This is a genomic window from Photobacterium minamisatsumaniensis, from assembly GCF_050336695.1.
Lineage (GTDB): Bacteria > Pseudomonadota > Gammaproteobacteria > Enterobacterales > Vibrionaceae > Photobacterium > Photobacterium minamisatsumaniensis.
On record NZ_JAKJSI010000028.1, the window covers coordinates 57,672 to 115,342 of the forward strand.

53 protein-coding genes (2 of these 53 cut by a window edge) are annotated in these 57,671 nt (G+C 45.0%); 36 read left to right on the forward strand and 17 right to left on the reverse strand.

Features of this window, described 5'->3' with window-relative positions; translation table 11 throughout:
- The 5 genes in view from fliF to fliJ are tightly spaced (at most 2 nt apart) and all read left to right on the forward strand, a layout consistent with a single transcriptional unit that may run on beyond the window.
- A protein-coding gene (gene fliF, locus L4D78_RS15715; protein WP_428467800.1) for a flagellar basal-body MS-ring/collar protein FliF crosses the window boundary here: on the forward strand, positions 1–1,168 show its 3' portion. Its footprint begins 587 nt before the window's first position; 1,168 of the gene's 1,755 nt are visible here — the last part of the coding sequence; its start codon lies off the left edge, out of view; it ends in the stop codon at positions 1,166–1,168.
- Positions 1,158–2,189 carry a FliG C-terminal domain-containing protein gene (locus L4D78_RS15720; RefSeq protein WP_428467801.1) on the forward strand — a complete coding sequence of 344 codons (1,032 nt, stop codon included), beginning with the start codon at positions 1,158–1,160 and terminating at the stop codon, positions 2,187–2,189. Before fliF ends, L4D78_RS15720 begins: the two co-directional genes overlap by 11 nt.
- Before the next feature lie 2 nt (positions 2,190–2,191).
- Positions 2,192–3,151 (forward strand): flagellar assembly protein FliH, encoded by a 960-nt coding sequence (fliH, locus tag L4D78_RS15725; RefSeq protein WP_428467802.1) that lies wholly within the window; start codon positions 2,192–2,194, stop codon positions 3,149–3,151.
- Positions 3,148–4,488, forward strand: a complete 1,341-nt coding sequence (gene fliI, locus L4D78_RS15730; RefSeq protein WP_428467803.1) for a flagellar protein export ATPase FliI — start codon at positions 3,148–3,150, stop codon at positions 4,486–4,488. The genes fliH and fliI overlap by 4 nt, the downstream gene beginning before the upstream one ends.
- Complete coding sequence (gene fliJ, locus L4D78_RS15735) at positions 4,481–4,918, forward strand: flagellar export protein FliJ (RefSeq protein ID WP_428467804.1); 438 nt, start codon at positions 4,481–4,483, stop codon at positions 4,916–4,918. The genes fliI and fliJ overlap by 8 nt, the downstream gene beginning before the upstream one ends.
- Before the next feature lie 80 nt (positions 4,919–4,998).
- Here fliJ and flgN read toward each other — a convergent pair whose 3' ends face one another.
- The 3 genes from flgN to flgA form a co-directional block, all read right to left on the reverse strand.
- Positions 4,999–5,439: a flagellar export chaperone FlgN gene (gene flgN, locus L4D78_RS15740; RefSeq protein ID WP_428467805.1), complete on the reverse strand. Its 441-nt coding sequence runs from the start codon at positions 5,437–5,439 to the stop codon at positions 4,999–5,001.
- Positions 5,440–5,469: 30 nt separating this feature from the next.
- On the reverse strand, positions 5,470–5,796 hold the full coding sequence (gene flgM / locus L4D78_RS15745) for a flagellar biosynthesis anti-sigma factor FlgM (RefSeq protein ID WP_428467806.1): 327 nt from the start codon (positions 5,794–5,796) through the stop codon (positions 5,470–5,472).
- Between the two features lie 69 nt (positions 5,797–5,865).
- Positions 5,866–6,750 carry a flagellar basal body P-ring formation chaperone FlgA gene (gene flgA / locus L4D78_RS15750; protein ID WP_428467807.1) on the reverse strand — a complete coding sequence of 295 codons (885 nt, stop codon included), beginning with the start codon at positions 6,748–6,750 and terminating at the stop codon, positions 5,866–5,868.
- Positions 6,751–6,874: 124 nt separating this feature from the next.
- On the opposite strand from flgA, the gene flgB reads away from it, so the two are divergent.
- From flgB to L4D78_RS15860, 22 genes are all read left to right on the forward strand, one after another.
- Positions 6,875–7,249: a flagellar basal body rod protein FlgB gene (flgB, locus tag L4D78_RS15755; protein WP_428467808.1), complete on the forward strand. Its 375-nt coding sequence runs from the start codon at positions 6,875–6,877 to the stop codon at positions 7,247–7,249.
- 7 nt (positions 7,250–7,256) lie between these two features.
- Entirely contained in the window at positions 7,257–7,679 is a 423-nt protein-coding gene (gene flgC / locus L4D78_RS15760) for a flagellar basal body rod protein FlgC (RefSeq protein WP_428467809.1), read from the forward strand.
- A 10-nt stretch (positions 7,680–7,689) separates the two neighbouring features.
- Complete coding sequence (locus tag L4D78_RS15765; RefSeq protein WP_428467810.1) at positions 7,690–8,409, forward strand: flagellar hook capping FlgD N-terminal domain-containing protein; 720 nt, start codon at positions 7,690–7,692, stop codon at positions 8,407–8,409.
- A 37-nt stretch (positions 8,410–8,446) separates the two neighbouring features.
- Complete coding sequence (gene flgE, locus L4D78_RS15770) at positions 8,447–9,649, forward strand: flagellar hook protein FlgE (RefSeq protein ID WP_428459475.1); 1,203 nt, start codon at positions 8,447–8,449, stop codon at positions 9,647–9,649.
- Between the two features lie 10 nt (positions 9,650–9,659).
- Positions 9,660–10,391 (forward strand): flagellar basal body rod protein FlgF, encoded by a 732-nt coding sequence (locus tag L4D78_RS15775; RefSeq protein ID WP_428467811.1) that lies wholly within the window; start codon positions 9,660–9,662, stop codon positions 10,389–10,391.
- Between the two features lie 10 nt (positions 10,392–10,401).
- Positions 10,402–11,187: a flagellar basal-body rod protein FlgG gene (gene flgG / locus L4D78_RS15780; RefSeq protein ID WP_428467812.1), complete on the forward strand. Its 786-nt coding sequence runs from the start codon at positions 10,402–10,404 to the stop codon at positions 11,185–11,187.
- Between the two features lie 19 nt (positions 11,188–11,206).
- Positions 11,207–11,890 carry a flagellar basal body L-ring protein FlgH gene (gene flgH, locus L4D78_RS15785; protein ID WP_428467813.1) on the forward strand — a complete coding sequence of 228 codons (684 nt, stop codon included), beginning with the start codon at positions 11,207–11,209 and terminating at the stop codon, positions 11,888–11,890.
- Positions 11,891–11,935: 45 nt separating this feature from the next.
- Positions 11,936–13,024, forward strand: a complete 1,089-nt coding sequence (locus L4D78_RS15790; protein WP_428467850.1) for a flagellar basal body P-ring protein FlgI — start codon at positions 11,936–11,938, stop codon at positions 13,022–13,024.
- 9 nt (positions 13,025–13,033) lie between these two features.
- Positions 13,034–13,591, forward strand: a complete 558-nt coding sequence (locus L4D78_RS15795; RefSeq protein ID WP_428467814.1) for a rod-binding protein — start codon at positions 13,034–13,036, stop codon at positions 13,589–13,591.
- Positions 13,588–14,964 carry a flagellar hook-associated protein FlgK gene (gene flgK / locus L4D78_RS15800; protein WP_428467815.1) on the forward strand — a complete coding sequence of 459 codons (1,377 nt, stop codon included), beginning with the start codon at positions 13,588–13,590 and terminating at the stop codon, positions 14,962–14,964. The genes L4D78_RS15795 and flgK overlap by 4 nt, the downstream gene beginning before the upstream one ends.
- A gap of 11 nt (positions 14,965–14,975) precedes the next feature.
- Positions 14,976–15,881, forward strand: a complete 906-nt coding sequence (gene flgL / locus L4D78_RS15805) for a flagellar hook-associated protein FlgL (protein ID WP_428467816.1) — start codon at positions 14,976–14,978, stop codon at positions 15,879–15,881.
- 50 nt (positions 15,882–15,931) lie between these two features.
- Entirely contained in the window at positions 15,932–16,987 is a 1,056-nt protein-coding gene (locus tag L4D78_RS15810; RefSeq protein ID WP_428467817.1) for a hypothetical protein, read from the forward strand.
- A gap of 66 nt (positions 16,988–17,053) precedes the next feature.
- Positions 17,054–17,650, forward strand: coding sequence for a hypothetical protein (locus tag L4D78_RS15815; protein WP_428467818.1), 597 nt, complete (start codon positions 17,054–17,056; stop codon positions 17,648–17,650).
- 209 nt (positions 17,651–17,859) lie between these two features.
- Positions 17,860–18,723, forward strand: a complete 864-nt coding sequence (gene lafA / locus L4D78_RS15820; protein WP_428467819.1) for a lateral flagellin LafA — start codon at positions 17,860–17,862, stop codon at positions 18,721–18,723.
- A 486-nt stretch (positions 18,724–19,209) separates the two neighbouring features.
- Positions 19,210–20,589, forward strand: a complete 1,380-nt coding sequence (gene fliD, locus L4D78_RS15825) for a flagellar filament capping protein FliD (protein WP_428467851.1) — start codon at positions 19,210–19,212, stop codon at positions 20,587–20,589.
- A gap of 12 nt (positions 20,590–20,601) precedes the next feature.
- Positions 20,602–20,997, forward strand: coding sequence for a flagellar export chaperone FliS (gene fliS / locus L4D78_RS15830; RefSeq protein ID WP_428467820.1), 396 nt, complete (start codon positions 20,602–20,604; stop codon positions 20,995–20,997).
- On the forward strand, positions 20,987–21,301 hold the full coding sequence (locus tag L4D78_RS15835) for a hypothetical protein (RefSeq protein WP_428467821.1): 315 nt from the start codon (positions 20,987–20,989) through the stop codon (positions 21,299–21,301). Before fliS ends, L4D78_RS15835 begins: the two co-directional genes overlap by 11 nt.
- A complete protein-coding gene (locus tag L4D78_RS15840) occupies positions 21,298–22,383 on the forward strand; it encodes a flagellar hook-length control protein FliK (protein WP_428467822.1) in 1,086 nt (361 codons plus the stop codon). The genes L4D78_RS15835 and L4D78_RS15840 overlap by 4 nt, the downstream gene beginning before the upstream one ends.
- Before the next feature lie 10 nt (positions 22,384–22,393).
- Positions 22,394–22,861: a flagellar basal body-associated FliL family protein gene (locus L4D78_RS15845; RefSeq protein ID WP_428467823.1), complete on the forward strand. Its 468-nt coding sequence runs from the start codon at positions 22,394–22,396 to the stop codon at positions 22,859–22,861.
- A gap of 10 nt (positions 22,862–22,871) precedes the next feature.
- On the forward strand, positions 22,872–23,609 hold the full coding sequence (locus tag L4D78_RS15850) for a FliA/WhiG family RNA polymerase sigma factor (RefSeq protein WP_428467824.1): 738 nt from the start codon (positions 22,872–22,874) through the stop codon (positions 23,607–23,609).
- Between the two features lie 11 nt (positions 23,610–23,620).
- Entirely contained in the window at positions 23,621–24,478 is an 858-nt protein-coding gene (gene motA, locus L4D78_RS15855) for a flagellar motor stator protein MotA (protein ID WP_428459772.1), read from the forward strand.
- Positions 24,475–25,443 carry a flagellar motor protein MotB gene (locus L4D78_RS15860; protein ID WP_428467825.1) on the forward strand — a complete coding sequence of 323 codons (969 nt, stop codon included), beginning with the start codon at positions 24,475–24,477 and terminating at the stop codon, positions 25,441–25,443. Before motA ends, L4D78_RS15860 begins: the two co-directional genes overlap by 4 nt.
- A gap of 81 nt (positions 25,444–25,524) precedes the next feature.
- Here the strand turns inward: L4D78_RS15860 and L4D78_RS15865 are convergent, their stop codons facing one another.
- Both L4D78_RS15865 and L4D78_RS15870 read right to left on the reverse strand, forming a co-directional pair.
- Positions 25,525–27,057, reverse strand: coding sequence for a hypothetical protein (locus L4D78_RS15865; RefSeq protein ID WP_428467826.1), 1,533 nt, complete (start codon positions 27,055–27,057; stop codon positions 25,525–25,527).
- A 115-nt stretch (positions 27,058–27,172) separates the two neighbouring features.
- Positions 27,173–27,718, reverse strand: coding sequence for a CBS domain-containing protein (locus L4D78_RS15870; protein ID WP_428467827.1), 546 nt, complete (start codon positions 27,716–27,718; stop codon positions 27,173–27,175).
- Positions 27,719–28,290: 572 nt separating this feature from the next.
- Between L4D78_RS15870 and L4D78_RS15875 the strand changes: the two genes are divergently transcribed.
- Entirely contained in the window at positions 28,291–29,193 is a 903-nt protein-coding gene (locus tag L4D78_RS15875; protein WP_428467828.1) for a LysR substrate-binding domain-containing protein, read from the forward strand.
- A gap of 359 nt (positions 29,194–29,552) precedes the next feature.
- Here the strand turns inward: L4D78_RS15875 and pflA are convergent, their stop codons facing one another.
- From pflA to ycaO, 7 genes are all read right to left on the reverse strand, one after another.
- Positions 29,553–30,296: a pyruvate formate lyase 1-activating protein gene (gene pflA / locus L4D78_RS15880; RefSeq protein ID WP_428467829.1), complete on the reverse strand. Its 744-nt coding sequence runs from the start codon at positions 30,294–30,296 to the stop codon at positions 29,553–29,555.
- Positions 30,297–30,407: 111 nt separating this feature from the next.
- Positions 30,408–31,634, reverse strand: coding sequence for an EAL domain-containing response regulator (locus L4D78_RS15885; RefSeq protein ID WP_428467830.1), 1,227 nt, complete (start codon positions 31,632–31,634; stop codon positions 30,408–30,410).
- Positions 31,631–35,626 (reverse strand): transporter substrate-binding domain-containing protein, encoded by a 3,996-nt coding sequence (locus tag L4D78_RS15890; RefSeq protein WP_428467831.1) that lies wholly within the window; start codon positions 35,624–35,626, stop codon positions 31,631–31,633. Before L4D78_RS15890 ends, L4D78_RS15885 begins: the two co-directional genes overlap by 4 nt.
- Positions 35,623–37,236, reverse strand: a complete 1,614-nt coding sequence (locus L4D78_RS15895; protein ID WP_428467832.1) for a response regulator — start codon at positions 37,234–37,236, stop codon at positions 35,623–35,625. The genes L4D78_RS15890 and L4D78_RS15895 overlap by 4 nt, the downstream gene beginning before the upstream one ends.
- A gap of 418 nt (positions 37,237–37,654) precedes the next feature.
- The gene (gene pflB / locus L4D78_RS15900; RefSeq protein WP_428467833.1) at positions 37,655–39,931 is read right to left on the reverse strand and encodes a formate C-acetyltransferase; all 2,277 of its coding nucleotides are present in this window, start codon (positions 39,929–39,931) and stop codon (positions 37,655–37,657) included.
- Positions 39,932–40,124: 193 nt separating this feature from the next.
- Positions 40,125–41,639, reverse strand: a complete 1,515-nt coding sequence (locus tag L4D78_RS15905; RefSeq protein ID WP_428459762.1) for a DUF3360 family protein — start codon at positions 41,637–41,639, stop codon at positions 40,125–40,127.
- A gap of 507 nt (positions 41,640–42,146) precedes the next feature.
- Positions 42,147–43,871 (reverse strand): 30S ribosomal protein S12 methylthiotransferase accessory factor YcaO, encoded by a 1,725-nt coding sequence (gene ycaO, locus L4D78_RS15910; protein ID WP_428467834.1) that lies wholly within the window; start codon positions 43,869–43,871, stop codon positions 42,147–42,149.
- A gap of 312 nt (positions 43,872–44,183) precedes the next feature.
- Between ycaO and L4D78_RS15915 the strand changes: the two genes are divergently transcribed.
- The 3 genes from L4D78_RS15915 (at position 44,184) to L4D78_RS15925 (ending at position 47,434) form a co-directional block, all read left to right on the forward strand.
- Positions 44,184–45,539, forward strand: a complete 1,356-nt coding sequence (locus L4D78_RS15915) for a M20 family metallopeptidase (protein WP_428467835.1) — start codon at positions 44,184–44,186, stop codon at positions 45,537–45,539.
- Positions 45,536–47,017: a YfcC family protein gene (locus L4D78_RS15920; protein WP_428467836.1), complete on the forward strand. Its 1,482-nt coding sequence runs from the start codon at positions 45,536–45,538 to the stop codon at positions 47,015–47,017. The genes L4D78_RS15915 and L4D78_RS15920 overlap by 4 nt, the downstream gene beginning before the upstream one ends.
- Before the next feature lie 117 nt (positions 47,018–47,134).
- A complete protein-coding gene (locus L4D78_RS15925; RefSeq protein WP_428467837.1) occupies positions 47,135–47,434 on the forward strand; it encodes an ArsR/SmtB family transcription factor in 300 nt (99 codons plus the stop codon).
- Between the two features lie 66 nt (positions 47,435–47,500).
- Here L4D78_RS15925 and L4D78_RS15930 read toward each other — a convergent pair whose 3' ends face one another.
- Positions 47,501–49,201 (reverse strand): ABC transporter substrate-binding protein, encoded by a 1,701-nt coding sequence (locus tag L4D78_RS15930; protein WP_428467838.1) that lies wholly within the window; start codon positions 49,199–49,201, stop codon positions 47,501–47,503.
- 304 nt (positions 49,202–49,505) lie between these two features.
- Between L4D78_RS15930 and L4D78_RS15935 the strand changes: the two genes are divergently transcribed.
- From L4D78_RS15935 to L4D78_RS15950, 4 genes are all read left to right on the forward strand, one after another.
- Positions 49,506–50,276, forward strand: a complete 771-nt coding sequence (locus L4D78_RS15935; protein ID WP_428459755.1) for an ABC transporter ATP-binding protein — start codon at positions 49,506–49,508, stop codon at positions 50,274–50,276.
- A 99-nt stretch (positions 50,277–50,375) separates the two neighbouring features.
- Entirely contained in the window at positions 50,376–51,152 is a 777-nt protein-coding gene (locus L4D78_RS15940; protein WP_428467839.1) for an ABC transporter substrate-binding protein, read from the forward strand.
- A gap of 105 nt (positions 51,153–51,257) precedes the next feature.
- Positions 51,258–51,995 carry an ABC transporter permease gene (locus tag L4D78_RS15945; RefSeq protein WP_428467840.1) on the forward strand — a complete coding sequence of 246 codons (738 nt, stop codon included), beginning with the start codon at positions 51,258–51,260 and terminating at the stop codon, positions 51,993–51,995.
- A gap of 3 nt (positions 51,996–51,998) precedes the next feature.
- Positions 51,999–52,676: an ABC transporter permease gene (locus L4D78_RS15950; protein WP_428467841.1), complete on the forward strand. Its 678-nt coding sequence runs from the start codon at positions 51,999–52,001 to the stop codon at positions 52,674–52,676.
- 79 nt (positions 52,677–52,755) lie between these two features.
- On the opposite strand, the gene grxB is transcribed toward L4D78_RS15950, so the two are convergent.
- From grxB to tpx, 3 genes are all read right to left on the reverse strand, one after another.
- Entirely contained in the window at positions 52,756–53,406 is a 651-nt protein-coding gene (gene grxB / locus L4D78_RS15955) for a glutaredoxin 2 (protein ID WP_428467842.1), read from the reverse strand.
- Between the two features lie 73 nt (positions 53,407–53,479).
- On the reverse strand, positions 53,480–54,286 hold the full coding sequence (gene xthA, locus L4D78_RS15960) for an exodeoxyribonuclease III (protein WP_428467843.1): 807 nt from the start codon (positions 54,284–54,286) through the stop codon (positions 53,480–53,482).
- 167 nt (positions 54,287–54,453) lie between these two features.
- Positions 54,454–54,951, reverse strand: a complete 498-nt coding sequence (gene tpx / locus L4D78_RS15965; protein ID WP_428467844.1) for a thiol peroxidase — start codon at positions 54,949–54,951, stop codon at positions 54,454–54,456.
- Between the two features lie 265 nt (positions 54,952–55,216).
- On the opposite strand from tpx, the gene L4D78_RS15970 reads away from it, so the two are divergent.
- A complete protein-coding gene (locus L4D78_RS15970) occupies positions 55,217–56,173 on the forward strand; it encodes a glutathione S-transferase family protein (RefSeq protein WP_428467845.1) in 957 nt (318 codons plus the stop codon).
- Here the strand turns inward: L4D78_RS15970 and L4D78_RS15975 are convergent.
- Positions 56,170–57,671 carry the 3' portion of a response regulator gene (locus L4D78_RS15975; RefSeq protein ID WP_428467846.1) on the reverse strand. It continues 208 nt past the right edge of the window, so 1,502 of the gene's 1,710 nt are visible here — the last part of the coding sequence; its start codon lies off the right edge, out of view; it ends in the stop codon at positions 56,170–56,172. The two genes, L4D78_RS15970 and L4D78_RS15975, sit on opposite strands and share 4 nt — an antisense overlap.

Below are 57,671 nucleotides of genomic sequence, written 5' to 3' on the forward strand. Positions count from 1 at the left end.
GCTAGACCAATCGCAAGTTGAAGCCATTGTGAACTTAGTCAGTGGCAGCATCACGGGGATGGCGGTCGATGCGATTTCAGTTGTCGACCAGTATGGCAATTTGCTCAGTGCTGATCTGGCGATGGGCAGCCAATCCAAGATGAACGTACGCTACCATGAGCAGCAGCAACGTGTTGAAAGAGATATGGTTCGCCGTGCCGCGGACATGCTTACGCCGTTAGTGGGGATGGGCAATTTCCGGGTGCAGGTTGCAGCAACCCTTAATTTTGACCAAATCGAAGAAACACATGAGTCGGTTGATAGCGATCCGGTGTTACGTACCGAATTTACGAAGCAAGACAATTCACAAGGTCAATTGGCGCTAGGTATTCCGGGCGCATTAAGTAACCAGCCTGCAGGTGATGAGAATGCACCGAATAATGAGTCGCGCAATGAACGGGCTGAATTGAGTCGACAGTACGATGTTGGTCGCAAAGTACGCCACACCCTTCATGCACAGGGTGGGATTGAATTGTTATCGGTATCCGTGTTGCTTAATGACGATTTAATTGAGCAGGGTTGGCAACAAGAACAGTTGGAGCAGGTAGCTCAAATGGTTAAAGATTCAGTGGGATATGTCGCAGAGCGTGGCGATCAATTTAGTCTTCATGCGTTTAATTTTGCGCGTGCAGTTGAAACAACCGCGGTAGAAACACCATGGTGGCATGATCAGCAATTATTGAATTTGATTAAATATGGTGCTTATACCTTGCTAGGTTTAGCGTTCATTATTTTTGTATTACGCCCGTTAGTGAAAGCACTTCAGCGACCAAATGCGGCGGCTCCGGCATTGGCGACGGCCACGGCTGGCGTTTCACCCAATATGTCGATGGCAAACGAGCAGGCAGCGATTGAGCCCGTGAAGCCGGCGGCGGCAATGACGAGTTTTGATAATGAGCAGGACTTAGCTGACGCTTTACTGGATTCAATTGCCCAAGGGCAACCGGTGACATCTGAGGCGAGCATTTCTACAGAAACAACGAATACGGCAGCGTTTGATTTATCAACGTTACCACCACCAGGCTCAGAGCTTGAAGTGCAGGTTCAGCACTTACAAAATTTGACTGCAGTCGAGCCAGAGCGTGTTGCCGAAGTAATTAAGAAATGGGTGAATAGCAATGAGTCTTAATAATTTTAGTCACTTGGCCGACGGTGAGGTGTTACTTGATCCTCTAGAGCAGACGGCAATATTACTGCTGAGTATGGGGGAAGAATCGGCTTCTCAAGTCATGCGGCATATGTCGCGAGATGAATTGCTTAAAGTGAGCCATGCGATGGCCAAGCAACCGGCTATTCGCAGTATCGAAGCTCGCTTTGTCTTGCAGGGGTTCTTCGATGAATTTCGCGCGCAATCGGGTATTAGTGGCGCTTCTCGCCCATTCTTGCAGCGAACATTGGACAAAGCTCTAGGCGGCCGCCTTGCTCGTAACCTGCTAGATACAATCTACGGTGATGAAATCCGCACCACCATGCAGCGATTACAGTGGATTGAACCAAAGCAGCTCGCGCATTTTTTGATTAATGAACACGTGCAAATGCAAGCGGTATTTATTGCATTTCTACCACCTGAAATTGCCTCTCAAGTATTGGCTGAATTATCGCCCGACTTACAAAAAGACGTATTACGTCGTATTGCCGTATTGACTGAAGTGAGCCGTGATGTGGCATTAGAGCTTCAAGAATTGGTTGAGCGCTGTATTGAATTCTTAGCCGAAAATTCAGGGGCTGTTGTTGAAGGTGAAAAGCAAGTGGCTGACATCATCAATCGTTTCTCTGGTGATCAACTGAGTTTGATGACGGCACTTGAAGAGCATGATACAGGGCTGGCAGAACGTCTTAAAAATAAGATGTACGAATTCTCGATCCTTACTCGTCAATCGGAAGCTGTGCGTCTTCGTATTTTGGAAGAAGTACCGACAGATCTCTTGGCTATGGCACTGAAAGGTGCTGATCCGATGATGCGTAAATCATTACTGTCTATTTTGCCTCGTCGAATGCAGCAATCTCTGGAAAGTGATATCGCCCAATTAGGTAAAGTGTCATTGCGACAGGTGCAGGAAGCGCGGTTAGAAATTATGGATTACGTGCGTGAATTGAATGATACCAAAGTGATTAGTTTACAGCTTTATCAAGAAACGACGGTGGAGTAGACATGTTTAGACGTAATAAAATCATGCGCTTGCAGTCGCATCAGTTTCGTAGTCACCGCTTCCCGCCATTAGTTGGCTCTACCATGATGTCTGAATCTTCAGCAGCATCACGCTCGGTAGAAGCGAATGATCTTAATGATGAATTTGGGATGGATAGCTTTGGTTTTGATGATCATAACCTTGATGAACATGGTCTTGATGATCTCGGTATGGATGAGTTTGATCTGGGCTTTGATGATACTGCTGTCGCGGAACAAGGTTCGAGCAAGCTAGAAAAAGAACCTCAACACGCAGTGAGCAGTGAAGAGTTTCAGGTTCAATTTAATCAAGGCTTTCAGCAAGGGATGTCTCGAGGCCATGATGAAGGGGTACAGCAGGGGATTTTGCAAGGCCAACAACAAGGATTTGAGCAAGGTATTAAAGAAGGCCATGAACAAGGCTTGATGCAAGGCTTTCAAGAAGGTAAAGAACATTTTGTCAAAGCCGCATCCCCGTTTGATCACATGCATAAAAAAATGGCCATGCTATTTGCTGAACATGAACGCCGTCAGCGAGAGCAAGTCTGTGAGCTGGTGCAGAAGGTCGCTCAACAAGTTATCCGTGGTGAGCTTGCTTTGCAGCCACAACAAATTTTAACGTTGATAGATGAAACACTAGAAAGCCTGCCGGGAGAGCCGGATGGGCTTAAAGTACGAATGGCTAGAGAAGAGTTTGCCCATATCGAGAAAGTGGCTAGCGATAAAATTAAAGAGTGGAACATTGTTTGCGACGACACCTTACGTCAAGGCGAATGTCAGGTTGTGACAAAAACCGCTGAAGCCGATGCTGGGTGTGAACAACGACTTGATACATGCATGACGGCAGTTAAAAGCCATTTGTTAGATGAGCAAATAGTAATTGAAACTGACGACCAAGCTGAGCCAGAAGTATCAAGTGATGAGGTTGTTAGGCAGGCGTCATGAGTAAGATTATTGACTATCGCTTAGAGCAGGCATTGGCTTCTTTAGAAGCCGTGCCTGTTGCCAAAGTCACAGGCCGTTTGGTGAAAGTGACGGGGCTAATGCTGGAAGCTGTTGGCTGTCGATTACTGACAGGGCAGCGGTGTTTAGTGGAAACCGGGAATGGCACCAAAGTTGAGGCACAGACGGTTGGTTTTAACCGTGATGTTGCTTACCTAATGCCCGTTAACAATGTCTCTGGTTTATTTTCTGGGGCCAAAGTATGGCCGCTTGAAGGTGAAAGTCGAATTCGAATTGGTCCACAATGGCTAGGGCGGGTGCTTAATGGTTTGGGTGAGCCCCTTGACCGTTTAGGCCCGGTTCTTGGCCAAGATGATATTTGTCTTCATGGTGAAAATATTAACCCGATGCTACGACGACCTATTGCAGGTGCGCTTGATGTCGGTATACGAGCTATCAATAGCTTATTGACGCTTGGTAAAGGGCAGCGTATTGGCCTATTTGCGGGTAGCGGTGTCGGTAAAAGTGTCTTACTAGGGATGATCACCCGCCAAACCAGTGCGGATGTTGTCGTGGTCGGGTTGATTGGCGAGCGGGGCCGTGAAGTGAAGGAGTTTATTGAGCACTCCTTAGGTGCTGAAGGCTTAGCAAGAGCGGTTGTTATTGCCGCGCCAGCAGATGAGTCACCGCTAATGCGTTTACGCGCCTCTCAACTTTGTCACCGCGTTGCTGAATATTATCGCGATCAAGGTAAAGACGTATTGTTATTGATGGACTCTTTAACACGTTTTGCGATGGCGCAGCGGGAAATCGCTTTAGCCCTTGGTGAACCACCAGCAACCAAAGGCTACCCACCGTCAGTCTTTAGTATGATGCCTCAATTGGTCGAGCGAGCCGGTAACAGTGCGTCAGAGCAAGGTAGCATGAGCGCTATCTATACAGTACTGACGGAAGGTGATGATCAACAAGACCCTATCGCCGATAGCGCCAGAGCCATTCTTGATGGCCACGTTGTGCTAGATCGTCAACTAGCAGAGGCAGGGCATTACCCTGCGATTGATATCTCTCAATCCATCTCTCGCACCATGCCGCAAGTTGTCAGTAAAGATCAGTTAAAACAGGCAATGTCGTTCAAGCGGTTATATAGCCGCTATCAAGATGTTCGCGAACTTATTCCGTTGGGGGGATATCAGCCTGGTAATGATCCTGAGATGGATCTTGCCGTACAGGCGAACCCGAAATTAGTGGCTTTTCTCCAGCAAGAAATGTATGAACAAGCCGACTGGGATACGGTGAAAGGGCAAATGTCACAACTCATGAAGGAGCTGAACATTGACTAAGCGACCACATGCTCTTGATAGGTTTTGCCGAATAAAGCAAAACGAATTAGACGATCTTGGGCAACGTTATCAGCAAAAACAACAAGACTGTGTCGATCATCAGCGGCGGCTTGAGCAGTTAGATGAGCTTTATGATACTTGCCAAGTTGTGGCGGGAGAAACGGGGTTGGCATGGACAAACCGTTTTACGTTGAGGGATCACCTTAAACATTTATCGACACTCCAATCTCAAACATTGGCTTTGTCTCAAGCTGAGCAAGCTGCATTGCAACGGCATGTAACGCAACAGCATGTGAAAGTGAAAAGCTTAGAAAGTGTCATCGATAAACGTTATCAACAAGAGGCGCAAGCGATGGCGAAAAGTGAGCAAAAGTTGATGGATGAAATGGCAACTCAACGTTTCATTCGCGCTTCGATGTTAATGAACTAACAAAAAGCCACAGGCGGCATACCTGTGGCTTTTTTATTGATTGAATGTGGTGACCGATGAATCGAATAACAGGGGAATACTTAATAGCCCACGGGTTGATAAGTTGAGTCATTATCTTGATGAAGTACCTGAGTGAGGATTTGCTGTTGCATCATAAGCAAGCGACTATTACGTTCATTCTGCATCATGCACTCATTAACCAATTGCTTGAGTAATGTCCACTTGGCCTGCGTGTTTTGGCTGTGTTGCTTTGGCAATGCCTTAATAAGGCGATTAACACTATCAGCACTTCCATCCATACCAAGTTGCTCTAACAAGTTAGAGCGTTGATCCGCACGTTGTTGTAGTAGCTGCAAGGTATTTTGATGCTTGTCTGTAATCTTAGTGAGCTTATCACTGTTGCGCTGGATCATATTATGATGTTGCAGCTTTAAAAGTTGGTGTAGCTTTTTATAATCGTCGAGATCACTATTTAGATCATGAATGAATGTTTTAATGATTGAAGTGGCTTTCTGGCTCATGGCTATCTCGTCTAGTGCTATTTGCTGATATTAATCGCGGCTATGCGTGCCGCGGATGCTGGCAGCAAGGCCATCAAGATCAATCTCATAGTTACCGCTAGCAAGTAACGAACGAATTTCGTTCACTTTTGCCATATCCACATCAGGCATACGTTGAAGTTCTTGTTGTAAGCTTTCCAAATTTTGTGCCTGTGCACTGACTACAGATGTGCTGTTGCTCTGTTTTGTTTGTGCTGGTGAACTTGATGGGGTATCGGTTGTATCCGTCGCCGTCACTGTTTTAGTGTCCCCAGCTTTATTTAGATTTTGCTTAATGGGCGTTGCCAACTGTAAACCTGCTTTGGTCGATTCAATCATAACGAGATTCCTTACTTCTTATCTGATATTAAATCTAAACGACCAAGTTACGGTATTGATTAAGTGAATTTAAAAAAGTGTCATGACTTGGCCGGACTCTGCCACGATTGCGCGAATAACTTTTCCAGAACTGCTGTTCCTTACACGGATTTGTTGCTTATGGTAGCCGCCTTCAAGTGCGATGCCAGACATGCTGGCGCTAAACTCTTCTCTGTTTGCCTGAATGATCACCTTATCACCACGAGAAATAAGATAAGCAGGGCTCAACTGAGATAACGGTATTAGCTGGTTATCCCGTATTTGTCGTAATACACGTAACCCTAAATGATGGGATGGGGACGCGATGAATTCTCGATTGAGTGATGCGATATCGATGGATTTCATCGTGATATCTTGCTGCGTTAGGATGTGATCTCTTGTTAGGGTTTGGCTGGCAAAGGCAACAGGAAGAACAACACTGACATCGGCTTGCACCGTAACTTTCCATGTCTGTGGCTGCTCACAACTCACCGAGAAACGCAGCCTTCCTGCCGGGTAACGTCGCCTGTCTAAGCGTTCAATCGTCAGTGGGCTCGTACAGTGATTTAATCGGTGGCTACCACTTGGCAGGCGAATGGAAATCGTGGTGTTTTCTGCCGCAGGCCAGTGCTGTTGCTGTGCAGTAGCTGATATCTGATGCTCAATATTAGCTTTCACTTGCTGAGTGATCTGACGCTGAGTTGCTGTCTGCTCATCCTCGCTAGACGTACTATTCGCAAATGCTGGCGTCGTCATTGTCAGTACAGTACACAATACTATGAGACGGCGAGTTATATCGGTTAATTGGGAATATTGGACCATGCTTCTTTTGCTCAGCTCTACCATGATTGTTCTACGTAATTCTTCTCTGTAATGGTGTGCGGAATCGCTTCCGCCTTTCACTTCCGCTTTACTTCCCTTAGCAGGAAGCAACACTTCCGCTTTCCGTTCCTCTTTATCCTTGTGTGCTTTTATTGTACTGAAATCAATAATTTAAAAGTTGGCACGTTATTTGATTGTAACTCAGCAATAATCGATTTATCGCAATCAAGGACACCATATGGGAATCAGCTTTGACAAGGCTTTAGGCATTCACCCGCACACTTTAAACCTTCGTGCAGAGCGTGCCAAGGTGCTTGCGGGAAATCTCGCGAATGTGGATACACCGGGCTTTAAATCGAGAGATTTTGATTTTAAAGCGGCAATAGCAGCCGTTGAGGGACAAATACAAACCCAGCACGGACGTGTAAGTGGCCAGTCAGACGGATCACAGTTGATGTACCGCAACCCTTATAACAGTTCAATGGATGGCAATACGGTTGAACTTGGGGTTGAGCAGGCACAGTACGCACAAAATGCGATGGATTTTGAATCAAGTCTGACATTTTTGAATATGAAATTTCAAGGGCTGTCGACAGCCATTCAAGGACAGTAATTAAGTTATGTCGTTTAGTGAAATTTACCAAATTGCCGGTTCGGCAATGACCGCTCAAACACTGCGTTTAAATACCATTGCCAGTAACTTGGCGAACGCGGATGCAGGCGCAACCACTGAAGCTGGGACTTACCGCAGCCGTAAACCGGTGTTTTCCACTGTGTATGAAAATAGCCAAATGCAGGCAAGTAATTATGCCGGCGCTCGGGTTCAAATAATGGACGTTGTGCCTGTTGAAGGCGAATTGGATCGCCGTTATGAACCGGGTAATCCAATCGCAGATGCTGATGGTTATGTGTTTTACCCCAATGTTGATGTGGTGTCGGAAATGGCAGACATGATGTCAGCCTCTCGCAGTTTTGAAACTAGTGTCGATGTGCTTGGGCGTGCTCGCAGCATGCAACAAGGCTTGTTGAAGTTAGGTCAGTAAGGAAAGCAATATGAGTACGCCGTTTGCAACCAGTAACAATGGTGGTGTTACGACTACATCTGGATCAGACCCAATAGCCACCAATGGTCAGCAAGACAATACGTTCCTGACATTGATGATTGCGCAAATCCAAAACCAGACACCGTTAGATCCACTTGATACCACGCAGTTCATGACCCAGCTAGCGCAGATGACTCAGGTCGAAACCATGCAGAACATGAACGGAACCGTGACCAATCAAATGGTACTACTCGATAACATTCAGGTACTGACAACCGCTGGCATGGTTGGTCAAGACGTACGGGTGAGCACTGACACGTTAGAGCTGGAAGGCGAGCCTTTGGATGCCTTGGTTGATTTAGGCAGCGCGGTTGATGACTTGAAAGTGGAAATCCGTAATGACGCGGGTGAGCTGGTTGAAACCATTGAGCTAGGTGCGAATGGTGAAGGCGAGGTGGCATTTGTTATTGACCCTAAAGCGTTAGGCCTAAAAGACGGACAGTATGATTTAACGGTTGTGACCAGTGACAGCGATTATAAACCAGAACTAATGGTTGCTGGCACGATTGAAAAAATGCGCATACCACCGGGTGGTGGTTCACCAGAGTTTTTGATTGCGGGTGTTGGCTACGTCCCATTCTTTAACGTTACCGAATACGGTGACAAGCAGGATTCCGGCAACAATAAGCCAGAACCTACTCCACTATTTAAGTTGGCGGGCCGCCGATAGCGGCTTGCAATTCAACGTCAGAATAAGAGAAATAATAATGAGCTTTAACATTGCTATGAGTGGTTTAAATACCACCTCTCAGGAATTGAACACAATCAGTAACAACATTGCTAACGTATCGACGGTCGGTTTTAAATCCTCACGTGCTGAGTTCTCGGCACTGATGAACGGTGGTATGGGCGGTGGTGTTGAGTTAGCAAGCCTTTCACAAACCTTCAATGAGGGGGGCTTTAGCATGACAGGTCGAGGGACTGACCTGGCCATTGGTGGTAACGGCTTTTTCGTTCTTCAAGGTGATGATGGGGCTTACACCTATTCTCGTGCCGGTATGTTTAACCAAGATAAAGATAACTTTTTGGTTAACAACGGCGGTTTGCGTTTACAAGGTTATGGCACCGATGCTAATGGCAACCTGCTAACGGGTTCTATGGGTGATATTCAAGTCAAAACCGGATCTGTGGCAGCCAAAGCCAGTGATTCGATTGATTTCTCAGCCAATTTAGATGCAGGTGCCAGCATCATTGAAGATGAAAATGGCGATCGTATCCCATTCGACCCAGAAGATAGCGACAGCTTCAACTCATCATATACCACCAGTGTTTATGACTCATTGGGCAACGAGCACACCTTAACGCAGTATTTCGTTAAAACGGGTGAAAACGAGTGGGAAGTTCACTATGCGATGAATGGTGAAGTACTTGAAGATGAAAGCGGCCAAGCTCTGGAGTTTGATGAAAGCGGTAAATTGGTTGACCCAACAGGCAGTGTAAACATTTCATTTGCACCAGAAGGTGCTGCGGAGATGAATATTGCGCTATCGATGACAGGTTCAACCCAGTTTGGTAGTGAGTTTGCAGTATCAACCAACCGTAGCAACGGTCATACCTCGGGTGAATTAACAGGTATCACCATTGATGATGACGGCATGGTTTTCGCCAACTACAGCAATGGCGAGCAGATGCGTCAAGGCCAAGTTGTGTTAGCCGATTTCCCTAATAATGGCGGTTTAATGCAAGTGGGTAATACCGGCTGGGCCGCTACTCAGGCATCGGGCCAGCCCTTAATTGGTGTTCCGGGTTCAGGCACATTGGGTGGTTTGTATGCGGGTTACATTGAAGAATCGAACGTTGACTTAACTGGTGAACTGGTTGGGCTGATGACAGCGCAACGTAATTACCAAGCCAACGCACAATCACTTTCAACTCAGCAGCAGCTTACCCAAGTGCTGTTCAACATGTAAGGGCTGAGTTGTGGACCGATTAATTTATACCGCAGCAAGTGGGGCTGGGCGCGTATTTACCGCCCAGCAAGTTCGCGCTAACAACCTTGCCAATATCAACACCCATGGTTTCCGTGCTGATATGGAGCGCGCCGAAGCCTACGCCGTTCAGGGAAGTGGGTTTGATAGCCGAACTCTTACGCAAGCGCAATCAGCAGGTACACGCTTTGATCATGGTGAATTGCAAACAACAGGCCGAGAGCTTGATTTAGCCATTCGTGGCGACGGTTTCTTCACTGTTGAATTACCAGAAGGTGAGGAAGCCTATACCCGTTCTGGCGCGATTGAACGGGCAGAAAATGGCGATCTAATGATAGGTGGACTACCGGTACTTGCCGATGGTGGTGAACCCGTTAATGTTCCGTTATACAGCGCGATTGAATTTGGTGATAACGGGATCATTAACATTGTTCCTGAAGGTGAAGTACTGACGGTTGAAGTCGGTCGTTTAAAGCTGGTTAACCCGCCGGTACAGGACTTAAGCAAGCTGGAAAATGGTTTGTTTGTGACCAACGATCGACTGCCGATTAATGATGATGACAGCGTCATGATGGTCTCGGGGTTTCTTGAACAAAGTAATGTGGTTGCCGTTGAAGAAATGGTGGCGTCAATGCAGTTGAGCCGCAACTTCGAAATGCAATTAAAGATGATGCAGACCGCAGAAAAATTAGCAGAAGCAGGCAATCGCCTGATCAGAGCGTAAAGGATAGAACATGAACGCAGCACTATGGATCAGTAAAACTGGCCTTGCCGCCCAAGATACCAAAATGGCGACCATCTCTAACAACCTAGCCAACGTGAATACGGTTGGCTACAAGCGAGATCGTGTCGCGTTTGAAGATCTGTTTTATCAGATCCAACGTCAGCCTGGTGCAATGGCTGATGAAGTGAATGAACTACCGAGTGGCATCCAATTGGGTTCTGGTGTTCGCGTGGTCGGTACACAGAAGGTGTTTACCGAAGGCATGTACCAGACAACAAACCAGAGCCTTGATATTGCCATTGATGGCCAAGGTTTCTTTGAGCTAGAAACACCAGATGGCGAACAGGCATTTACACGTAATGGCCAGTTTCACCTTAACTCTGAAGGTTTGATTGTTACCGCTCAAGGTTTGCCGCTAGCCCAGCAAATTCAAGTGCCAGAAGATGCAGAGACAATTACCATCGGTAGTGATGGCATCGTGAGTGCAAAAATTGCTAACGACGATATGCCACAAGAAATTGGGCAGATCACACTGGCTAATTTCATTAATCCAGCCGGTTTAGAAGCGTTAGGTGGCAACATGTTCCGCCAAACGGCATCAAGTGGTGATGTGATTGATGGCATTGCGGGTGAAGGCGCGTTTGGTCAAATCAAGCAAGGGGTTCTGGAAGGCTCGAATGTTCAAGTCGTTGAAGAAATGGTGGATATGATCACCACTCAACGTGGCTACGAAATGAACGCGAAGGCACTGTCTTCATCTGATGAGATGTTGCAGTACATTTCTCAGGTTCTGTAACAACATGGCAGGGCTGACTATGACTAAAACCATTCGCCATTGGGGAGCATGCCTCGCAATACTATTGCTGGTAGGGTGTTCCTCTAGACCTTCTCATGTCGACGATCGTCCAACACCGGATGACATGGGTTATGCACCACCAATGCTCGATTATTCGTTGCCAGATGCTCGTAGTGGCTCGGTATACCGTGATGGCTATATGTGGACGCTATTTCAAGACCGCAGAGCTTATCGTGTTGGTGATATGTTGACGGTATCGCTAGACGAAGATACTCGATCAAGTAAACAAGCCAATACTAACTTTGGTAAGAATGCCAGTGGTGGTTTATCGGGTGGCTTTGCAACTGGCAGCAGCAGTGGTAGTGCCAGTGGTGATTTGTCGGGAAACCGAGACTTTCGTGGTAGCTCTGCCAGCTCTCAGCGTAACTCATTAAGCGGTTCCATTACGGTCATGGTTCACGGCGTTTTACCTAATGGGGTGTTACGCATTAAGGGTGAAAAGTGGATTCGGTTAAATCAAGGGGATGAGTTTATTCGCTTAAACGGTTTAGTACGTGTTGATGATATTGATAACGCTAATCAAATTTCATCGCAGCGTGTTGGTGATGCACGTATTACTTATTCACAAAGTGGGGTATTAGCTGACGCAAACGAAGCTGGCTGGCTAACCCAACTTTTCGTGAATCCACTGTTCCCAATCTAAAGAGGCATTATGTTTAAACAACTTATTATTTTGTTGACCGTCTTAATGGTGCCTTTCTTTTTTATTGAAGTCTCCCATGCTGACACCGTTAATGAACGCCATTTAATCGACTTGGTCGATATTCAAGGGTTACGTGAAAATCAGCTAGTGGGTTATGGCTTGGTCGTGGGCCTTGATGGGACGGGTGACCGTAATCAGGTGAAGTTTACCAGCCAATCCGTGACCAATATGCTACGTCAGTTTGGTTTGCAGCTGCCTGAAAAAATTGACCCTAAATTGCGAAATGTCGCGGCTGTGAGTGTCCATGCCTCTATTCCACCGCTAGCAGGCCCCGGCCAAACCATTGATGTGACAGTATCATCGATTGGTGATGCCAGAAGTTTACGTGGTGGTAGCTTGGTGATGACACCGCTTCGCGCCATTGATGGCCAGATTTATGCTGTTGCTCAAGGTAGCTTGGTAGTTGCAGGTATTAAAGCTGAAGGGCGTTCAGGGTCAAGTATTACCGTGAATGTACCGACTACCGGCCGTATTCCAGGTGGTGCGATTGTTGAAGAAGAAATCCCATCAGATTTTAGCTCTAAGCCGAAAGTCACCTTGAACCTACTACGACCTAACTTCACCACCGCAAGAAATATCTCTCGTGAAATTGACGAGGTGTTTGGGCCAGATACCGCGGCTGCGGTGAGCAATGCGCGGGTTGAGGTTTATGCCCCTCAAGATTTTGAACAACGCGTGGTATTCATGTCGATGTTGGAAGGCATGACGGTCGACATTGGTCGCCAACGTGCCAGAGTGGTATTTAACAGCCGCACAGGTACGGTCGTTATTGGTAATGGTGTACGAATAGGCCGTGCAGCTGTCAGCCATGGCAACTTAACCGTGACGATTTCTGAGTCATTTAATGTCAGCCAGCCAAATGCGTTTGGCCGAGGTGACACGGTTGTTACGCCAGACAGTGAAATTGATATCGATTATGAACGTAACCCAATGTTCATTTGGCCCGAAGGGGTTGAGTTAGAAACGATTGTTTCAGCAGTAAACAGCTTAGGCGCCTCTCCCGATGATTTAATAGCCATTCTTCAGGCTTTGCATTCTTCAGGTGCGCTGGATGCTGAATTAGTCGTGATTTAAGGACGATAAATGACAGTAACAGTTTTACCGGTTAATCCAATGGCGCTTCAGCCGATGGCAACCAGCCGCATTGCGACCAATACGACTGGTTCGACTATGGGTACAGTGACCACGTTTGATAGTCGCCAATTGACCGACTTGAAAAGCAGTGATGATCAGCAGCAAGCCATCCAAACCGTGGCTGAACAATTTGAATCACTGTTTTTACAAATGGTGCTGAAGCAAATGCGTAAAGCGAGTGAAGCACTGAACACCGATGATGAAAGCGCCTTGTTTGGTAGTCGCGAGCACAAGACCTACCAAGAGTTTTTTGATGGTCAGGTGGCAATCGAAATGTCAAAAAGCAGCCTTGGTTTGGCTGAAGTTATTGTGCGTCAGCTTGGCGGGGAAGAAACATCTGATGCAGGTCTAAGTCATGCAGATTCATTGAAACAGTTGGAAACGGCATTTAAGGAAAGTAGTGAGAATGTCGCTTCATTATCAAGTAAGGCAGAGCAAGGTCTGATAGCGGGCAGCGCATTTAGCCAGTCTTTGCTGCATTTTAACCGCAAGGGATCTAACGCATGAGTTTGATGAATATAGGCTTGTCAGGTATTCAGGCAAGTCAAATTGGAATGAGTGTTACCGCTCAGAATGTCGCGAACATTAATACCCCTGGCTATAGTCGCCAGCAAGTGCACCTTGCCGCTGTCGGTTCAACCAGTATGAGTATGAAAGATGCTGGCAACGGTGTATCGGTGAGTGCCATTCGTCGAGTAACCGATCAGTATCAAACCAATCAAATTTTCCGTGCGGGATCGATGCTCGGTGAAGCATCGACATCTGCTCAGCAACTCAAGCGTTTAGAGACACTGCTATCTGGCGACTCGATGGATTTAAGCCAAGGTTTTGATAGTTTCTTCTCGGCGTTGAATGGCTCAAGTATATCGCCTTATAGCTCGGCACATCGACAGCAAATTGTCAGCGAAGCTGAAGCGTTAAGTAATCGCTTCAATCAGCTAAGCAACTCGCTTGATGGGCAGTATAGTGATTTATCGCAGCAACGCAGCAGTGCGGCTGATAGTGCCAATAGCTTACTATCAAATATCGGTAAGCTGAATGAAGAGATCCGCAAGGGTTCGGTGTCGGGTTCAAATACTGCAGCACTGGAAGATGAGCGGGATGTGTTACTTGCCCAGCTATCAGAAATTGTTGATGTAAGGATCACTGATGCCGGTGACGGCACACTGAACGTGGCACTGCCAAATGGCCAGCCTTTGATTATGGGCTCGCAGGTTGCGCAGTTTAGCGTTGAGTCCGATCCGGATAATCCACGCAGTGATGTTTTATCGTTATCGTTTAACGGTCAAAACTTTCCATTGGATAACGATATCGGCGGTAAATTAGGCGCTCTGGCTGATTATGAACGCGATGTATTAGTGCCAACCCAAGAGGTCATTAATGATATTGCGTTGGAGTTTGCGCAAGCATTTAATGACCAATTGGCCGAAGGTTTTGATTTAAACGGTGAGCCGGGTAAGCCGCTGTTTGTGTTCGACCCTGAAAACCCTGCGTCGACACTGTCGATAAACCCTGATTTTAAACCGGAAGATTTAGCGTTATCGGCTGATGGTACACCGGGTGACACTGGTAACTTGTTGAAGCTTATCGATATTAAAGATCAAGAGTTTGAAATTGGCCATTTGGGTTCACAATCCTTAGGTGGTGCATTCAACTCAATGCTGGGTGATATTGCAGTTAAAAGCCGCCAGGCCCAGTCAGACCATGATGCGGCGAGTAATATTTACCTGCAGGCCACTATCGAAAAGTCATCAACCAGTGGTGTGAATTTGGATGAAGAAGCGGTGAGCTTAATGATGTACCAGCAAGCTTACCAAGCCAATATGCAAATTATTAACACCGCAAACCAAGTGTTTGCATCGGTTATGCAATTATTCTAAGGAGTGACATCATGCGTGTGAGTACCAACCAATACAGCCAAATGATGTCAGGCAGCTTAAGCCAGAACTCGCTAGGCATTAATAAAATCATGCAGCAAATGGCGACGGGCAAACGCGTGCTTATACCCTCTGATGATCCGATGGCATCAACAAGGGCGATGAGTCTAAAACGCGAGCAAGCCGCGCTTAGCCAATACATGGGTAATATCGAGCAAGCGGATGTTGCCTTAAAAAAACAAGAAACGTATTTAACCAGTGCGACCGATGTGTTGCACCAGATCCGCGATTTAATGCTGTGGGCGGGTAATGACACCAATGGACCTGAAGAACGAGCAGCATTAGCCGATGAACTTGATCATTTACAAGACACCCTAGTGAGCTTGGTTAATGCCAAAGATGAAAATGGCAAATACATTTTTGCCGGTAACGAGATTAATTCAGAACCTTTGGTGAAAAACGAAGACGGTGACTGGGTTTACCAAGGTGACACAGGTGTGCGTGAAGTCGTAGTGGGTGATGGCGTAACCATTAAGTTGAATGTGAATGCGCAAGACATGTTTTTTTCGGGTGATACCGATATTTTTAATCAACTTGATGAGCTAGTGGCCGAGCTTCGTGATCCTGATTTCACTGCGGGTGGTAGTGATATTATTGACCGTAGTGTTGATGTGCTGGATTCAACGTTACAATCGGTTTCAGGCACTGTGACCAGTTTAGGTAGTCGGCAAAATGCTTTAGCTACTATGCAAGATGGCCACAGTGAGATTGAGCTATTTAATAATGATTTGATTGGTCAATTGGAAGACTTGGATTACGCCGATGCAATGGTGCAATACAATAATTATTTGCTGGCACTACAAGCCACTCAGTCGACCTATATGAAAACAGCGAGTCTATCCCTGTTTAGTATTATGTAATGTTTACCTTGCCGTGGAAGCGGCAAGGTTTTTTGATAAATGGAAATACGATGGTTTCTCAGGTAAATGATCTTCGCTCAGCTGCAACTGGTGCCAGTCGCCAACAGCAGGTGATTGCAAGGCCAGCGAATAAAGTTGCAGCTGTTCCCGATAATAAGCAGCCTGATCCGCTACGCTTGTCACAAACCCTGACGCCAGAGCATACCAGGCAGCACAGTTTAATTCAGCGAGCCCAACATAAAGTGGCGGCATCGCGTGTGGCTGAATCAAGCTTAAATGATATCGGCAAGCACTTAGTACAATTAAATAAACGCGTCGATTTCGCCCTTAAAGCGGACAATACATCCCCAAAAATCACCGCCGAGATTGAACAACTAACCAGTCGTATGGAACAACGCTTGCAACAGGCGACTTATCAAGACCAGCCGGTATTAAACCGTCAGTTGAAGCCTGTTTATCACGGCGAACCCAGAACGGCTTTTCAAATTCGAGGCCTTGATACGAAACGGGTATCTAGCCGTGATGAAACGCTGATTTTTAACTTGGGTAAAGGTGGCGCGAACGCTGTACCCGTTAAATTGGCTGCAAACGCCACACCAGAGCAACAGGCGATGCAGTTTCGTCAGGCATTGAATGAGCATGGCATTGGTGTGTCACTTAATAAACAGCGCCAGCTGGCTTTTTCAGCCAATGAAGCTGATTGGCAGCACTTATCGCAAAAAATGCGTGTGGTTGGCCAAGGCGACCGCTTTCCTGCCGGGCAAGCAAACCGTGCCAAACTTGATACCATTGAAACACGGTTTGAACCGCTAAAATGGCAAACTGATAAAGACCAATTACGCCAAACTCAAGCTGAAGCGCAACGCATGATGAAACAAATCAAAGCCAGCATTCAAGAGCTTCGTCAACATAACCAAGATGTTATGCAGCGTATAGACACCATAAATCAACGTAATGGTTATTTGAACGAACAAGTATTATCCAGTGTTGAAGCCGACTTAGATCGAATGCTGCCAAGCAATGATAACTTTGCCACTGCGTTTCAAAACCTGAAGACTCAAGCCAATGTGCATCGCCATACTGTGGTGTCACTGCTGAGTCGTTAGCCGACTTTATATGTGCGTTTATGTACCAGTAGTCGCCAATAATAAGCCTGAAGCTAAGGAACAAGGATGTTGTCACCCATTTCGGCGGCGATTCATAAGCTATTGCGAATAGAACCACAGCAACTTAAAACGGAACAATTTAAGTTGCCTCAAAATCAAACTGGGTTAAATCAGCAGCCCAAAAACCAACAAAATATCGCCTCATCAATGACTTTGCCACAAGCTCAATGGCAAGTGGTGAGGTTACTCGCGTCAGCATCCAATAATACAGGGCTAAGCCAAGACTTAGTCTACCTTTCTCAGTTGCAACAATCTCAATCTTTTAAAGTTGCTGGTGGGCAGGGGGAACTTCAGCTTCGCTTTCAACTTGATGGTCAAGTGCATCAAGTGCGTTGGCAAATTAGCCAAGGGGAGGTCTTGTTATTGGCCTCAACGCTGCCATCCACATTTTCACTGAAGTTATTACCAACATTCGATCAGGGCTGGCGAATTGTTGCAGACGGTTTTCTGCACTCAGATCCGTTACAGCTATTATGGTCGCCGGTATCACTCCCAGATAAAACGCACGGCATGGGGCCTAAGGCAACATCAACATACCAATGGCTAAAAGCGCTCTTGGGGATAGGGTTAATTATGTGGGCTGTACTATATTGGTTGTTTTAAATAAATAAAAAATAGCATTAAATAAGAAAAGGCACTATTAGAGTGCCTTTTTTATTGGATTTAATTTAAATTATTTTAATTTTTATTTAATAAATATTTTTTCCTGTCGTAGGCGAAAAAAGGTCATTTTTTTATTTAAGAGCCATTTTAATTTGTCGTTTTATTGTTGTGTACATTCAAATACAGAATTTCCAATAGAGGGCAATAACATGCTATCGATGCACACGAACTACACGTCTTTATTAACACAAAACAACCTAAACAAAACGTCTGGTGCAATGGACCAAGCGATGCAACGCATCTCTACTGGTTTCCGCATCAACTCTGCAGCTGACGATGCTGCTGGTCTACAAATTGCGACAGGTCTTCAGTCTCAAGTTAATGGCCTATCTACAGCTGCACGTAATGCACAAGATGCGACATCTATGCTGCAAACAGCTGAAGGTGCATTTGATGAGATGACTAACATTTCTCACCGCATGAAAGATCTTGCTACTCAAGCAGCTAATGGCACTAACTCAGATAGTGAGCATGATGCAATGCAAGCTGAGTGGGATCAATTAGCAGAAGAGCTACAAAGCGTAATTGATAACACGCAGTTTGGTTCTGGTAACAACCTATTTGCTGAAGATACAGGTATCTTCGATGAGGCGATTACTTTCCAAATCGGTGCAACAACGAACGAAACTCTAGAAGTTGATATCTCTGGTGCTCTAGGTGATGTACGTGATGGAATTACGGCTATTGCTGGCTTCACGCTTGGTGATGATGCAGATGAGGGCGGCGAAGGTTTCTCTGCTGCTGCTGCAATGGATGGTGTTGACGCGCTACTAGCTGATGTTGGTTCTGTTCGTTCAGAGCTTGGTGCTAACATTAACCGTCTAGACCACACGATTACTAACCTTGGCAACATGCGTGAAAACACTGAGATGGCGAAAGGCCGTATCATGGATACTGATTACGCGGTTGAATCTTCAGAAATGATGAAGAACCAAATGCTAACGCAAATGAGCATGTCTATGCTGTCTCAAGCAAACGGCATGTCTGGTATGGTAATGAGCCTAGTAGGCTAATTAGCCCCAGCCTCTATACCTGATATAGAAAGCGCAATCAAACCACTCCAAGTGATTATGTTTAAACCGCAGCCTAGGCTGCGGTTTTTTTGTTTATTGAAACTAAACTTTTTCTATTTACCTTTTTTGTACCTTATTTATTTACTCTTTCCCGTTGAAAACTAACAGGTCAATATTCGTGGGTGATACTTTATTCTTATATTAAGTATTAAGGGCTTTATATTAAGAAAATCGTACTCAAGGTCGCTTAAATAAAGTATGAAAGTTATTTAAGAATAAGCGGAATAGCGAATAAATATTACTTCCGTTAGGCGGAAGTAATGCTTCCGCTCTAAATTCCTTAATAACAATAAACCACCGCTAATTTGCTGTAATAACCAGCAAATTAATAGTTTTATCGACAAATTTTAGCAAAATAAGGCTTATTTAAAAGTTGGAATACTTTTTGCTATCTATATCGTTGAATTGAGGAGAAATACCGTGTCGATGATGGATCCAGCTTCAATGGCAATGCAAATGGTGATGATTCAACGTCAGCCGTTTGATATTCAATATGCCAACCAGCAAAAAACCTATGAGGCACAGCTTGATGCCTGGAAAGACATTGATTCGGCCTTTAGCAGTTTTTCTTCTGCGTTAGAGCGTATGAATAAGGCTGATAGCAGCTTTGTGAAAAACAGTGCTACAGCCAGTGAAGAAGGCTTTATTAATGCGTCGGCCAATAACTTTGCGCGAGAAGGCAGTTATGACCTGTTTGTTAAGCAGTTAGCAAAAGCACAGCAAGAGGCTTTTACGCTAAAAGGTGACGATTTACCTACTGAGGGGTCAATCACCATCGACGTTGCAGGTAGTGATCCGATTGAAATTGATTTCGCTACTTTCAATGCGGATGGCGATAAAAGCCTTCATGACTTGGCTGACTATATTAATGAATTTGATGAAGGTGTATCGGCGTCAGTCGTACGCTCTGGTGATGATGTTAGCTTGGTATTGAGCAGCACTGAAACCGGTGAAGAACACGCGTTTAGTGTGTCCGTTCAAGGTGACTTTAGCGAGCACTTTGAACCGGCACAGGTATTAAATAAAGCACAGGATGCGATTGTCATGCTGGGCGGTGAAGACGGTCTCGAAATCCGTAATAGCACTAACACTATAGATAATGCGATTTATGGCGTGACGCTTGAGCTAACCAAAGCACATAGCACGGGTGATGAACCGTTAACGTTAGTAGTCGGTAGCGATGAATCGGCTTCGAAAGAAGCGGTAACCGAGTTTGTTGATGCTTATAACGATCTAGTTAATACGATTCTTAAACACACCATGTCGGACTACAAGCTCGATCAAGATGAAGACGAAGATGACAGTGGTGGTGACGATGATGACGACGATAAAGATGACAATAGCGTCAAAATCACCGAAGCAGGTGCACTAGCCAGCGACTCAACGGCCCGTGGACTGAAGAACATGTTGAACAACGTGACTCGCGGTCAGTTTGATGAAGGTACGTTGTACAGCATCGGTATTGAAGCCAATCGAGACGGCACGTTAAAGATCGACAACGATCGTTTTGAAAAAGCCCTCAGTGAAAACCCTGAAAAAATCGATGCTATTTTCCTTGGCGAAAACGGTGCGCTTACCGCATTAGAGAAGGCGATTGAACCTTATACCGGTTCATCGAACTCTGGTAGCAATTTATTGAAAGGCCGCCAAGATACCCTGCAAGGCAATATTGATCGAGTTGATGATAAAAAAGAGCTACTCGATACCCGTATGGAAAAAAATTATAACCGCTACTTGCGCCAATATACCGCAATGCAGCAAACCATGGTGCAAATGGAATCAACCGGTTCCATGTTCATGTTTTAAAGGAGCAGATCAATGTTAATGGATGAGTCAGGCTTTGAAGCGTACCTGCAAGTTGATGTCGAAGCACAGGCCGCAGCGGCTAGTCCTTATCAATTGGTGCTTATGCTAGTTGATGGTTTTATGGATTCGCTTGCCCGTGCTGAAGGGCATATGGAAGCGAATCGTATAAAAGAAAAAGGTGAAGCAATTGGTAAGTGCATTGACATTATTGGCGGCCTCAATAATGCGCTTGATATGCGCCAAGGTGGCGAATTAGCCCAGCAAATGAATCAGTTGTATGACTTTTGTAGCATGCGTTTATTTGAAGCCAGTGTTCGTAACGATGCGAGTAAATTGGCTGAGGTGCGCAATGTCATGGGCAATATTCAAGAGGGTTGGCAGAATTTTGGAGAAACACATGGACGCTAGTGCAAATAACATCAGGATGATGTCTGTTCAGCTCAATCAAGCCTATAAACGCAAAGAATGGCAGCAGGTTCGTCAGCTCGATAAGAAAATTTACCAAATACTGGCGAATTTGCAGCAGCAACCAAAGCTGGCTGAATCTGTACGCCGCGAGGTGTTGCAGCTGAAACAAGTGCACTTGGCTGCCATGTCAGCGTGTGAAATTGAAAAAGAACGCCTTGGGCAAATGCTGGCACAATTTCAGAACCAGAAAGAAGGGGTGTCTGAATATCAACAAGTTGAGCTCGCCGGAGGTTTCCTTCGATGACTTCAATGGCGATATCGGCATCGGCTGGAGCATCACCGAGTTCAAGCGTGAGCCCAGCATCCAACTCAGAGCATAACGGTGATAATTTTGCAGCGCTTCTTGGCTTAGCGCCGGCTAATCATCTTGATGGTAGCCACCCTGAGGAAAGTAACGCTTATTGGTTCGATCTTTACGATCAGCTAAAGGGGCTAGCCGAAGGTGAAGATTGGGTTTTCAGTACGGGTCAGCCTTTTATTGAACAGTTACCACCGGAGGGCCAATTTCGCCTTATAAACATTACCAATCAACTGGGAGACGATGTACGTGATCAGCTGTTAGGCATGATGCGCCATGCTGATGGCTTAAGAAGTACATCGGTGCAACTGGGTCAAGTTCAGCCTGCAATGCCCCATCATGCTATGGCTAATTCTGCGGTAAACGCCAATGCTGAAACCGTCACGTTTCCGGAGGCGATAGAGCGTGTTATCTCAAATGCGATGACCCCTGTTCGTCAAGAAATGACCAACCCAGTGTTAATTCAGCAGCTAAATCAGGCAAATGCATTTACCACGCTTTCTTTGCAGGACGCCTCGCCATTACAAGCATCTGAAGCGTCATTGTCATCACAAGCGACCAATAATACAGCCCGAGCTGAATGGGCGCCCGTGAAGATGGCAGAAAACCAGCAGCAATGGGGACAACAGTTGGTCTCGGTATTAAAAGACCGAGTGCAAATGCATTTAAATCAAGATGTTCAGCATGCGCGTATACGACTTGATCCACCGCATTTAGGGGCTTTAGAGCTATCGGTAAAAGTCGAGAATAACAAAGTTCAAATCCACATTGCCGCGATTGATCCTGCGCTACGTGAAGCCGTCCAGCAAGGCGCTGAACGGTTACGTGCCGAATTAGAAGGCAAACAACTGGCCGGTGCCACTGTTGATGTGGATGTTAGTGAGCAGTCACAACAAGATCACACCCAACCAGACTCAGCCTCTCAGTTAGTGATGCAACAAGACAATACCGTGAGTGAACCTGATGGGTATATATCGCAAGACCTTTTTTCAAAGACGGATGAATACCGTCTGACTCGTATGGTGTAAGGAAAATAACATGGCAAGAATTAATGTACTAAGCACCAAGCTTATCTTGGCGGCATTGGCAGCGTCTGTGCTTATTGCGACTTCATCAATCGCAACTTACTCATTTATTGCGAATGATAAGTCATCTGAGTTCAGCATATTTACAAGTAAAGAAGTTGAAAACCGAGCGCACTTTATGAACCTTGATAAGTTCGTTATTACCATTGACGGTGAAGAGCGTACGCATTATTTGATGCTTGAACTGGCGCTGAAAACTAACTCGACGAAAGCGCATGATCAGCTGATTGAATTTAAACCATTAGCACGCAACGTTCTTCTTAAAATGTTTAGCCAAAGTACGTTTGAGGAACTGCGTCAGATGAATGAAATTGAACGCTTGCAATCAGATGTGCTTGCGCAGCTTCGCAAAGTTCTGATGCTAAACGGCTACGCCTATCAGATAGAAGAAGTGTTGTTTACAAAGTTGGTTCTTCAATAAGGTGATGGCAATGACATTAGAGGCAATGCAAACACCGTTGGATGATGAATATTCCCAATGGCAGCTTCAACCTTCTCAGAAGAATGAAGATCAAATTTTGAGACAACATCTTGGTATGGTGAAGCGAATTGTTAGGCAGTTACACCATCATGCTTCAGGCTGTATTGGCCTTGATGATATGGAGCAAATTGGCTTAGTAGGGCTACTTGAAGCGGTCCGTCGTTATGGTGCGATGGACGATAACTTCCGTTTTTTTGCATCCCGTCGTATCCGTGGTGCGATTCTTGATGAACTCCGTCGCCGTGATTGGCGGCCTCGCCAGTTGCGTCAACAAGTGCATGAACTGAATAAAGTTGCGAAGCAGCTAACGAAGCAATTAAAAAGGCAGCCGACCGAGCAAGAGTTGGCCGCAACATTAAAAATCAGCCAAGAAGCCTGTAATCGCTTACTGTATGCCGCTCAAGCGGAAGAGCTTTATAGTTTAGAGCAGTTATTTGAAAACGAGAATTCGAGCTTTGATATCGAGTCGAAAGATTCTGCTATTCAAAAGCTAATTGATGATGATTTGCTTAAGAATGTGTTGTCACAGCTACCAAAACGAGAGCAGTTAATTTTGGATTTTTATTATCAAAAAGAACTGAGCTTAAAAGAAATTGCGATTGTTATTGGCCTCAGTGAAGCTCGGATTTGCCAGCTACATAAGCAGGCTCTTAAACAAATGAACATGATGATTAAGAGTCAGCTGTAGGAGAAAAGGTTATGCAAAAAATTATTGGTGTGTTGATCATCATTGTCTGTGTTTTTGGTGGTTTTGTCATGGCAGGTGGTTACCTCGGGACCATGTGGCAGCCTGCTGAATTGATGATTATTTTAGGTGCGGGGGCTGGCGCTTTAGCTATCGGTAACCCTAATTATGTTATCGCGGAAATGTGGCATCAAGCGCGCGGTGTTATCGTTAAACGTGACGAGCGTAAGTTATACCGTGAACTGTTGTCATTGATGTACCACCTGTTAGAGCAAGTACGTCAAAATGGTATGCGCGTATTGGATGAACACATTGAAGAACCTCATCAAAGTAGTTTGTTTCTGAGTTACCCTGAAGTATTAGAGTACCCGAAGCTCGTTACATTTATTACCGATAACTTCCGCTTGATGGCGATGGGTAAAATAAATGCGCACGAACTTGAAAGCATGCTTGAGCAAGAGCTAGAAGCGATTCAAGAAGACATGATGCACCCTTCACATGCTATGCACAGTACCGCAGAGGCGATGCCAGGGTTTGGTATTTTAGCCGCGGTAATGGGTATTGTGATCACCATGACCAATATCGATGGTGATATGGCACAAATCGGCATTAGTGTTGCGCATGCTTTGGTGGGTACATTCTTAGGTATTTTCTTTTGTTACTGTGTATTTGATCCGCTTAGTGCAGCAATGGCAAACCAAGTAAAGCGTGAGCTATCAGCCTTTGAATGTGTAAAAGCGATGATGGTGAGTTATACCGCAGGTAAACCTGCATTGGTTGCGGCAGATTCAGGTCGTAAACTGATTTTGCTTGACGTGAAGCCAACATTTGCAGAGATGGAAGGCTGGGTGACGAAGCAGGTATTTCAATGATGCGATCACAACCTAATCAAATCATCATAAAAAAACGCCGTCGCCGAGGGAAAGAAAAATCTCACGGTGGTGCTTGGAAAGTCGCCTTTGCCGATTTTACCTTGGCGATGATGGCTTTTTTTATGGTGATGTGGGTGTTACAGGTCACAACAGAAGATGAAAAACAACGTATCGTAGGCCGGTTAAGTGGGCAACAGCAGTTATTGCCTTATGATGGCTTGTTTTCTGATAATAGCCCTTTTGCTGTTGACTTCGGGGGTACAGCTTTACCAGGCTTGCAGAGCCAGCAACCGAGCAACCCTCAAAACTTAGGTAACTCATTGACGATCAATGCTGTTGACGGTGACGGTAATAACTTTGGTGGCTTAGGTGAAGAGGGGGCGTCGTTAGAGCCGGGTCGCTATGAAACACATGAGCAGATGGTGGTTTTAGGCCGCCATTTAAAGCAAACCAGTGAGTTTCTATCGGCCAGTAATCACTTAAGTGTTGAAGCTGTGCCCCAAGGGTTACGGATCTTGGTGAATGATGACAACGACAAACCGATGTTTAAATTGGGAGGTGCTGAATTAACGCATTTCTTTGAAGATTTATTATTGGCGATTGCCCCCACTTTTTCTGTTATCGATAATTCAATTATGATTTCAGGCCATGCTGACGCAAGTTCGTTTAATAGCCGCTCTTCTGGTAATAACTGGGTGTTATCTGGTCAGCGGGCGCAGCGGGCAAGAGAAGTGTTGGAATATGGTGGTATGCCGAGCACTCGAACGGCGCAAGTTTCAGCCATGTCAGACACCATGTTATTAGATGAAGCATCACCATTGAGCCATCTTAATCGACGTATTGAAATCTTAGTATTAACGTCTGAAGCAGAAGATCAACTTCAGCAACTCTTTGGTCGTGATGCATCCCATTCATCATTAGAGGCAGCTAAACAAGCAGCGTATGACAATCAACCCATAGGGTGATCATTGTTTATCAGTCTAGTTCTAAAATAGATTGGGGATGATTTATATCATCCCCAATATTTTAAGATTTAACTGTTGCCATTAAATCATTAAGGTCGAGGAAATAACGCCGATCAAACCAATGCTCGCCAGTACCATAACGGCTTTTTCTGCCATTTCACCGTTATTTTCAGCTGCTTTACCAAACATCGCGAATACAAACGGGTGTACTAGGAAAGTCATTGCAAAGGTAAAAGTGATAAGGCTTGCTGCTGTAGCACCAAACATCCCTTCTTGTACTGCTGCAAACAGACCAAAGTGAGAAAGGCCAGAAGCTGCAGACATAGAAGCATGTTCAAGTGACATACCGGCTACGCTTAGTAACGTGAAGCTACCGAAAACGGCCATAATCTGCCAGCCAAGTGAGAATAACATTAGGCCTTTTACTTCTGTTTTTTCGCAACCCTGAGCCGAACGCAGGATTTTCAGTGAAAGGAAAACAAATGCTGTGCCAATCAAAATCAGCGGTAATGTCCAGCCGACCATTAGTGAGCCACGTTCAGCACTTGCTGCCAAAATCGTGAATACGAAGATATGCCCTGCAAATGGAATGTTTATCATTATTGGTGCACGAGAAGCGGCCGTGCGGCCAAAGTCACCAGCAGTACATGCGCCCGTTAGGCCAGAGTGAGATAAGCCACCTGCTAAACCTGGTGCCAAGTTACGTAAATGGTTCGACTTACCGACGAATATTAGCAGCGCAAGACCGCCAAACATCCAGAAAATCTGACCTGAGAAACCGTACACGATAACACTCTGAAGGCCAGGGATGCCGAAGGCTTCAATCATGTGAGAGCCACCCACGATGAAGCTACCCGCTAATACGAGTGGAATACCGGCAAATAACAATGCATTCATTGTTGGACCATGCTTCCATTTTGGTAGCATTGCGCCCAAACCTGAAGACAAAATCATGGCAAAGAAGATTTGCGGTAGGCCGATAATTGACGAAATTGCAGTGGCTAGCCATAGCGAGATGTTCAATACCAGAATAATCGCAACAATTTCAAGTAGACCTTTGCGAATATATTGCGCTTTATTTGCGATGACAGCTCTGCGGTCAATTAAAATAAACGCTATCGCTAGACAGATGTAAGACAGGAGTAGGTAAGAGTCACCAAGAATAGAGTCAACAGCTCGGCCTGAAATCAAAACATCAGCAGTCTGGATACCAATTAGCAATAGAAAAGCGCGCACAATAAATGTTAATTGTGTCGAGCTTGTACCCAATACAACTTCTCGAATTGAAGGGGCAAAAAATTCACCGTCTTCTTCAAGATCCTGCTTTGATAGCAAACGCTTAATTTCTTGGCCGCCAACAAAAAATGAGGCGATCAATGCTATTACTGTCGTCTGGCCGATGAGTGCCACAACGGGGAACTCAGCAAGCCCAGGCGTTGCCATACCACTCTTTACAAGTAGTGAGCCTAGGGCTAAACCAAAAACGACGATTACTAATAGTGATGAATATTTTGTACCTGCAACGATCGTGCGGGCAACCAATACCATTATTATTAAAGCAGCCATCGCTATAACGAAATGATTAAAAGCATAAAGGTGGGAAACTTGTTCCATTTTAACTCCAAAAACTCTTACGATCTGCTCACTGGCACGGCCAAGCGGACTCCAATATATGAAGTGCCTACCTTGGGCTAGATTGGCTGTGAGCGAGTGATTTATCCGTTACCGGTTAGGTAACAACTTGTGGGGCAACATTTTCAGCGACTGGCGCTGGCGTTGTCGCATCATTGAATAGGGCTCTAAGGGCTTTCAATACTTCCTGGCGTGATACCACACCAACATATTTACCGTTTTCTAAAACCGGTAAAACCTGTGGTTTGTTAACCTTCATTGACTTTGCACGGCCTTCAAGCGACAACGTATTCAGTTGTGTTGCGTAGCCCATTGCAGTTGTTGGATAAAGTTGTTCTTTATCTAAAGCCAAGAAGTCGATGACATCAGTGAGAGGATCATCGATATTCAACGTAACAAGCTCTGTTTTCATCAGATCTTTTACTCGTACATCATGATCGGGTAGGTAATCCTGACACCACATCTCTACCATTATGTCGTGGGCTGATAAGAATCCAATGAGGATACCGTCAGCGTCGCAGACGGGAGCGCCGTTAACGTGGTTTTTTGACAACACATCAATAGCTGTAGGCAAAGTTGCTTCATGACTCAACGTTGGGGCTTTTACATTTACGATGTCTCTTACTGTAAGCAAGGCACTCATAACAATCTCCTAAACCAAACTGTGGTAATAATCCATACAAATTCATTGATACGGCGAGCTCTCTTGAGCTGCTGGTTAGAATGTTACTTAGCACTCCCTTATAAGTAAAATTGATTTTACTTAGTATTAAATTCAATTTCTCTTATATATTGTGTGGAAATATTTCAGAAGAGCACTTTTACAGGGATTCATCAAATACAGTGATAGTGGCTATTGGCTGGGGTATTTCGTGGATTTAGCAGAGAAAGTTGTAAGTTAACAACGTAATACCTTTGCATACATTGCGGTAGACGTTCATCACAAAGCTTGATAGGGCGGAGCTGGTGGTAAGTTAAAATAGTCAGTGAGTTGTTAATGGCGTCTTGATTTAATTGTTATTTATCAGTGATGTACATTGATCTTCTTTCTAATGACAACTAAAAAAGCGTGGCTGATGCGAATATGGTTACGTTACCCCGCATATAAAACTTGGTATAATCAACAAAGCTAATATCAAAGTCAGGCTTACCGACTGGTGTACTGAAGTATAACTATCGGCGTTGATCCCACCTCGTGTAAATGTAGGAGTAAAAGTGCGTTATTCGTTGAAACAGTTAGCAGTATTTAATTCGGTGGCAGAGTTAGGAAGTGTCAGCCAAGCTGCTGAAAGATTAGGAGTTACTCAATCTGCAGCGAGTATGTCGCTAAGCCAATTAGAAAAGTTGCTGGGAAAAGACCTTTTCGTTCGCCAAGGCAAAGATATGCGTTTAAGCCATTGGGGAAACTGGTTACGTCCAAGAGCGAAACGTTTATTACAAGATGCTGAGCAGATTGAACTTGGCTTTTATGAACAGCATATTTTCAGCGGTAGTATCAATATTGGTGCGAGCCAAACACCAGCAGAACACTTGATACCAGAGCTTATCAGTAAAATTGATACTGATTTTCCAGAAGTAAGAACTGGACTCGAAGTGAGAAGTAGCCAAGGTATCATTGAAGGCGTACTGAGCTATAAATATGATCTCGGCATTATTGAAGGTCGTTGTGATGATAACCGCACTCATCAAGAAGAGTGGTGCCGAGACCACTTAGTAGTCGTGTGCTCTGCACATCATCCGTATGCTAAACACCATCGAGTAAGTCTTTCGCAATTAGAACAAGCGCAGTGGGTGTTGCGTGAAGGTGGGGCAGGTACAAGGGCTATTTTTGAAAGTGCGATGGTTCCATTGATCCCTGATCTCGACGTTTGGCGTGAATACTCACATGTGCCGGTGATCCTCAGAATGGTCGCGAATAGCCAATATTTAACATGCTTACCTTATTTGGACGTAGCACCACACATTGAACGCGGCGATTTAGCGGTACTCAATGTACCTGAGCTAGTTATGGATCGCTCAATTTCGTTTATTTGGCGCAAAGAGATGGAAGAGCATCCGTTGCTTGAGTGCATTAAGCGAGAAGGGCACAGAATGATGAAAAACCACAAAATTCTATAATGGAAAAGTCGCTGCTATTGTTACGTTGAATGGAATGTAGCAGCTAGAGATGGGCTATTCATTTATGACTTAATGTTCATATTGAAAATCATGAAAGGTGGTATCAGTATTTCTTATTTGAATGTTTATTGCCCCTTTTACAGCTTGCTCGACCTCTTGTGGTAAAAATAATGAATATAGTGGTCCACTACGCTTTATTGTTGAGTTGTGTCTTTTAAACATCGAAGAAAAATATCGTTTACTCGCAGCTTGAATCAAGATTAGGGCATGGAAAAGGGCTAGATAGTGCCGATGTGTGCACTGAATGTAAAAAAGGAGAGCATGAGCTCTCCTTTTTTGTTGTATCAGAATAAATGATACTAATACATTACGTTAGCTTTGGTGTAGCTGCTAAGGATTGCTTTGATGTTTTCCATGGTTTCTTTAGACGGTGGATTCACGCCAGTTAATGGATAGTCATAACCCATTGCTTCCCATTTGTGTTCACCAAGCTGGTGGTAGGGCAGCAGCTCAACTTTCTCGATGTTATCCATGTCTTTGATGAAATCACCGAGCAGGTGAGCTGATTTTTCATCGTCGGTATAGCCCGGTACAATCACGTAGCGGATCCACGTTTTCTGCCCACGCTTTTGTAGGTAGCGGGCAAAATCAATTACGCGTTTATTCGGAACACCAACAAGGTTTTGGTGGATACTGTCATCAAGTTGTTTTAAATCAAGCATGACAAGATCTGAGGCATCAAGTACTTCATCAATAACATCTGTGTGTTTACGAACATAGCCGTTGGTATCTAGACAGGTATGGATACCTTGTGCTTGTGCTTCGCGGAAAAAGTCTCGCACAAACTCAGGCTGGAGCATGGCTTCACCACCAGAAGCGGTGACACCGCCGCCAGAAGCATTCATAAAGTGGCGATAAGAGGTAGCTTCTTTAATCAACTCATCGACAGTGATTTCTTTGCCATCATCAAGATCCCAAGTATCGCGGTTATGGCAATACTGGCAGCGCATAAGGCAACCTTGTAAAAAGACAATGAAACGAATACCCGGACCATCAACAGTTCCGCAAGATTCAAAAGAATGGATACGACCTTTTACTGACATTACTTAACTTCCCCGCATGAGTGCGTATTTTATTGTTATTTTATTACAAAACCTGTTGCTAAAGTAGTCATAAACTCACTTTAAGTGTAAGGGTAATCGGTCGTGTTGTTTTTATGGGTTGGAGGCTGCTAGTGGGCGTACATCTTGAATACCTTCTACGGGAAAACGATGCAACCATTGTTGGTGCCAGCTCTCTAAATGGTTAATCGGCATTGGCCGAGCGATATAATAGCCTTGAGCCAATTTACAGCCCATTTTGCGTAATGATTGCCATAAGGCAATGTCCTCTATGCCCTCGGCAATGGTGTCTAACTCGAGCCGTTCGGCAAGCAATAGGCTTGCTTCAATGATAGCGTTTGCTGTGCGGCTGGTGGGTAAGGCCTGTACAAAGCTCATGTCGATTTTTAGCGAGGTAAAGGGGAGTAGGTCAAGTTGCTTCAATGATGAGTAACCGGTACCAAAATCATCAATTGATAATTTGAATCCATGCATGCCTAATCGAGCAGCGGCTTCAAGGCTCCTCCCTACATTTTCTAGGGCATCTGATTCGGTGATTTCAAAATAGATGATTTTGGGGAGCATTGGGTAATGTTCGCTAATGGCAATTACTTTATCGACGAACCCATTTGAAATCAGGGTATGGGGGGTGATATTTACAGCAACTTTTCTTTGTTGCAGCTCGTCGTGATGTTTGAGGATAAAGTGGATGCTATTCAGCGCTAAATCAGCATCTTTGCGCATGGCAGAAAGCTGAGGTAAGAAGCTAGCAGGAGAGAGCACCCCAAACTTGGGGTGGCGCATACGTATGAGTGCCTCACAACTTACCCATTGGCCTGTTGCAATATCGACAATAGGTTGAAAATAGGGAAGTAGCCAGCCTGCTTCCAAAGCATATTGAATATCCTGCTCTGCTAAATGGACTGAATACTGTGGTTGAGAATGAGGCTGGGCAGTTAGAATATATTCTTGTGCTTGGCTGAGGTATTGGTGCAGCAAATAGTTGGTTGCTGGCTTGTTTAGGCTACCAATGAGGTGAAGCTTGTAATTCTGGCACATTTTACTGACGGAGCGGATCACGTCACTGCTGGCCGCACTGGTTATAATAATGCAGCCTGAGAAACCTTGCTCTGCAAGGTGGCCAAGAAAAGTAATGCCATCCATTTCTGGCATGTTGAGATCACAAACAAGTACATCCGGTTTGAATGTTAGCATGGCGTTTAGCGCTTCTCGCCCTGTACTGGCTGTGGCGAATTTACAGTTACGCTCAGATACTTGCCTGAGTTGATTCAGCAAAACTTGCTGCTGAAAGGGGTGATCCTCGACAAGCAATATGTTCATTTAAGCTGCTCCACTTGTTGTTCTAGTTTGTGGATTAGGTGGCGAACAGGTGCGAGTGCCGCCTCGGTAATGGTTTCAGTTGCGGCATGTTGTTCCAGTTGTTGGCATTGATCCGCCATTTGTTCAAACTCCATCATCCGCGCAGCCCCTTTCATTCTGTGGCAGATGAGTTTCGCGCTCTGGTGATTGCGCTGTGTGATTGCGTGTTTTAAGTCAGCACAGTCTGTAATACAGGCGTCGAGATATTGATGCATGAAGTTGATACAGAGCGAACGTTCGCCAAAAATACTTTCTAGCTGCGTTAGTCTGATCGGGCTTTCTTGATTCCCCGTTGTTGATGTGAGGGAGCTATTATTGTCCTTAGTTAGACATGGCTCCTTAGGTTTACTTTGTTGATTAAAACTACCTAGATCCCATTCATCCTCATGCGTTAGTTGCTCTGCTGTGGTCTGGTGTAAGGGCGTTATCCATTGTGCTAAGGTTTCAGCCAATACTGTGAGAGAGACAGGTTTTGCCAGAAAGGCGTTAAAGCCAGCCTCTTCAATATGATGGCTGGCGGTGTTTGCTGTTAGTGCCACAACGGGTAGTGCCATGTTTTGTTGCCGGATGGCTTTTACTAGGCCGTAGCCATCTAACTCGGGCATATGGCAGTCGGTCAGCAATAATGGGTACGTGTATTTACTCAGTGCCTCAAGTGCCTGCTTACCATTGTCAGCGATGTCAGCGTAGTAGCCGATATGGTTGAGTTGTTGGGCGATGATCTGTTGGTTTATCGGATGATCTTCAGCCACAAGTAGTAGCTTGTTTTCTAATATCGCTTGCTCTCTGGTAATAGGGGGGGCATCAAAGCCTGAACCGTCATTATTTAAGGCGTCGAAAGTTGTCACTGGGTTTAGCAGCGCATGGCGAAGGTGTTCGGGCAGCAATGGAGTATGGGATATTAACCAGCCATGATCATCGGGCTCGGGTGATAGCATTGCGACATCAGAAAAGGTCAGGATAGCCACTGAGCGGGGTAGTTTATTTACCCACTCCGTGCTGAGGTGATCAACTGCCCATGATTGCGCGATTAGCAGGGTATTGAGCTGGTACTTGTTAACCATTTCCATTAATTGGTCGTGATCACTTGGCTTGATAGGAACGGTTTCACATTGCCAGTAGTTTAGGTAATGCGGCAGCGTTACGTGATCATGCAAGCTTGTACCAATCAAACCGCAACGGAGGTTAAGAGGGGAAGTCGGTACGCTTTCACATACCTCAGACTTAAAGGTGAAGCTAAAGGCCGTTCCCTCACCGAGTTGGCTGTCCACCTCTATATTTCCCCCCATCAAATTGACAATTTGGCGGCATATCGATAAACCAAGTCCAGTACCACAGAAACGGCGTTCAGTGCTGACATCAGCTTGTTCAAAGGGCTGAAATAATTTGCTGGTATCGTCGGGGCTGATCCCAATACCGGTATCTTTGACGGACACTTTTAGGGTTTGTGCATTGATGGTTTGATCAATGATATCAATATATAGGGAAACCTGGCCTTGTTCGGTAAACTTAGTCGCGTTATTTAAAAGGTTATTTAAAACCTGTTTTAGCCGTAGTTCGTCAATCAATAGTTGGTTTGCGAGTGCTGGATCAACCCAAAGTGAGAAACCTAATCCCTTTTGTTTTGCATGCATTATGTGTGGTTGAACCAGCATATTCAGTAATTCTGATACATAGCAGGGGGCGGGTGTTAGCTTGAGTTTTCCCGCTTCTATTTTTGAAAAATCGAGTACATCATTCACTATATTCAATAGATTGTGCGCTGATTGATCCAGGCTTTTGTGTAGCCCCTTAGTCTCTTTATGTCGGTTGGAGAAAGGCTCCATCAGTTCTAATAAGCTTAATATCCCACTAATCGGCGTGCGAATTTCATGGCTCATCATTGCTAGGAAGCGAGACTTAGCTTCGGTCGCACTTTCGGCTTGTTGCCGTGCCCATTCCAAATCAATCTGCTGCTGTTTAGCTTGGCTGATATCAATCAAGATACTGTTCCATTGCCAACCTTGCTCAACAGGGAAGACCTGACTGCGTATTTCTACCCAGCGTTTGGCGCCGCCAGCTGATTGCAGCTGAAGTTCGGTTTGCCAGTATCCGCGCGATACCGCTTCATTTATGGCATTGAATAAATAGACGTTGTCGTTACGTTGCTGAAGCAGTTCGATGAGCCGTTGAGGCTGAGCATAAAATGCACTGCTTGGAATCCCGATAAGATCTTGTATCTTTTCGCTGATAAACAGCAGTTCAATGTCGCTGGGATCGTCACTGCGCTGCAAGTGTTGTAGTAACACACCATCAAAGTTATTGGTGAGGTAAGTTAGCTTATTTTCCGCATTTTTACGTTGGCGGATTTCATTGCTTAGCTTACGGTTCCAGTAGGCGAAGGAGCAGAGAGCCACCGCCACGACCGCTAAAATCACGAGTGTCCAAAGCACGATTTTATTGGCTGACACTCCACTTTTTAAGGTTACGGTATTCCACTTGTTTTTGACATCGGTGAACTTACTTGGGGGAAGTGCCGCCATTGCCTTGTTCATGATATCCCTCAGGATAGGGTTGTTTTTGGCCATGGCGATACCGATAGGGCGCCCCTGTGAGTCTAGCTTTGAGGCTAAAACTCTCAGTCTGCCTAGGTAGTTGCTCTGCAAAAGAGTAGAAGCACTTGATAAGGAGATCACCGCTGTATTGATCTCGCCAGCCAGTACCGCTTGCAATAAAGGTTTATTGTCTTGGTATAGAATGACCGGGTTATCATCATAAAGTTGTTTACTCAGCACCTCACCAAAACGGTTCATGACGACCCCAATGGTTGTTTGGCGGTCAATATATTCACGTTTGTTCGTCACCGAAGTCACCATGACCCAACGCTCTTCGCTATAGGGTTGGGTGCAATTGAGTGTTTGCAAGCGCTCGGGGGTACAAGTTACAGCTGCTACGGCATCGATCATCCCCTCGTTGAGCATGTCAGTGATCTTGGTAAAGCTAGTTTCAGGTAACGGTACCAAGCTAATGTTGAGTTGTCTGGCTAATAAACTTAATACATCAGCCCCCATTCCTGCCATTAACCCTGACTTGTCGGTGAATTGGTAGGGGAAATCGTTGGGGTGATAAGCAATTTTCAGCGTGCTGCGCTGATCAAGCCAACGCGCTTCATCTTCATTGAGATTAAGGTAGTTCTTATGCGATAAATATTGCTGCTGGGATGTTGTTAGCCATGTGTCGTAGATGTTGTTAAGGCGGTGCTGGCTAATTTTATCCAAGCCGCTGTTAAGCTTGTCGATGATCTCGCGGTTAGATTTATGGGCTGCAAGGTAAAGCCTTTCATAAGGTACGTCTTCAAGCTGGCTGAGTGGTAGTTGATCAACCGTACTATAGTGGTTTTGCATGACATCTAATGTGATGGCATTGCCTATATAAGCTTTGGTTGTGCCCTGTCGTACGGCCATAAAAGCCTGTTCACTGGTTGGAAATGATACCAGTTGAAGCGGGTTGGCTGAGAGTTGTTGTAGTTGCTCACGGATGGCGAAGCCTTGCTCTACCGCGATGAGTTTGTCTTTCAGCTGGTTAATGCTTTGAATGTTATCTGTTTGGCTAATCGCAGCCATAGGTATGACAACCAAAGGCTTACTGAAATGCATATATTTCTGGCGTTCATAGGTTGATGATACGCCCACAAGAATATCAATCTCATTGTTGTTGAATGCGTGAAGTACATCGGCAAAGGTAGGGTAAAGCGTGGTTTTGGTGTTATACCCGCTGGTATGGGTAAGCTCGTGCACGAGAGAAGGCAGTAGCCCTGAGACGCGACCTTTCTGTGAGACGAAAGTAAACGGTGCCCAGTCGAAAGCTGGGTAACCGATACGCAGAGTGGGTTTATCCTCTGATGCTAATACTGCGACTGGCAGCAGTAATAGTAACAATAACAATAACAATAACAATAACAATGTTCTTATCATGCCTCGATGGCTCCAGCAGCTTTACGGGTCATCACTTCAACGGGGGTTTGCAAGATCGAATTACAGGCCTGAAGTGCGGAGTACCATTTAGGAGGGGTCGATTGAGATTCAAAGACCCAGCGTGCCTGAATGAAACTTTCACGTGTAGTCGGTGTATGTTCAATCTGATCGTTGCAATACACATGAATCAAACTCTGGGCCAGCTCGTCATCGAAGCGATTATTCTCCCAGGCGGCGAAAACAGCTTTTGCGGCTAAGGCAGGGGAACGTTGATACAGAGTAAGAGCTTGGTGATAATTTTCGTCAGGTGTCAGAATGGATTTGTTTTTTGCTAACCACTGATACTTGATAACTTTATGGCTGTCGCATTTATCTAAGGTGCACAGCAGGGCTATTTGCGAGATACATTTTTGCATCGCAGAGCGCATATTAAGTAATTGGTATAGTCGGTATGAGAGTAGCTGGAAGACATAACTATTTTTGGTTTCGCTATTCACTGAAATTTGCTGCACTTGCTTGAAAGCCAATAACTTTCTGTCTTGTTGGGCGCTCTGCCATGCCTGGAGAATTTGTAAATAAGGGCGTTCAGCGGCCATCGTCTGATCTTCTCTGCTGATGGAGCACCACAGCCGCTCTATGCTTGAGACACTTTTCTGCGTATTTTGCAGTAGCCCCCAGCTAAGCAGGCAGCGCATATCTCGGCTATCCCAAATCGAACCTTGAAGTAGGCGATTCGCATCCTTGAGTAGCTTTTCTGAATAGCCCCTTTTAGACAACAAGGTATTTTCAATCAGTATCAACCCTAGTAGGCGCTCAAGATTATAGTGGCTAAGCTGGTGGGCTTTAAGCCATAGCAGGTAGCCTTGCTGTAGATCGTTATTCTTTAGATAAATACGAGCAGATAAATCGAGTACTTTTATATGCTGGGGAAAGGCAGTTTGTACTTCGGCGGTATTTTGGGTGGCCTGCTCTAGGCTATTACTCCTTAACAGTAACTCAATAAGAAGCAGCTTCGCGGGCAGGTAGTCATGCTGGGTAATGAAACTTTTCAGCAAGGCAATGGCTGTGGGCAATTGCTGGTGCTTAGCTAAACGCTTACAAAGCTGGGTAATCGCCAGTTTAAAGCTTTTCTCATTCTGCGCCTGTTGTAATGCCTTGCGAGCCCCAGTAACGCCAGTAAGGTTAAATGCCTGCCAGATAGATTCATTAAGCTGCTGCTGGCTAAGGTTTGCCACTAACCTTTTTTGTAAGTTATTAGGCCTTAACGGTTTTACCAGATAATCGTCCGGCTCAAATTCTGCGAATGCCATGACGATAGGTAGAGAGTCATCGGCTGTGATGATTAACACTAGCGGATTATGAGTGAGTAAATCTAGATGGTGAAGCTGCTCAAGTAATTGCAGTCCCGAGCGGCCATTGCCTAAATTGAAATCAAGCAACAGAATATCAAATGCCATACTGCGGCAGGCTTGAAGGGCGTCGACGGCGTTACTGACGCTGTATAAATTGGTGCCCTGAAAGCCACACTTTTGCAGTACGGCTTTTGTGGTTTGCTGGATGATAGGACTATCGTCTACCACGAGTACTGACTTTTCTTTCAACATGTACATTGAGTCTGCTGGCCTTTCAAAACTCGGTCTTCCCTTGACCTTGAGGTAACCCTGACTTCACTTAAACGTATTGTCTTAGTTCATTCTCTCTGGGAATGTTTCTATCTTGGAGTAAGCGTTATACAGATGTTAGAGGAGTATCACATACATTTCAATATACAGAATGACATTCCGAATAAGGTGTGTAATAACGATAAAAAAGAGACACAGCGTAGTATCTTATTCTGGTGATATTCTATTGAGATGGGGAATGTTTGGAAATGAAATGTTTTTTATGATGATGAGTGGAAATACGCGTCATTACCCAGCAGGGATGTGCTGGCAGCCAGAGACAAAAAAGCCGCTAACCAAGTTAGCGGCTTTTTTCATTTATCACACGCCATACGAGGCACGGCGTGTGATATTACTGAATGCTCAATTATAGAGACTCAGTGAAAGTACGTGCGATAACGTCTTTCTGCTGTTCAACCGTTAGAGAGTTGAAACGCACAGCGTAACCCGATACACGGATAGTTAGCTGTGGGTAGTTCTCTGGGTGCTTAACAGCATCTTCTAGCGTTTCACGGTTAAGAACGTTAACGTTCAGGTGCTGACCGCCTTCAATACCAGTCTCATGGTGGAAGTAACCATCCATTAGACCTGCAAGGTTAGCACGTTGAGTATCTTGTTCTTTACCTAGTGCGTTAGGTACGATAGAGAATGTGTAAGAGATACCATCTTTAGCATCAGCAAACGGTAGTTTACCTACTGAAGTTAGAGAGGCTACAGCACCTTTCTCATCACGACCGTGCATTGGGTTTGCGCCAGGAGCAAACGGAGCACCAGCTTGACGACCATCTGGAGTTGTACCAGTCTTCTTACCGTATACCACGTTTGAAGTGATAGTAAGGATAGACTGAGTAGGCTCCGCATTACGGTAAGTCTTAAGCTTACGAATTTTTGCCATGAACGATGAAACTAGTTCAACTGCCATGTCATCAACGCGTGAGTCGTTGTTACCGAATTTAGGATAGTCACCTTCGATTTCGAAGTCGATTGCGATACCGTCTTCGTCACGTACTGGCTTAACTTTAGCGTGCTTGATAGCAGACAGTGAGTCAGCCGCAACAGATAGACCTGCGATACCACAAGCCATTGTACGGTGAACGTCACGATCGTGAAGTGCCATAAGCGCAGCTTCGTAGCTGTACTTGTCGTGAGAGTAGTGGATAGCGTTCAGTGCAGTAACGTACTGAGTTGCTAGCCAATCCATTAGGTTGTCTAGGCCAGACCATACTTTGTCGAAGTCTAGAACTTCGTCAGTCATTGCGTCTTGCTTAGGACCAACTTGGATCTTAAGTTTCTCATCCACACCACCGTTGATAACGTAAAGTAGTGTTTTAGCAAGGTTTGCACGAGCACCGAAGAACTGCATGTGCTTACCGATAACCATTGGCGATACACAACAAGCGATAGCGTAGTCATCGTTGTTGAAATCTGGACGCATTAGGTCATCGTTTTCGTACTGGATAGAAGAAGTATCGATAGATACTTTTGCACAGAAACGCTTGAAGCCGTCAGGTAGTTGCTCAGACCATAGAACAGTGATGTTCGGCTCTGGAGAAGGACCCATAGTGTATAGCGTGTTTAGGAAACGGAAGTTAGAACGCGTAACTAGTGTACGACCGTCAACACCCATACCACCCATTGATTCTGTTGCCCAGATTGGGTCACCAGAGAACAGCTCATCGTACTCAGGCGTACGTAGGAAACGAACCATACGAAGCTTCATTACGAAGTGATCGATCATTTCTTGAGCTTGAACTTCATTGATTACGCCAGCGGCGATATCACGTTCAATGTACACATCTAGGAACGTAGAAGTACGACCTAGAGACATTGCAGCACCGTTCTGTGATTTAACAGCAGCTAGGTAGCCGAAGTAAGTCCACTGAATAGCTTCTTGTGCAGATGTTGCTGGCGCCGAGATATCGTAGCCGTAAGATGCTGCCATCTCTTTTAGTTGACCGAGTGCACGATGCTGTTCTTGAATCTCTTCACGCATCTGCATTGTCATTTGTAGGTCATCACCCGCTTCCAATTTCTCTTGTAGAGAGTGGAATTGAGCTACTTTGTCTTTGATCAGGAAGTCTACACCGTATAGAGCTACACGACGGTAGTCACCAATGATACGACCACGGCCGTAAGCATCAGGAAGACCTGTTAGAACACCAGATTTACGACACTTAAGGATGTCTGGAGAATAAACATCGAAAACGCCTTGGTTGTGCGTTTTACGGTACTCAGAGTAGATCTTAGAAACCATAGGGTCTAGTTCACGACCGTATGCTTTACAAGAACCTTCGATCATGCGCACGCCGCCGTTTGGCATAATTGCACGCTTAAGTGGCGCTTCAGTTTGAAGACCAACAATCGTTTCAAGATCTTTGTTGATGTAACCAGCATCATGAGAAGTGATGGTAGAGATAACAGAAGTATCGAAATCAACAGGAGCGTGAGTGCTGTTCTCCAGTTTGATACCTTCCATAACCTGGTCCCAAAGCTTGTTAGTTGCTTCAGTACCTTCAGAAACTAGGAAAGACTCATCACCTTCATACGGTGTGTAGTTTTTTTGGATGAAGTCGCGAACGTTGACATCGTTCTGCCATTCACCAGCAGCGAAACCTTCCCAAGCTTTAGCAAATTGCTCTGCCATGACATACCTACCTTTTTCGTAGAAAAAATACGTACTGCGTTGACTGTTGAGCCAGCCTCACCCGAAGGTGAACAGCACACTTTCATTAACAATAATACGGATAGTCGAATGAGTAACTGTACAAATTTAACTATTCGTATTAGTGCTAAGCACACGTTAATAGAGGGCAGTGCGAACACTGCCCATCACTTTACTATAGTAATGCTGGAATGCCGTATTGGCCTTCAAACATACCTACTGCCAACATAGCAACAAAACAGATGATTAACGCGCCAGCAGGGATAATAATTTTATCAACTACTGAAAGTTTAGCTGCACGTTCTTTGTTACCAATTAGGCCGTTGTTATCGAGTAGCATCGTTAGTGCCCAAGCCAATACTGGGTTGGCCACGAGTGCTGCAAAGATACAGATACCAGCTGCTTGCGAGTCTTTGGTGTCTTTCACCATTTGAACACCCGCTTCAAGCAATGGTAGGAATACACCTACTAGCAGCGCGATACGCATTACTGGTGGCCATACTGCGACATCCATAGGGAAGCCAAGGATAGCAACAACAATACACATCACACCAAGCAAGATTGCACCTGCTGGGATAGGGCGCTTTGCGATACCCGCAGGGATAATGTATGTACCCCAAGATGATGTGATGTTACCACCACCTACTGCTGTACCTACGATTTGGCGTAGAGAACAGGTTGTCATTGTATCATCAACGTCCATCAGAACTTTTTCACTGCCGCGAGGGTAGTTTAGTTCTTGGAAAATACGGTGACCAAGGAAATCAGGTGACCACATTGCAACCGCTAGAATAGCGAACGGTAGTGATGCGATGAAGTGCTCTAGGTTTGGAAGACCAAGCATCCAACCTTGCTCTGTGCTACCCCACCAGTAAGCTGGGTTAAGGTTTGGCAAACCTGTTTCGGTTTCGAATACTAGGTCAAAGCCAGCACCAAGTGCAAGTGCCACAAATAAACCAGCAGCAGCACAAGCCGGGATTGCTAACCAGCGTTTGTTAATTTTGGCAAGAAAAGCGTACAGGATGATGTTTACAGCCAGTACCGCTAAGCCAATATAACCAAGGCTACCTTGGGCAACATCAGCACTTTGAAGACCAACAGCCCAAGACTGGATATCACCAATCTGACTCATTGCCCCAGTAAAGCCGAGGAAAATAAGTAAGCCACCGGCAACCCCTTCACTGGTGAGATTAACCAGTTTGGATCCACCTTTGAAATAACTTAACAGTAACCCAAATACACCAAGCAAAATAGCAAGAGCAAGAGGGTGCGCGCCAGCCAGTGCAATGGTACCGATTAACGGGATCATTGGGCCGTGGTTACCTGCCAAGTTCGCTCTCGGGTTTAAGAAACCAGAGGCCAGAATACAGAACAGAAGTGCTGGAATAAGCATTTCAATTCGGGCAACTTCAATCGCGAAGCTTTTACCCAATTCGACGTGATCCCATGCTGCTGTAAGGCCATCAGCCCAAGACATTGCAACAGAAGAGTACATCGCGATAATCGCAATAGTACCAGCGAGTGCTGGAACTAAATCTTCGAGCTCAAAACGGAAATCACGGCCTGGAAGGTTTAGTTTCCAACGACGTGGCTTCATGATTTTTAGCTCATGATCAAGATAGTCTGAACGACTAGCGAAGTCTGATGCAGGGCGATGTAGCTCCTGATAGCTTCTTTCTTGTGATGACATAAGTGCCTCGTTCTACATTATTCTACGTTTAAAAAAATATTTTTATTTTGGTTTTTAATTATCGTTGATTTGAATTGTTCTTTCTCAAATTCAAGCTGATATTAAGTGTAATTATTTTTCACCAATTTGGTCGCAGTTTACCGTCTGCCTAGTGAATTTGAATTGATCTCGATCACTTTGGCTAAAAAATTGTAAGAAAATAACCAAAAATATTTGAGCGCAAAGTGTAATTGTTAATAGTTGTGAAAGAGTTTTTACAATAAAACTAGAAGCAATACAATGCTTAATTTGTGGTGGTTTGTATTTAAGTGTTTGTTTAGTATTGAAATAAACGATTGTAGCACATTTGGTGCGCGCTGCGGGCTTAATACCAATAAAGTAGCATTTTGATGATTAAAACATATCCAGATGTTTCAACTTTTTTTGAGTGGATTAGTATAAAGAGTGGCTTAAAAGAAAGGAATGCCAGCATAAAGCTGGCATTTATGGGCAAAAAAAGTAAAAAAATTACACGGTTTGGGCTTTTTTAGCTGCCTGTAACTTCTGGTATGAAGCCAGTAGTTTTTGGTGAGCAGGGAACTGTTTCATGCTCAAATTGCCAGCCGTTAAACCATGAAAACGCACCGTGCCTTCTATCGAACCCCATACCGCTGCAACAATGTCGGTGTCGTATTGGGACTCGAATTCGGCTTTCAACAGTAAAGGGTCGCGCTCTTCATCAAGAGCCAAGTTTAAGCTTGCAACTAAGCAGTGAAAGAAATGAGCACGTTCAGTACTGTAGTTTGCAGTATTACAATCGGTACATTGGCTTGCGAACTCTAGTGCTAGTTCAAGATCACCACCTGCTAGTGCGAGCAAACATTTGAGTTCGCCGATGCGTAAGGTTTGCCAGGCACTACCTACCTGTGGCGCTAGACCAATGATTTCATGTAACAGGCATGAGTCATCAAACCCTTCTTCTTCTAAAATGGAATACATTTCAGCGTATTGTTCGGCTTCCCACTCTACATTGGGTAGTGCCAAGAAAGTTTCGCGTAGCTCCATGGCCACATTGTTGTTGGCTTCAATGAGCATTTCAACAGGGTAAGTTTCTGACCAACCCGGTACGATAATACGGCAGCTTGTCACGCCAAGGTGGCTGTAGTCTGCAATATAAACGTCAGCTCTTTCTGCGGTAAAAATGCTCATCAGGTGGTTGAAACGCTCTTCAGCATTGCCGTTGAAATTCCAATCGACAAAGTCGTAATTGGCATCCGCTTGGCTTTGTTCCCAAGTCATCAAACCTGATGCATCAGTGAAATGCATTTTTAGGTTAGGCTGTTCGCTGACACCGTCATTACCAAAAGTGGATTTAGGGAGTAATGCCGCAATAGCACGTTCTAGGGCTTGTTCAAATTGTGGGTGCGCCCCAAAGGCTACAAAGTGAGTGTTGCTTTCAGGGTTCAGTACCGTGATACAAATAACGGGGTACTTACCACCAAGTGATGCGTCATAGCAGTTAACCGGAAAGCCTTCGGCTTCCAGTGCATTGAGCGATTCTTTGAGCATTGGGAAGCGTTCAAGAACAGAGGCGGGAATTTCAGGCAGGCTGGTACGTTCTGCCAGAATACGTTTTCTGATCGCCTGCTCGATGATACCGGATAGCCCCTGCATGCGGGCTTCGGCTTTGCTATTTCCGACAGAGATACCATTAGAGGCATACAGGTTGCCGATAATATTCACTGGAATATAGACCGCTTCTTTGCCTCGCTGGCGTTCAAAGGGCAAGGTACACACCCCACGCTCCATATTACTCGATTGTAGGTCAATCAAGTCAGTCCCCAGTAACTCAAGTGTCGGATCATAGAACTGGTTCAGGTGCTCATCCAGAATCCCTTCCGGTGGTAGGTTGTCCTCTAAATCAAGCGGGAACCATTTTTCATTGGGGTAGTGCACGAACTCGCTGTTTGCGATCTCTTCGCCAAGATAGTAATTGGTATAAAAATCGTTCATCGACAAGCACTTGAAGTACTCTCCCAGTGCAGAAACCAGCGCGGCTTCTTTTGTCGTGCCGCTGCCATTGACGATGTTCATTGGCGCATCAACATCACGAACGCATACTGACCAAACATTTGGTACAGGGTTGAAGCAAGAGGCTTCTTCGATATTAAAGCCTAGTTGCCTGAGCTTAGCTTGGAAAAGCGTAATAGATCCGTCAAGCGTGGCATCGTTACCCGGAGTAAATGTTTTCATTGTGGTTCTCATAGAGAGTGTTGAGTGGCGCGAATTATATCCAATTATATGCGATTAACCTAAGTGAGATGTATTTGCTAAAAAGTGCTTTAGTTACAGTTAGTAATAGATTGTCGATTTTTTGAGCTCCATCTCATATTGTCTTGAGGGCGAGTGAAAGTAGTCACAGTTCGCTGTCTTCCCTTGTAGCAGAATAGGTTGGCTATGTGCGGCTTAACCGCATAATAATTCTAGCTATATACAATAAATCACCATTTTTGTCGGACTTTTATTTCAGAGGTAGATTAAAGTAGGTGGAAAAAGAGGGATACGATGAACGCAACAATAGCATCAAACATTGACGCTCTGCGCGATGACTATATTGCCGCAGTGAAGCGACTAATCGCAATACCAAGTGTTTACCAAGAGGATGATAGCGGTATGCCATTTGGCAAACCAATAGATGACTGCTTGAACGAGACATTGAAGCTGTGCCATGAGCTTGGTTTTGCGATATACAAAGATCATAAAGGCTACTACGGCTATGCTGAGATCGGTGATGGCAAACAGATGATCGGTGTGTTGGGCCACTTGGATGTGGTGCCTACCGGTGAGCTGTCAGCTTGGCATTCTGATCCATTTACCCCAGATGTTCGTGATGGCCGGTTATATGGTCGGGGCACGCAAGATGATAAAGGTCCAACTCTGGCTGCCATCTTTGCGGTAAAAGCATTGCTTGATAGTGGAGTGACGCTTAATAAGCGGGTGAGGTTTATTTTTGGTACAGACGAGGAAACCCTTTGGCGCTGTATCGACCGCTATTTAGAAAAAGAAGAAGTGCCACAATGTGGCTTCACGCCAGACTCAGCGTTTCCGTTGATCCATGCGGAAAAAATGCTGATCCAATCGTGGCTGCACGGTAAGGGTGATGATTTGATTGCCCTTGATTGTGGCGGTGCGCTTAACGCCGTACCTGAGCTGGCTAAATATGAAGGGCCGCTTTGGGAGGAGTTAGCAGCAAAATTGGATGAGCTCGGGTTCGATTTTACTGCCGATGACGCTGAAGTTGTGGTGTTTGGTAAAGCTGCTCACTCTGCTGCCGCTGACAGTAAAGGCGTGAATGCTATCGCGCGTTTGTGTATGGCTTTACGCCAAATCGGCGTTACCCACCCAGCGATTCGTTTTGTTGCTGAACAGATAGGCCAAGATGCGAATGCCAAAGAGATTTTTGGCCCTGTTGAAGATGTCAGCGGACGATTAACGTTTAATGTGGCTCAGCTAATGGTGAATGCCGAGAGCAGTAAACTTGGGCTCGATATCCGGGTGCCAGTGACGTTCAGTAAAGACAGTTTTGACAGTGATATGCTGGCCGTCGCCGAGCAGTATGGGCTGCGCTATGAAGAGTTTGATGTGCTGCCTTCGCTATATATGCCTGCAGAGAGTCCAGTGATAAAAACACTGATGAAAGCCTATCAAGAAGTGAGTGGCGACATTGACAGTCAGCCAATGACCTCGGGTGGGGCGACTTATGCTCGGGCTATTCCTAATTGTGTTGCGTATGGGGCGGTTTTCCCAGGACGTGACAAAGTGGAACACATGCCGAACGAATATTTAATCATTGATGACATGCTCAAAGCGATGAATGTGTATGCCAACGCGATTTATCAATTGCAGGGAGTAGAGCTATGACAACCACAACTGAGGCTGGCAAAGTGAAACGAACGTTCAAAATGCCAACGGTTTATACCATCCTATTTATTATCATTGCGCTGGTGGCGTTACTGACTTGGCTCCTGCCAGCAGGTAAATACGATTACATGATCAACGGTACCGATCAGATTATTCCTGCGGCGGAAGTGCTGGATTATGACGGTGGTGAGCGGTTATTACCTGTGCCTGGATCTTACCAAGAACTTGAGTCTTCTCCTCAAGGCGTGATTGATGTCTTGATGGCACCGATCAAAGGCTTCCATAAAGCAGTCGATGTTGCACTGTTCGTGTTGGTGATTGGCGGTTTCTTGGCAGTCACTATGCGTACTGGGGCGATGGATTCCGGCGTGGCGGCGATTGTCCGTAAATTCCGTGGGCGCGAGCAAATGATGATCCCAGTGTTGATCACGCTGTTTGCTCTGGGTGGTTCAACCTATGGGATGGCTGAAGAAACCGTGGCGTTCTGGGCGGTGATCTTGCCTGTTATGGCCGTTGCAGGCTACGACCGTATGGTTGCAGCAGGTATTATTTTGTTGGGCTCTGGGGTTGGGGTGCTAGCCTCGACGGTAAACCCATTTGCAACCGGTATTGCCTCTGGCTTTGCGGGACTACCAATTGGTGACGGTATTGTCTTACGTGTTATCCAACTTACGATCCTGATTGTATTGGCATCGTGGTATGTAATGCGTTACGCCTCAAAAGTAAAAGCGGATAAAGCAAACTCAGTATTGGCTGATATTGAATTCAACGATGAGTTCTCTCACGTTAAAGATGACAACGGTGAGTTTACACCCAAGCAAAAGTGGACCATGGGGATCTTTTTTGGCGCTTTCTTGGTGATGATTTACGGTGTGATCCCATGGGAAGACATGGGCATTACGGCAATACCGACGCTTTGGTGGTGGTTTGATGAATTATCGACCCTGTTTTTAGCCTCAGCTATCTTAATTGCGGTTATTAACCGGATGTCAGAAGGTGATTTCATCCGCACTTTCTTAGAAGGGGCGAAAGACTTAATCGGGGTTGCGTTGGTGGTTGCTGTTGCGCGTGGTATTTACGTGGTAATGGAAAACGGCGTGATCATCGATACTATCCTCAACTGGGCCGAAGGTATGGTTACCGGCTTATCTTCTGGTGTGTTTGTTGTGGTGACTTACTTCGTACACATAGTATTGAGCTTCTTTATTCCATCAACATCGGGCTTGGCGACAGTGTCGATGCCATTAATGGCACCGTTGGCTGACTTCTCTGGTATTGGCCGCGATTTAATTATCACGGCTTACCAGTCTGCAAGTGGTTGGATTAATATTTTCGCACCAACAGCAGGCCACTTGGTCGCAGGTTTAGCCTTGGCTAAGATCCCTTATGAGCGATTCCTTAAGTGGGTAATGCCTTTTGTGGTCATGGTATTGGTGGTGACAATTGTGATCTTGTTTGCAGGCGCCGCATTGATGTAATCAAAAACATTTCGTTTAACGATAGAGTGTAGAGAAAGGGCGAGTATGGTTTGCATACTCGCCTTTTGTTATTTATTTCTGCTACTATCGAAATATGAATTATGTTGGAGATCAAGCATGGAACTGGATGCGGTAGCCAAGGCATTAAAAGAGTTGGGTCATCCTACTCGTTTGTGTGTATATAAACATTTAGTGAAAGCAGGCCATGATGGATTACCAGTCGGAAAGCTTCAGGAAGAGCTTGGGATCCCAGGTTCGACATTGTCTCATCATATCTCTGGGCTAGTATCAGCAGGGCTTATTACCCAGAAGCGTGATGGAAGAACGCTGTTTTGTGTTCCGCAATATGATGTCTTAGAAGGTGTGATTGGCTTTTTACAAGATGAATGTTGTACCGCAGCGACATTAGCGAAATAGTGATGGTAAAAAGCGAGGGCTGTAAAGCGCTCGCTTTTTCTCTTTCATGCTAGATGCAATATAGGTTTATCGGCTTTTGGGTCTAAGCGATAACACGTGTATGAGTCGTTCAGGTCTCTGTGGCCATACCAATGGACTTGCGACCGGATTATTTTCATTAAACCATCCTTCAAAGCGCTCAGTATTGTACTGATAGAATTGAACGGTATTGTACAGCGGTACAGTCACTTGCTCGCTAGCAATGATTTGATTGAGCTCCTGAATGATCGCGAGTCGTTGTTGGGCACTTGAGGCGATAGGAAACTGTGTAAGTAGTTCATCAACACGTGTGTTCTTGTAGAAATGCATTGCATAGCGTGGGTATTGTGGTGATTGGTAGGTGCTGTTGAAGGCACTGTCAAAATACTTAAACGGCGTTGGGCCCTGTGGGTAATTTGTTAATGCCATTTGATAATCCCCAAGCGTTAGCCGTTCAACAAAAGGAGTAAAATCTTTTTCAATAGGGGTTACCTTAATACCAATTTGCTCCATCATTTCCGCAATAAGTAACGCCGTCGTATTAAAATCTGACCAGCCATTCGGCGATAATACCGTCAGCTGCAAAGGCTTACCTGATGGTAACTGTCGCCAACCATCCCCGTTTTTATCGGTAACATCTAATACATCTAACCAATCTTTTGCGAGGTTGGCATTATATGACATGTAAGGAAGATACCGCTCGGTTACGATCGGATCAGCCCAGCTGTTAAAGCGCTGACTCATACCTGATGCGAAGATCGAAGGCTCTCCTTGTCCAAATGCAGCAATGTTTATTAACAGTTGGCGTTGAATTGACATCGAGACGGCGCGACGAAATTCGACACGTTGAAACAAGTCGCGTACTTCAGGATCTTTTGCTTCAAAGTTAAACATCAAACTAATCGTACTGGTCGGCGGTAACCAATATTGGTAGTTAGGCGAGTAAGACGCGTAGTGGCGTTCAATATCGGGAATAAAGCTACCTGTCCAATCAAACTCACCAGTTGAAATACGTGAGATAAAGTCATCGTTGTTGGTGACTTTTGGGTAACGTAAACAGTCAATATGACGAGCTTCAGCCTGCCAGTAATTAGGATTAGCACACTGTAAATACCCATCTTCATTCAAAGATGCAATTTCGGTGAAGGGGCCTGTACCGACAGGCTCTGCATTGGCAAATTGCATATAATCTTTCACGTCTTGCCACTGGTGCTGAGGAACGATAGGCAACAGGACAAGTGTATAGGCAACCAGTGCATTAGGTTTCTTGAGTTTGAAGTACACCTCGTGGTCGGAACGTTTTTCAATGTACTCAACCCATGGATTTATGCCGTGTGAGTCAAGTTCTGGGTATTTTTGCGCGATAGAAAATGAAAAAACCACATCATCAGCAGTGAATGGTTTTCCATCAGACCAGAGAACACCTTCACGAAGCGTAAAACTGATCCCTTCTAAATTACTATCGAGGCGATAATTCGTTGCAAGGCGGTACTCAGGCTTGTTGTTTTGTAATGTGTTGAAGACGATGAGTGGTTCAAAAATAAACTCATGCGTTGTAGGCATACTGGATTTGGAAAAAGGGTTAAAGTTTGCGATCACTTTATCCTTATACTCCGGTACAACCGTAAGAACAGATGTTGTTTTAGTGTTTTCTGGTAATGCGAAGCAGAAAGAAGAAAATAAAACAGAAACAAGGAGTAATGAGAAGGTTCCTTGGTTGATTATTCTGCGAAAAAAACAGCTAAGCATGAATTCGCTCCATATCGCTAGCTTAAAGGCAATTTTATGGCGTTAACCTACAGGATGTTTACGGCATGATCAAATGGCAAAAGTTAAGTAATATTGAGTAACTATGCACACTATTTAACTATTGATTCTCAGAGCTTTAAGGTTAACAAAATGTTGCTTATTGCAATTTGTGGTGATACCTTCGATGAAGTAATCGGAAAACAGTCAATCACTCTAATGCCTAATCATGCATAAATTAGGGGAATGAGTGAATAGCAAATTTTCTTGAAATTAGTAGTTCACGGCGATACAGGAGTAGGCGCACATGGCAAGTGAAGTGGCGCTTGATGTAAAGGATTTACATAAGTCTTTTGGTCAGAATGAAGTCTTAAAAGGCATTTCATTAACGGCTCACCGTGGTGATGTTATTTCAATTATTGGCTCTTCCGGTTCAGGGAAGAGTACATTTTTACGTTGTATTAATTTACTCGAGACCCCTACTCAAGGGGAAATTTGGGTAAAGGGTGAGTTAATTAAAATGAAAAACAACCGGCAGGGTGAATTCTTGCCAGTTGATGAAAAACAGGTGCAACGCATTCGTTCACGCCTTGCTATGGTGTTTCAAGGGTTTAACTTGTGGTCGCACATGACAGTGCTTGGCAATGTGATTGAAGCACCAGTGCATGTCTTAGGTATTCCAAAGGCAGAAGCTATTGAACGCGCAGAAGCCATTTTGAAAAAAGTCGGCTTATATGATCGTCGTAATTATTACCCCGGGCACCTTTCTGGCGGCCAGCAGCAACGTGCTGCCATTGCTAGGGCGTTAGCGGTCGATCCTGAAGTGATGCTGTTTGATGAACCGACTTCAGCGCTTGACCCTGAATTAGTTGGCGAGGTACTTGGGGTTATGCAAGATCTTGCTCAGGAAGGACGTACCATGTTGGTGGTTACACATGAAATGGCATTTGCTCGCGATGTGTCTAACCAAGTCATGTTTTTACATCAGGGGCGAGTAGAAGAGCAAGGTGATCCTGCGAAATTATTCACCAACCCAGAATCAGAACGCTTACAACAATTTATTTCATCAATTTATTAATTTTTATTGTGACAAGCATCAATAGAGAATGTGACCTCTCTGCATGAGCATGCTTCACCATATTGTTTAGACAGACAGCAATTTTATCAGGAGTAGAACATGAAAAAATGGATTTTGGCTGCTGCCGTTGTTTCAGCCTTAGGCGCAACATCACTACAAGCTAAAGAGTGGAAGACTGTCCGCTTTGGTATTGAAGGTGCGTATCCTCCTTTCAGCTGGACCGAGCCAAGTGGCGAATTGAAAGGCTTTGATGTTGATATGGCGAATGCATTGTGTGAAGAAATGCAGGTTGAATGTAAGGTCGTTGCTCAAGACTGGGATGGTATTATTCCGTCACTACTCGCGCGTAAATATGACGCGATTATTGCTGCTATGTCGATTACCGAAGAGCGTAAGAAAAGAGTCGATTTTACTGGTAAATATGCCCTTATCCCTAATAAGTTTGTTGCCAAAAAAGGCACAGAACTCGACTTTACGAAAGAGGGTCTAAAAGGGGTGAAAGTTGGCGTTCAGCGTGCAACAACACATGATAAATATCTAACTGATAACTTCCCAGGCTCGGTAGAGATTGTGCGTTACGGCTCATTTGATGATGCCTACCTTGATTTGAAAGCAGGCCGAATCGCAACCGTATTAGGTGACGCTTCTGCATTGGAAGAAGGTTTGCTTAATCGAGATGGCGGTGATGGCTATGAATTTATTGGCCCATCGTTAACGGATCCAAAATGGTTCGGTGACGGCTTTGGTATTGCGGTACGTAAGCAAGATAAAGATTTAACTAAGCAACTTGATGAAGCTATTACATCACTTCGTGAAAAAGGCATCTATCAAGATATTGCTGCGAAGTACTTTGCTTATGATGTATACGGTAAGTAATACGAAGATTTAAGCGTCTACAAGGGCTAGTTAGCGAAGGCTAAATAGCCCTGTCTTGTTTTTAGGTTGGCATCACTCTCCTAAGTCGTAATAAGGAGCTTCCTTTTGATTGATTTGAAAGGTTACGAATGGTCACTGATTGAAGGGGCATGGATTACCCTGCAGGTGGCTCTATTATCACTATTACTCGCCATGATTCTGGGTATGTTAGGAGCGCTAGCGAAGCTATCTCCTTACCGGTGGGCGAGAGCAATAGCCACGTTTTATACTACGGTGATCCGTGGTATTCCTGATTTAGTGCTAATGATGCTGATCTTCTTTGGCGGGCAAATGTTGTTAAACGACAGTCTTTACCGAGCTAATGAGGCATTAAATGCATACTTTGCTTCTGATCCTAACCATGAATGGACATCTTATTTACCTGATTATGTTGAAATCAGCCCGTTTGTCGCGGGTATTATGACCATAGGTTTTATTTTTGGTGCATACATGGCTGAGACATTCCGTGGGGCTATTCTTTCTGTCGATAAAGGTGAACTTGAGGCGGGTAAAGCTTATGGGATGAGTGGTTTTCTGTCTTTCCGCCGTATCCTACTTCCTCAAATGATCCGTCATGCTTTACCTGGGTTTGGTAATAACTGGCTCGTTCTGTTGAAAACCACTGCGTTAGTGTCTGTGATTGGACTTGATGACATGGTACGAAAAGGGGCTTTAGCCGCAGGCACAACACAGATGCCTTTCACTTTCTATATGAGTATTGCGGTTATCTTTTTGTTGTTTACTACCTTGTCAACAACAGGCCTGAAATGGGTCGAGCGTAAATTCAGTATTCATACGAGGTAAGTTATGGATTTTAGTATTTTAACCGAATCATGGCCTATCTATTGGCAGGGATTATATACCACGGTATGGATGGTAGCCGTTGCGCTTATTGTTGGTTTAGTGGTAGCCGTGCCAATTGGCGTTGCCCGTAATAGCAAATCACCAATTATCTTTCTCCCAGCTTGGGCATTTATCTATTTTTTCCGCGGCACCCCATTATTGATCCAGCTGTACCTTATTTATTATGGTTTAAGTCAATTGATTGAAGTGCAAGGAACGATGTGGCAAGACGCATGGTTTTGCGCATTGGTCGCCTTTGTGCTTAACACTTCGGCGTATACCGCAGAGATAGTTCGAGGCTCAATTAATAGCATGCCAAAAGGTGAGATTGAAGCGGCTAAAGCGTATGGTATGAGCGATGCGCAAGCGTTCCGTCGCATCATTTTACCTAGTGCACTGCGCCGAGCATTACCCGCCTACAGTAACGAGGTGATTTTCATGCTTCATGGCTCTGCTGTGGCAGGTATCGTTACGATTGTCGATTTGACCGGGGCCGCTAAAATTGTGAATTCACGCTATTACGCGCCTTTCGAGTCATATTTGTTTGCTGGCTTATTCTATATGCTGCTGACGTTTATCATCCTATGGGGTTTCCGTCGTCTAGAAGGGCGCTGGATGCGTCATCTCCGTCCGTTGTCTTAGCAGCCTTCGTTTTATCAATAAAAAGCCCAGCAATCTAATTGCTGGGCTTTTTTGACATAAACGCTAAGGTGACTTGGTTTTAAACGGCAATGTCGTCATAAAGTATGGTTGCCGTCAGGGCTGCTACTTCATCAATATACTGACGTACTTTTGCTGGGAATTTAATACCTTTAACCACGGTTAAATTACGCAGTGAAGGGAATAGGTTCACATCATCGTAGCTCAGTCGGTTGTCACGCTCTGATGGTAATACCAGCCAATCAAGTGCACCAAAGGATGCATTGAGTCCAGCAAGGTATTCGTCAGATTTTGCAAATGCATCATCGAAATCTTGCTCAATCATGGCGGTTTTATTTTTGGTAAACCATGCTTTCGCTGCTTGGCTGCCAAACTCAGGAAGCTCGACTTTCATCCAGCGCGGGTATAGCAGACGGCTACTGAATGGACGGGCAACCTCTGACCAAGCTGCAATATTACCTTCGTAGCGACTTGCTGTGAGTACTGGATTACCATCTAGTGCATCAATATAAGCTGCAATATCTAAGCTTTCTGCCATGTAGCTGCCATCCTCTTTTTGAAGGATAGGCACCAAGTTTGCCCCCACTTTTTCGATGCGAGCATCGATATCATGGTTTTGCAGGTAGATTAACTCGATATCGGCTTCCTTAAAGCCTGCGACCATCATTGCCTTGATACAAAAAGGGCAGTGATCAAAAACAAACAGTTTCATTTTTATTCCTTGTCGTAATATCCCAAGTAGTAAGGTGGGCACGCGATGGAGAGCTGCATGCCCTAAATAACGTTTAGCTAAATGTTGACCAAATAGGGGCATGATCAGAAGGCTTTTCAATACCACGTAGCTCATAATCGATCCCCGCTTCTGTACAGCGCTCGGCTAGCGATGGGGTTGCGAGTACAACATCAATGCGCAGGCCGCGGTTATCGACAAAGCCTTTAGAGCGATAGTCAAACCACGAGAACTGGTCGTCAGTTTCTGGGTGTAGCTGACGGAAAGTATCAATAAAGCCCCAATCAAGTAAGGTTTTCAGCCATTCACGTTCAATCGGTTGGAAAGAACATTTCCCGGTTTTTAGCCAACGTTTCGCATTGGCTGGTCCTATACCGATATCTAAGTCAATCGAGCTAATATTAATATCACCCATAACGATGATTTCTTCATCGTTGTTATGGTGGTTGTTCAGGTAGCTCATTAAGTCAGCATAAAATTTTTCTTTCGCTGGAAACTTAGTTTCATGCTTAACGTTATCGCCTTGCGGAAAGTAACCATTGAGTACGGTGACTTTTTTACCATTTTCTTGCTCAAACGTTGCCATGATCATTCGGCGCTGAGCATCCTCATCGTCCGTCGGGAAGCCTTTACGCACTTCAACGGGTTCTTGCTTACACAGCATAGCCACGCCGTAGTGTGCTTTCTGACCATGGTGGTAAACCTTATAACCCATGGCTTCGACGGCTTCTAATGGGAATGCTTCATCATGAACTTTGATTTCTTGGAGGCCAATAACATCAGGTTGATGTTTGTCGATCAGGGCTTGCAGCTGGTGAAGGCGGGCACGAAGACCATTGATGTTAAATGAGATTACTTTCATTGTTTTTATCGTATTTTGAAGGAGGTATTTTTCGATACTAACATAGAACGATTGACGCAACGAAGTAGAGAGTCATGAAGTTATGGTATTCAAGGAATGCCATCAGCTGTTGCTAATGGCATTGGTGCTCCTGCTGTTTTTAAGCATCAGAAGAATTGGAATATGACTTACAATGCTGCCAGTGCGGCTTCGTAGTTTGGCTCTTCGGTGATCTCGCTAACTAGCTCGCTGTGAACAATTAGACCTTCTTCATTTAGGCAAATAACGGCACGTGCAGCTAGGCCACGTAGTGCACCTTCATCTAGGTTAACACCATAATCCTGGGTGAAAGTAGGTGCACGGAAGAAAGAAGCGGTTTGCACGTTTTTCAAACCTTCAGTTTCACAGAAGCGACCCGTTGCAAAAGGTAAGTCAGCAGAAATGCATAGTACAACGGTATTTTCTTGGCTTGCTGCTTTTTCATTGAACGCACGTACGCTGGTAGCACATACAGGTGTGTCGATACTTGGGAAGATATTTAAAACCACTTTCTTCCCTGCAAAATCGGTAAGCTGAACATCAGATAGATCAGCCCCACACAGTGTGAAAGCTGGTGCTTGGCTACCTACAGCTACGAAAGTACCGGCGACGTTTACAGCATTTCCTTGAAAAGTAACTTGAGTCATAACTTTACTTGCCTTTTTTTAGTTTATATATAGTTGATTTATATAACAAATACCCTGCGGGTATTTGTATTGTACATAGTTGCATAATAAATATAACCATAGCTTTCGCAGGTCGTACCTCCCTGCTTATGAGGCATGACTATCTTGTTAGAATTTATTGATTATCTTCAACAGTTGCGGCTTAACGACTTTTAAGAAGCCACTTTCTATACTCAGTACACAATCAACGTGGGGATGCTCGCGGACCGAGATAAGGAAGATGACGATGGGTAAGTTGGTACAGGGTGTTTGGCAAGATGTCTGGTATGACACCAAAGATAGTAATGGTAACTTTGTGCGAGAAGATGCAGGCTTTCGTGGCTGGCTTACTACGGATGGGGGGGCTGGTCCGGATGGTCAGCGAGGTTTTAAAGCTGAGTCAGGCCGCTATCATTTGTATGTATCGCTTGCTTGCCCGTGGGCACATCGCACATTGATCTTTCGCCAGCTAAAAGGTTTGGTTGAACATATTGGTGTTACAGTGGTGAGCCCGGATATGCGCACCAAAGGTTGGGAGTTTGATCAACCAGAACCCCTTTATGACTTTACCTGCGTACATCAGCTGTATAGCAAAGCTAAGCCTGACTATACCGGTAGGGTAACTGTTCCTGTGCTTTGGGATAAGCAAACACACACCATCGTGAGTAATGAGTCCTCAGAAATTATTCGGATGTTCAATAGCGCCTTTAATCAGTTAACGGGCGACGAGCAAGATTTCTATCCAGAAGCATTACGGGCGGATATTGAACATTGGAATGACTTTATTTATCCAAATATCAACAATGGTGTATACCGGTGTGGCTTCGCGACTACACAAGAAGCGTATGATGAAGCCTATGACAACTTGTTCATGGCATTAGATAAAGTTGATCAGCATTTAGGATCACAGCGTTACTTAGCGGGAAAGCAAATCACTGAAGCGGATTGGCGGTTATTTACGACGTTGATTCGATTCGATGCCGTATATGTTGGGCATTTTAAATGTAATAAACAACGTATTGCTGAGTATCCGAACCTTCAGGGGTACCTGAAGGAGCTATATCAATACGCCAATGTGGCTGACACTGTCGATTTCTATCACATAAAGAGACACTATTACTTCAGCCATGACATGATCAACCCAACAGGGATCGTGCCGCGTGGGCCGGCGTTGGATTTGTTATCCCCCCACGGGCGTGACTAGCTCGCATTTAATAGAAACTGATGGGTTCGGGCTTGGTAAGTCCGAACTATTTTGGCTTGGTGCGGTGGTGCTTTTAATGTCTGCATATCTTCGAATAGTTGCTTGCGCCATTGCTCTAATCCATCGGGTAGTGGCATCGAAGTAATGGCCTTTAAGCTAGCTTTAATTTTTACGGTATCGTCAGTGCACAGCCTGCTAAGGCAATCTAGTCTGCCTAAATGTGCTTCGCTACAAAGTGGGTAATTATGGAGGATTTGTTCATAGAGGTTGAGAGCAGTACTTGTGTCGCCCTCACGTAGCTGGTTAGCTTGTGAAAGCTTGGTTTCTAGTACCTTTATTCCCGCCAGTAGCGGCTTGTTCTGTTTGATTTCATTCAGCCTTATTTTGCTATGCCCATCAAAACGGTCACGAAGTGATAGGGCATTATTTAATTCGGAAATCAGCTGGGTTTCACCGAAATGAAGTAACACTGGTAGTGCATCGGCAATCATTACTGATGGCAGCTTGGTGATTTTGTTAAAGTAAGTTGAAAGTCCGACTAGGATCCTTCGCTTGGCTTTAAGGGGCTGATCATTAGCAAGCGCCAAGCGCGCTTGTATAATATGGCTGAAACTGGTTAAAAAAGGCTGCTGGATAGGTAATACGCGTGAGTGGGCTCGTCGAATAATGCCTTTGAGTGCAGTCTTCAGCTCATGTTTTAGACTTTTTGATGAATGGCCATAGTAAGCTTGTTCAAAGATAGCTGTGTATTCGGCAAAACAGATGATCCATTCAACATCAATGATGGGTAAATGGCTTGCAAGCGTTTTACCTGAATTCGTGAGTTGCTCCATACGTTCTAAGCTCGCAGCGAGCTGAGCAACCTTGAGGGCACGGTGGCTGATAGTTGGGGTTAGCTTTAATGCCTTTTCTGCGGTTTCGAGCGCCTCGTAATAAAGTTTGCCTTCAGCTTGGTATGTAGCCAGGTAATCATATAGCTCAATATTAAGAGGGGAGCGGGCAATTAATTGCTCCAGTTTTTTTATCGCCTGCTGCAATTTACCTTGATGGTGGAGTACTTTGACTTCAATCAGAGAAAGTTTTGGTGACGGATTATTTTTGAGCAATATATGGGTATAGCGTTCGACTTGCTCCCACTGGCCGTTAGTGACCATCATATCAAGCAATAAGCCTTCTAGCTTATGGTTGTAGCCATATTGTTGCAGCTGTTTGCAACATAGCTCAATGGCAGTATCGAGCCCATCAGATTCAATCGCCTCATAAATCGGTTGGCGCCGAGCACAGTTATTAAGAGTCGTTAATAACTTTTTCTTAATGGTTTGGGTGGTTATCGGCTTTGTCATGAAGCTATCAGGCTCGACAGCCATACTGGTCAGGATCACTTCTGCTGAGTTGTCGCCTGAAATCATGATCAGGCCGCAGTGTGAGGTAATGTACTTTCGCCTGCGCAGCAGATTGACTAGTTCACTGCCGTTAAGTGCCCCATCAAGGTGATAGT

Excerpts from the sequence above, each read along its gene's own strand:
- tpx (WP_428467844.1), bottom strand. The coding sequence starts at position 54,951 with ATGACTCAAGTTACTTTTCAAGGAAATGCTGTAAACGTCGCCGGTACT.
- L4D78_RS15925 (WP_428467837.1), top strand. The coding sequence starts at position 47,135 with ATGGAACTGGATGCGGTAGCCAAGGCATTAAAAGAGTTGGGTCATCCT.
- flgN (WP_428467805.1), bottom strand. The coding sequence starts at position 5,439 with ATGAGCCAGAAAGCCACTTCAATCATTAAAACATTCATTCATGATCTA.
- L4D78_RS15860 (WP_428467825.1), top strand. The coding sequence starts at position 24,475 with ATGATGCGATCACAACCTAATCAAATCATCATAAAAAAACGCCGTCGC.
- L4D78_RS15970 (WP_428467845.1), top strand. The coding sequence starts at position 55,217 with ATGGGTAAGTTGGTACAGGGTGTTTGGCAAGATGTCTGGTATGACACC.
- flgE (WP_428459475.1), top strand. The coding sequence starts at position 8,447 with ATGAGCTTTAACATTGCTATGAGTGGTTTAAATACCACCTCTCAGGAA.
- flgL (WP_428467816.1), top strand. The coding sequence starts at position 14,976 with ATGCGTGTGAGTACCAACCAATACAGCCAAATGATGTCAGGCAGCTTA.
- grxB (WP_428467842.1), bottom strand. The coding sequence starts at position 53,406 with ATGAAACTGTTTGTTTTTGATCACTGCCCTTTTTGTATCAAGGCAATG.
- lafA (WP_428467819.1), top strand. The coding sequence starts at position 17,860 with ATGCTATCGATGCACACGAACTACACGTCTTTATTAACACAAAACAAC.
- pflA (WP_428467829.1), bottom strand. The coding sequence starts at position 30,296 with ATGTCAGTAAAAGGTCGTATCCATTCTTTTGAATCTTGCGGAACTGTT.
- L4D78_RS15940 (WP_428467839.1), top strand. The coding sequence starts at position 50,376 with ATGAAAAAATGGATTTTGGCTGCTGCCGTTGTTTCAGCCTTAGGCGCA.
- flgC (WP_428467809.1), top strand. The coding sequence starts at position 7,257 with ATGTCGTTTAGTGAAATTTACCAAATTGCCGGTTCGGCAATGACCGCT.
- L4D78_RS15790 (WP_428467850.1), top strand. The coding sequence starts at position 11,936 with ATGGTGCCTTTCTTTTTTATTGAAGTCTCCCATGCTGACACCGTTAAT.
- L4D78_RS15935 (WP_428459755.1), top strand. The coding sequence starts at position 49,506 with ATGGCAAGTGAAGTGGCGCTTGATGTAAAGGATTTACATAAGTCTTTT.
- fliI (WP_428467803.1), top strand. The coding sequence starts at position 3,148 with ATGAGTAAGATTATTGACTATCGCTTAGAGCAGGCATTGGCTTCTTTA.
- L4D78_RS15845 (WP_428467823.1), top strand. The coding sequence starts at position 22,394 with ATGGCAAGAATTAATGTACTAAGCACCAAGCTTATCTTGGCGGCATTG.
- ycaO (WP_428467834.1), bottom strand. The coding sequence starts at position 43,871 with ATGAAAACATTTACTCCGGGTAACGATGCCACGCTTGACGGATCTATT.
- L4D78_RS15815 (WP_428467818.1), top strand. The coding sequence starts at position 17,054 with ATGTTGTCACCCATTTCGGCGGCGATTCATAAGCTATTGCGAATAGAA.
- xthA (WP_428467843.1), bottom strand. The coding sequence starts at position 54,286 with ATGAAAGTAATCTCATTTAACATCAATGGTCTTCGTGCCCGCCTTCAC.
- L4D78_RS15905 (WP_428459762.1), bottom strand. The coding sequence starts at position 41,639 with ATGTCATCACAAGAAAGAAGCTATCAGGAGCTACATCGCCCTGCATCA.
- flgG (WP_428467812.1), top strand. The coding sequence starts at position 10,402 with ATGAACGCAGCACTATGGATCAGTAAAACTGGCCTTGCCGCCCAAGAT.
- L4D78_RS15865 (WP_428467826.1), bottom strand. The coding sequence starts at position 27,057 with ATGGAACAAGTTTCCCACCTTTATGCTTTTAATCATTTCGTTATAGCG.
- motA (WP_428459772.1), top strand. The coding sequence starts at position 23,621 with ATGCAAAAAATTATTGGTGTGTTGATCATCATTGTCTGTGTTTTTGGT.
- flgK (WP_428467815.1), top strand. The coding sequence starts at position 13,588 with ATGAGTTTGATGAATATAGGCTTGTCAGGTATTCAGGCAAGTCAAATT.
- pflB (WP_428467833.1), bottom strand. The coding sequence starts at position 39,931 with ATGGCAGAGCAATTTGCTAAAGCTTGGGAAGGTTTCGCTGCTGGTGAA.
- L4D78_RS15870 (WP_428467827.1), bottom strand. The coding sequence starts at position 27,718 with ATGAGTGCCTTGCTTACAGTAAGAGACATCGTAAATGTAAAAGCCCCA.
- L4D78_RS15895 (WP_428467832.1), bottom strand. The coding sequence starts at position 37,236 with ATGTACATGTTGAAAGAAAAGTCAGTACTCGTGGTAGACGATAGTCCT.
- L4D78_RS15840 (WP_428467822.1), top strand. The coding sequence starts at position 21,298 with ATGACTTCAATGGCGATATCGGCATCGGCTGGAGCATCACCGAGTTCA.
- L4D78_RS15915 (WP_428467835.1), top strand. The coding sequence starts at position 44,184 with ATGAACGCAACAATAGCATCAAACATTGACGCTCTGCGCGATGACTAT.
- L4D78_RS15930 (WP_428467838.1), bottom strand. The coding sequence starts at position 49,201 with ATGCTTAGCTGTTTTTTTCGCAGAATAATCAACCAAGGAACCTTCTCA.
- fliS (WP_428467820.1), top strand. The coding sequence starts at position 20,602 with ATGTTAATGGATGAGTCAGGCTTTGAAGCGTACCTGCAAGTTGATGTC.
- flgB (WP_428467808.1), top strand. The coding sequence starts at position 6,875 with ATGGGAATCAGCTTTGACAAGGCTTTAGGCATTCACCCGCACACTTTA.
- L4D78_RS15765 (WP_428467810.1), top strand. The coding sequence starts at position 7,690 with ATGAGTACGCCGTTTGCAACCAGTAACAATGGTGGTGTTACGACTACA.
- L4D78_RS15950 (WP_428467841.1), top strand. The coding sequence starts at position 51,999 with ATGGATTTTAGTATTTTAACCGAATCATGGCCTATCTATTGGCAGGGA.
- L4D78_RS15835 (WP_428467821.1), top strand. The coding sequence starts at position 20,987 with ATGGACGCTAGTGCAAATAACATCAGGATGATGTCTGTTCAGCTCAAT.
- L4D78_RS15720 (WP_428467801.1), top strand. The coding sequence starts at position 1,158 with ATGAGTCTTAATAATTTTAGTCACTTGGCCGACGGTGAGGTGTTACTT.
- L4D78_RS15890 (WP_428467831.1), bottom strand. The coding sequence starts at position 35,626 with ATGATAAGAACATTGTTATTGTTATTGTTATTGTTATTGTTACTATTA.
- fliD (WP_428467851.1), top strand. The coding sequence starts at position 19,210 with ATGATGGATCCAGCTTCAATGGCAATGCAAATGGTGATGATTCAACGT.
- L4D78_RS15795 (WP_428467814.1), top strand. The coding sequence starts at position 13,034 with ATGACAGTAACAGTTTTACCGGTTAATCCAATGGCGCTTCAGCCGATG.
- flgM (WP_428467806.1), bottom strand. The coding sequence starts at position 5,796 with ATGATTGAATCGACCAAAGCAGGTTTACAGTTGGCAACGCCCATTAAG.
- flgH (WP_428467813.1), top strand. The coding sequence starts at position 11,207 with ATGACTAAAACCATTCGCCATTGGGGAGCATGCCTCGCAATACTATTG.
- L4D78_RS15810 (WP_428467817.1), top strand. The coding sequence starts at position 15,932 with ATGGTTTCTCAGGTAAATGATCTTCGCTCAGCTGCAACTGGTGCCAGT.
- fliH (WP_428467802.1), top strand. The coding sequence starts at position 2,192 with ATGTTTAGACGTAATAAAATCATGCGCTTGCAGTCGCATCAGTTTCGT.
- L4D78_RS15850 (WP_428467824.1), top strand. The coding sequence starts at position 22,872 with ATGACATTAGAGGCAATGCAAACACCGTTGGATGATGAATATTCCCAA.
- L4D78_RS15885 (WP_428467830.1), bottom strand. The coding sequence starts at position 31,634 with ATGAACATATTGCTTGTCGAGGATCACCCCTTTCAGCAGCAAGTTTTG.
- L4D78_RS15920 (WP_428467836.1), top strand. The coding sequence starts at position 45,536 with ATGACAACCACAACTGAGGCTGGCAAAGTGAAACGAACGTTCAAAATG.